41 protein-coding genes, 2 tRNA genes, 2 rRNA genes and 1 pseudogene (2 of these 46 only partly in view) are annotated in these 55,000 nt (G+C 71.7%); 16 read left to right on the forward strand and 30 right to left on the reverse strand.

Annotated features, from left to right (window positions below; translation table 11 throughout):
* The 4 genes from QE401_RS15920 to QE401_RS15935 form a co-directional block, all read right to left on the reverse strand.
* Window positions 1-630: the 5' portion of an LON peptidase substrate-binding domain-containing protein gene (locus QE401_RS15920; RefSeq protein WP_307139136.1), read on the reverse strand. It extends 30 nt beyond the left edge of the window; 630 of the gene's 660 nt are visible here — the first part of the coding sequence; its start codon is at window positions 628-630; its stop codon lies off the left edge, out of view.
* A gap of 15 nt (window positions 631-645) precedes the next feature.
* Window positions 646-1,575 (reverse strand): tetratricopeptide repeat protein, encoded by a 930-nt coding sequence (locus QE401_RS15925; protein WP_307139137.1) that lies wholly within the window; start codon window positions 1,573-1,575, stop codon window positions 646-648.
* Window positions 1,576-1,744: 169 nt separating this feature from the next.
* Window positions 1,745-2,308: a prolyl-tRNA synthetase associated domain-containing protein gene (locus tag QE401_RS15930; protein WP_307139138.1), complete on the reverse strand. Its 564-nt coding sequence runs from the start codon at window positions 2,306-2,308 to the stop codon at window positions 1,745-1,747.
* Between the two features lie 88 nt (window positions 2,309-2,396).
* Window positions 2,397-3,395 (reverse strand): Bug family tripartite tricarboxylate transporter substrate binding protein, encoded by a 999-nt coding sequence (locus tag QE401_RS15935; protein ID WP_307139139.1) that lies wholly within the window; start codon window positions 3,393-3,395, stop codon window positions 2,397-2,399.
* A gap of 170 nt (window positions 3,396-3,565) precedes the next feature.
* Here QE401_RS15935 and QE401_RS15940 point away from each other — a divergent pair.
* Window positions 3,566-3,640, forward strand: a tRNA-Gly gene (locus QE401_RS15940).
* 229 nt (window positions 3,641-3,869) lie between these two features.
* Here QE401_RS15940 and QE401_RS15945 read toward each other — a convergent pair.
* Entirely contained in the window at window positions 3,870-4,319 is a 450-nt protein-coding gene (locus tag QE401_RS15945) for a GNAT family N-acetyltransferase (RefSeq protein WP_307139140.1), read from the reverse strand.
* A 204-nt stretch (window positions 4,320-4,523) separates the two neighbouring features.
* Window positions 4,524-5,186 carry a TetR/AcrR family transcriptional regulator gene (locus tag QE401_RS15950; RefSeq protein WP_307139141.1) on the reverse strand — a complete coding sequence of 221 codons (663 nt, stop codon included), beginning with the start codon at window positions 5,184-5,186 and terminating at the stop codon, window positions 4,524-4,526.
* Between the two features lie 339 nt (window positions 5,187-5,525).
* Between QE401_RS15950 and QE401_RS15955 the strand changes: the two genes are divergently transcribed.
* Genes QE401_RS15955 through QE401_RS15965 form a run of 3 tightly spaced genes read left to right on the forward strand, consistent with a single transcriptional unit; the run spans window position 5,526 to window position 11,242 of the window.
* Window positions 5,526-6,590, forward strand: coding sequence for an efflux RND transporter periplasmic adaptor subunit (locus tag QE401_RS15955; RefSeq protein ID WP_307139142.1), 1,065 nt, complete (start codon window positions 5,526-5,528; stop codon window positions 6,588-6,590).
* Between the two features lie 7 nt (window positions 6,591-6,597).
* Window positions 6,598-9,756 carry an efflux RND transporter permease subunit gene (locus QE401_RS15960; protein ID WP_475638105.1) on the forward strand — a complete coding sequence of 1,053 codons (3,159 nt, stop codon included), beginning with the start codon at window positions 6,598-6,600 and terminating at the stop codon, window positions 9,754-9,756.
* A gap of 1 nt (window position 9,757) precedes the next feature.
* Window positions 9,758-11,242, forward strand: coding sequence for an efflux transporter outer membrane subunit (locus tag QE401_RS15965; protein WP_307139144.1), 1,485 nt, complete (start codon window positions 9,758-9,760; stop codon window positions 11,240-11,242).
* Between the two features lie 565 nt (window positions 11,243-11,807).
* On the opposite strand, the gene QE401_RS15970 is transcribed toward QE401_RS15965, so the two are convergent.
* The 5 genes from QE401_RS15970 to QE401_RS15990 all read right to left on the reverse strand — a co-directional run bounded on the left by QE401_RS15970 (window position 11,808) and on the right by QE401_RS15990 (window position 17,946).
* Window positions 11,808-12,284, reverse strand: coding sequence for a YqhA family protein (locus tag QE401_RS15970; RefSeq protein ID WP_307139145.1), 477 nt, complete (start codon window positions 12,282-12,284; stop codon window positions 11,808-11,810).
* Window positions 12,285-12,358: 74 nt separating this feature from the next.
* Window positions 12,359-13,987, reverse strand: a complete 1,629-nt coding sequence (locus tag QE401_RS15975; protein ID WP_307139146.1) for an MFS transporter — start codon at window positions 13,985-13,987, stop codon at window positions 12,359-12,361.
* 46 nt (window positions 13,988-14,033) lie between these two features.
* Window positions 14,034-15,041 (reverse strand): glutaminase A, encoded by a 1,008-nt coding sequence (gene glsA, locus QE401_RS15980; RefSeq protein ID WP_307139147.1) that lies wholly within the window; start codon window positions 15,039-15,041, stop codon window positions 14,034-14,036.
* Between the two features lie 179 nt (window positions 15,042-15,220).
* On the reverse strand, window positions 15,221-16,750 hold the full coding sequence (locus tag QE401_RS15985) for an alpha/beta hydrolase (protein WP_307139148.1): 1,530 nt from the start codon (window positions 16,748-16,750) through the stop codon (window positions 15,221-15,223).
* Window positions 16,747-17,946 (reverse strand): MFS transporter, encoded by a 1,200-nt coding sequence (locus tag QE401_RS15990; protein ID WP_307139149.1) that lies wholly within the window; start codon window positions 17,944-17,946, stop codon window positions 16,747-16,749. Before QE401_RS15990 ends, QE401_RS15985 begins: the two co-directional genes overlap by 4 nt.
* An 84-nt stretch (window positions 17,947-18,030) precedes the next feature.
* Here QE401_RS15990 and QE401_RS15995 point away from each other — a divergent pair, with 84 nt between their 5' ends.
* Window positions 18,031-19,068, forward strand: a complete 1,038-nt coding sequence (locus QE401_RS15995) for an AI-2E family transporter (protein WP_307139150.1) — start codon at window positions 18,031-18,033, stop codon at window positions 19,066-19,068.
* A 125-nt stretch (window positions 19,069-19,193) separates the two neighbouring features.
* On the opposite strand, the gene QE401_RS16000 is transcribed toward QE401_RS15995, so the two are convergent.
* The 6 genes and pseudogenes from QE401_RS16000 to QE401_RS16025 form a co-directional block, all read right to left on the reverse strand.
* A complete protein-coding gene (locus QE401_RS16000; RefSeq protein ID WP_307139151.1) occupies window positions 19,194-22,325 on the reverse strand; it encodes an efflux RND transporter permease subunit in 3,132 nt (1,043 codons plus the stop codon).
* On the reverse strand, window positions 22,325-23,503 hold the full coding sequence (locus QE401_RS16005) for an efflux RND transporter periplasmic adaptor subunit (protein WP_307139152.1): 1,179 nt from the start codon (window positions 23,501-23,503) through the stop codon (window positions 22,325-22,327). Before QE401_RS16005 ends, QE401_RS16000 begins: the two co-directional genes overlap by 1 nt.
* A 486-nt stretch (window positions 23,504-23,989) precedes the next feature.
* On the reverse strand, window positions 23,990-24,589 hold the full coding sequence (locus QE401_RS16010; protein ID WP_307140259.1) for a molybdopterin cofactor-binding domain-containing protein: 600 nt from the start codon (window positions 24,587-24,589) through the stop codon (window positions 23,990-23,992).
* Window positions 24,590-24,605: 16 nt separating this feature from the next.
* Window positions 24,606-26,147 (reverse strand): annotated as a pseudogene (locus QE401_RS16015) (xanthine dehydrogenase family protein molybdopterin-binding subunit); the annotation flags it as partial.
* Complete coding sequence (locus tag QE401_RS16020) at window positions 26,147-27,148, reverse strand: FAD binding domain-containing protein (protein WP_307139153.1); 1,002 nt, start codon at window positions 27,146-27,148, stop codon at window positions 26,147-26,149. The pseudogene QE401_RS16015 and the gene QE401_RS16020, both read right to left, overlap by 1 nt.
* Window positions 27,148-27,609, reverse strand: coding sequence for a 2Fe-2S iron-sulfur cluster-binding protein (locus QE401_RS16025; protein WP_475638106.1), 462 nt, complete (start codon window positions 27,607-27,609; stop codon window positions 27,148-27,150). Before QE401_RS16025 ends, QE401_RS16020 begins: the two co-directional genes overlap by 1 nt.
* Before the next feature lie 423 nt (window positions 27,610-28,032).
* Here QE401_RS16025 and QE401_RS16030 point away from each other — a divergent pair, with 423 nt between their 5' ends.
* Window positions 28,033-28,959 carry an AraC family transcriptional regulator gene (locus QE401_RS16030; RefSeq protein ID WP_307139154.1) on the forward strand — a complete coding sequence of 309 codons (927 nt, stop codon included), beginning with the start codon at window positions 28,033-28,035 and terminating at the stop codon, window positions 28,957-28,959.
* Between the two features lie 22 nt (window positions 28,960-28,981).
* Here QE401_RS16030 and QE401_RS16035 read toward each other — a convergent pair whose 3' ends face one another.
* From QE401_RS16035 to QE401_RS16055, 5 genes are read right to left on the reverse strand one after another with little or no spacing between them, the layout of a single operon-like run.
* The gene (locus QE401_RS16035; RefSeq protein ID WP_307139155.1) at window positions 28,982-29,947 is read right to left on the reverse strand and encodes an SDR family oxidoreductase; all 966 of its coding nucleotides are present in this window, start codon (window positions 29,945-29,947) and stop codon (window positions 28,982-28,984) included.
* A 23-nt stretch (window positions 29,948-29,970) separates the two neighbouring features.
* Entirely contained in the window at window positions 29,971-32,298 is a 2,328-nt protein-coding gene (locus QE401_RS16040; protein ID WP_307139156.1) for a xanthine dehydrogenase family protein molybdopterin-binding subunit, read from the reverse strand.
* 10 nt (window positions 32,299-32,308) lie between these two features.
* Window positions 32,309-32,773 carry a (2Fe-2S)-binding protein gene (locus QE401_RS16045; protein ID WP_307139157.1) on the reverse strand — a complete coding sequence of 155 codons (465 nt, stop codon included), beginning with the start codon at window positions 32,771-32,773 and terminating at the stop codon, window positions 32,309-32,311.
* A 17-nt stretch (window positions 32,774-32,790) separates the two neighbouring features.
* Complete coding sequence (locus QE401_RS16050; RefSeq protein ID WP_307139158.1) at window positions 32,791-33,417, reverse strand: DedA family protein; 627 nt, start codon at window positions 33,415-33,417, stop codon at window positions 32,791-32,793.
* Window positions 33,414-34,055: a class I SAM-dependent methyltransferase gene (locus tag QE401_RS16055; RefSeq protein ID WP_307139159.1), complete on the reverse strand. Its 642-nt coding sequence runs from the start codon at window positions 34,053-34,055 to the stop codon at window positions 33,414-33,416. Before QE401_RS16055 ends, QE401_RS16050 begins: the two co-directional genes overlap by 4 nt.
* A gap of 179 nt (window positions 34,056-34,234) precedes the next feature.
* Between QE401_RS16055 and QE401_RS16060 the strand changes: the two genes are divergently transcribed.
* On the forward strand, window positions 34,235-34,936 hold the full coding sequence (locus tag QE401_RS16060) for a response regulator (protein WP_307139160.1): 702 nt from the start codon (window positions 34,235-34,237) through the stop codon (window positions 34,934-34,936).
* 11 nt (window positions 34,937-34,947) lie between these two features.
* The gene (locus QE401_RS16065; protein ID WP_307139161.1) at window positions 34,948-36,264 is read left to right on the forward strand and encodes a sensor histidine kinase; all 1,317 of its coding nucleotides are present in this window, start codon (window positions 34,948-34,950) and stop codon (window positions 36,262-36,264) included.
* Window positions 36,265-36,319: 55 nt separating this feature from the next.
* Here the strand turns inward: QE401_RS16065 and QE401_RS16070 are convergent, their stop codons facing one another.
* Together QE401_RS16070 and QE401_RS16075 are read right to left on the reverse strand one after the other, a co-directional pair.
* On the reverse strand, window positions 36,320-39,475 hold the full coding sequence (locus QE401_RS16070) for an efflux RND transporter permease subunit (protein WP_307139162.1): 3,156 nt from the start codon (window positions 39,473-39,475) through the stop codon (window positions 36,320-36,322).
* Window positions 39,472-40,557, reverse strand: a complete 1,086-nt coding sequence (locus tag QE401_RS16075; protein WP_307139163.1) for an efflux RND transporter periplasmic adaptor subunit — start codon at window positions 40,555-40,557, stop codon at window positions 39,472-39,474. Before QE401_RS16075 ends, QE401_RS16070 begins: the two co-directional genes overlap by 4 nt.
* A gap of 123 nt (window positions 40,558-40,680) precedes the next feature.
* On the opposite strand from QE401_RS16075, the gene QE401_RS16080 reads away from it, so the two are divergent.
* The 3 genes from QE401_RS16080 (at window position 40,681) to htpG (ending at window position 43,479) form a co-directional block, all read left to right on the forward strand.
* Window positions 40,681-41,247: a TetR/AcrR family transcriptional regulator gene (locus QE401_RS16080; protein WP_307139164.1), complete on the forward strand. Its 567-nt coding sequence runs from the start codon at window positions 40,681-40,683 to the stop codon at window positions 41,245-41,247.
* Window positions 41,244-41,561 (forward strand): DMT family transporter, encoded by a 318-nt coding sequence (locus tag QE401_RS16085; RefSeq protein ID WP_307139165.1) that lies wholly within the window; start codon window positions 41,244-41,246, stop codon window positions 41,559-41,561. The genes QE401_RS16080 and QE401_RS16085 overlap by 4 nt, the downstream gene beginning before the upstream one ends.
* Window positions 41,562-41,649: 88 nt before the next feature.
* The gene (gene htpG, locus QE401_RS16090; RefSeq protein WP_307139166.1) at window positions 41,650-43,479 is read left to right on the forward strand and encodes a molecular chaperone HtpG; all 1,830 of its coding nucleotides are present in this window, start codon (window positions 41,650-41,652) and stop codon (window positions 43,477-43,479) included.
* 97 nt (window positions 43,480-43,576) lie between these two features.
* On the opposite strand, the gene QE401_RS16095 is transcribed toward htpG, so the two are convergent.
* A complete protein-coding gene (locus QE401_RS16095) occupies window positions 43,577-44,218 on the reverse strand; it encodes a TetR/AcrR family transcriptional regulator (RefSeq protein ID WP_307139167.1) in 642 nt (213 codons plus the stop codon).
* 130 nt (window positions 44,219-44,348) lie between these two features.
* Between QE401_RS16095 and QE401_RS16100 the strand changes: the two genes are divergently transcribed.
* Both QE401_RS16100 and QE401_RS16105 read left to right on the forward strand, forming a co-directional pair.
* Window positions 44,349-45,473: an efflux RND transporter periplasmic adaptor subunit gene (locus tag QE401_RS16100; protein WP_307139168.1), complete on the forward strand. Its 1,125-nt coding sequence runs from the start codon at window positions 44,349-44,351 to the stop codon at window positions 45,471-45,473.
* Window positions 45,474-45,634: 161 nt separating this feature from the next.
* Complete coding sequence (locus QE401_RS16105; protein ID WP_307139169.1) at window positions 45,635-48,814, forward strand: efflux RND transporter permease subunit; 3,180 nt, start codon at window positions 45,635-45,637, stop codon at window positions 48,812-48,814.
* A 188-nt stretch (window positions 48,815-49,002) separates the two neighbouring features.
* On the opposite strand, the gene QE401_RS16110 is transcribed toward QE401_RS16105, so the two are convergent.
* Both QE401_RS16110 and QE401_RS16115 read right to left on the reverse strand, forming a co-directional pair.
* A complete protein-coding gene (locus QE401_RS16110) occupies window positions 49,003-49,980 on the reverse strand; it encodes a tripartite tricarboxylate transporter substrate-binding protein (protein WP_307139170.1) in 978 nt (325 codons plus the stop codon).
* Window positions 49,981-50,080: 100 nt separating this feature from the next.
* A complete protein-coding gene (locus QE401_RS16115) occupies window positions 50,081-51,154 on the reverse strand; it encodes a tartrate dehydrogenase (protein WP_307139171.1) in 1,074 nt (357 codons plus the stop codon).
* 104 nt (window positions 51,155-51,258) lie between these two features.
* Here QE401_RS16115 and QE401_RS16120 point away from each other — a divergent pair, with 104 nt between their 5' ends.
* From QE401_RS16120 to QE401_RS16130, 3 genes are all read left to right on the forward strand, one after another.
* The gene (locus QE401_RS16120) at window positions 51,259-52,206 is read left to right on the forward strand and encodes a LysR family transcriptional regulator (RefSeq protein WP_307139172.1); all 948 of its coding nucleotides are present in this window, start codon (window positions 51,259-51,261) and stop codon (window positions 52,204-52,206) included.
* A gap of 127 nt (window positions 52,207-52,333) precedes the next feature.
* The gene (locus QE401_RS16125; protein ID WP_307139173.1) at window positions 52,334-53,254 is read left to right on the forward strand and encodes a DnaJ C-terminal domain-containing protein; all 921 of its coding nucleotides are present in this window, start codon (window positions 52,334-52,336) and stop codon (window positions 53,252-53,254) included.
* On the forward strand, window positions 53,251-53,550 hold the full coding sequence (locus QE401_RS16130) for a chaperone modulator CbpM (RefSeq protein WP_307139174.1): 300 nt from the start codon (window positions 53,251-53,253) through the stop codon (window positions 53,548-53,550). Before QE401_RS16125 ends, QE401_RS16130 begins: the two co-directional genes overlap by 4 nt.
* Window positions 53,551-53,585: 35 nt before the next feature.
* Here the strand turns inward: QE401_RS16130 and QE401_RS16135 are convergent.
* The 3 genes from QE401_RS16135 to QE401_RS16145 form a co-directional block, all read right to left on the reverse strand.
* Window positions 53,586-53,659 (reverse strand) — tRNA-Met (locus QE401_RS16135).
* 54 nt (window positions 53,660-53,713) lie between these two features.
* Window positions 53,714-53,828 (reverse strand): 5S ribosomal RNA (rrf, locus tag QE401_RS16140).
* 123 nt (window positions 53,829-53,951) lie between these two features.
* A 23S ribosomal RNA gene (locus QE401_RS16145) occupies window positions 53,952-55,000 on the reverse strand; it runs 1,687 nt beyond the window's last position.

A 55,000-nucleotide genomic window follows, 5' to 3' on the forward strand; every position in this document is an offset into this window, starting at 1 on the left:
GGCCTGGCCCATGCGCAGCAGGGCGACCAGCATCTCCGCCCGGGCGAGGCTGTCGGGCGCCTCCAGCAGCGCCTGCTTCTCCGGGTCGGAGAAGGGGCAGACCATGCAGAGGCTGGTCACCAGCGCGGCCGGCTCGCTGCGCTCGATCGCCGGCCAGTCGGCCTGGATGCCCTGCGCCGCGAAATAGGGGCGCAGCGCCGCCAGCAGCGCCGCGCGGTCCGGCGCCGGCCCGGCCGGCGGCGCCAGATCGGCGCGATAGGCGCCATGATCGGCCCGCACCCGGCGGTAGCCGCGCGGGCTGTCCGCCAGCTCCTCCGCCACCGCGAAGCGGGCGATGCCGCGCAGCGTGATCAGGTAGCGCCCATCCTCCGTCTCGGCGAAGGAGGCGATGCGGCCAAGGCAGCCCGCCCGGTAGATGGTGGAGCGCCCGGCCGGCCGCGGCTTCGACGGGTCGGGCAGCAGCATGCCGAGGAAGCGGCCGGCGGCCAGCGCATCCTCGACCATCGCCAGGTAGCGCGGCTCGAAGATGTTCAGCGGCAGCCGCCCCCCCGGCAGCAGCAGGGCGCCGGCCAGCGGGAAGATCGGGATCTCCCGCGGCAGCGCCTCCGGCCGGGGCTGGAACGGGTCCATGCCCGGCCGCGCCGGTCAGCGGAACAGCAGGGTGGACAGGCCGCGGCGCGCCTTCACCGTGGCCGGATCCATCGGGCCCCAGGCCTCGAAGAATTTCAGCAGCTGCTTGCGCGCCGCCTCCTCGTTCCAGGCGCGGTCGCGCTTGATGGCGTCCAGCAGCGCCTGCGCCGCCTCCGCCCGCTGGTCCATGGCGTTCAGCGCCACCGCCAGCTCGATCCGCGCGGCATGGTCATCCGGGTCGGCGGCCAGGCGCTGCTCGAACTCGGCCAGCCGGGCGCGGGCCTCGCGCCCCTCGGCGGCCAGCTCCAGCGCGCTGCGCACGCCGGCGATCTCGGCATGGTTGCGGAGCTTCTCCGGCGCGTTCTCCACCACGGCCAGCGCCTGCTCCTCCTCGCCCAGCGCCATCAGGGCGCGGGCCAGGCCGGCGAGCGCCTCGGCATTCTCCGGCTCCTGCTGCGCCACGGCGGCGTAGATCTCGAGCGCGGCCTGGTGGTCGCCCTGCTCCACCGCCTGGCGGGCCTCGGCCAGCAGCTCGGCCGCCGGCATCTGCCCGCCCGCCAGCTTCAGCAGGGTCTCGACGAATTTCTTCAGCTCGGATTCCGGCAGGGCGCCCTGGAACAGATCGGCGATCTGCCCCTGCCAGAAGGCGACCACGGTCGGCACCGATTGCAGCGGCAGGCCCATCTGGGAGAGCTGCTGCACCAGGCCGCGATTCTGGTCGATGTCGATCTTGACCAGGCGCACCCGGCCCTGGGCGGCCTTGACCACCTTCTCCAGCGCGGGCGTCAGCGTCTTGCAGGGGCCGCACCAGGTGGCCCAGAAATCCACCAGCACCGGCACTTCGCGGCTGGCCTGGACCACGTCCTGCATGAAGCTGCGGGCGTCGCCATCCTTGATCAGCTCGGCGGCAGGGTTGGGGCGGTTGGGGTCGGTGATCACGTCCATGGGGAACCACTCCGGTCTTCCTGCCGCGCATAGATGCGCCGCGAGGCGCCATGCGCAAGGCGAAGACGGTGATAAGTCAGAACCATGGGATGAATTCGCGGCGCGGCGCCGCGTTGCAGCCCCGCCCCCGCCGTGTCGCGCAATCTGCGGGGCGCCGGCCCCCGCCGGCTCAGCCCTCGGGCAGGTCGAGCGGCTCCGGCGCATGGCCAAGCTCGCGCAGGAAGCGCAGCAGCCCCTCCGGCGCCAGGGCGGTGGAGGCGGTGTTCACCAGCGGGTGGACATGGATGCGCGGCGCTTCCAGCAGCATCCGGTCGATGGCGATGCGCACCCGGCCCGGCGGGCTGTTCACCATGGCCAGCGGGGTGACCGAGCCGGGGGTGACGCCGAGTTCCGCCCACAGCGCCTCGGCGCTGGCGAAGCTGGCGCGGGCGACGCCGAGCCCGCGCACCAGCGCATTGACCTTCACCTGCCGGTCGGATTCCAGCACCAGCAGCAGGAAGGGCCCCTCCCCCTTCGGCTGCAGGAACAGGTTCTTCACATGCAGCCCGGGCATGGCATCGCGCAGCGCCAGCCCGTCCGCCACGGTGAAGAGCGGCTTGTGCTGCAGCGTCTCGGCCGGGATGCCGAGCGCGGCCAGCCGCGCCAGCACCCCCTCCGGCGTCTCCGGCGGCCGGCCGGAGCGCAGCGGGGCCGTGGGCGGGGTCAGGTCGGGGGAGAGCGGCGCGCTGGACATGGGCCCCGTTCTAGGCGCGGCCCGGCCAGGGGGCCAAGGGGGTGCCCGGGAGGGCAACCCGCCAGGACCGGCCCCCGGCCCGGTCCGTTCAGTCCAGCTGGATGCGCGCGGCGCGGATGACGCCGCCCCAATTCTCCGTCTCGCGGTCGAGCCAGAGGCGGAAGGCCTCGCCGCCCTCGACCCGCGGCTCGCCGCCCAGCTCGGCGATGCGCGCGGCGATGGCGGGCTGCGCCAGGGCGTTGCGGAACTCACGCTCCCAGCGCGCCAGCAGGGCGGGGGGCGTGCCGCCGGCGGCCAGCACACCCTGATAGGTGCCGGAATCCTGCGCCGGCCAGCCCAGCTCGGCGAAGGTCGGCACCTGCGGCAGCGCCGCCAGCCGGCGCGGGCCGGAGACGGCGATGCCGCGCAGCTGGCCGCTGGTGACGAAGGGCTGGGTGGCCGTCGCGCCATTGATGATCATGTTCGCCTCGCCCGAGGCCACCGCCGCCAGGGCGGCCGAGCCGCCGCGATAGGGCACCGGCATCACCTCGGTCCCCCACTGCCCGGCCAGCACCAGCGCGGCCAGGTGGTTGGCGCCGCCGATGCCGGAGGTGGCGGCGTTGATCCGCCCCGGATTGGCCTTGGCATAGGCGACCAGCCCGGCCGCGTCCTGCGCCGGCAGGGAGGGATGCACCGCCACGATATAGGGCGCGTAGATCAGCATGGAGACCGGCGCCAGGTCGCGCTTCACATCGAAGGGCAGGCGCGTGAACAGGCTGGGCGCGGTGGCCAGGATGCCGGCATCGATCAGCAGCAGGGTGTGGCCATCCGGCGCGCTTTTCGCCACCGCATCGGCGCCGATATTGCCGGCCGCGCCCGGGCGGTTCTCCACCACCACGGTCTGGCCGATGCTGCGGGAGAGCTCCGGCGCCAGGATGCGGGCCAGGATGTCGGAGGTGCCGCCAGGCGCGAAGGGCACGATGACCCGCACCGTGTGGTCGAAGCCCGGCTGCGCGGCGGCCTGGCCTTGGCCTTGGGCCAGGGCCGGGGCCAGCGGCGCGAGCGCGCAGGCCAGGGCGGCGAGACCGGCAAGAAAGCGACGTTTCATGGAACGTTTCCCTGTTTGCCGGAGTCATATGATGACACGACATCTTCGTCGACCAAAAAAATGCACGGGCCTGAAATCGGGGGGTTGCAGCCTCACCGGCGGCGTGACATATCGCCGCCACGCCGGACGGCACCGCTGAGAAGCGGCCAGAACGGCGCAGACGACGGAATGCGGGCGTAGCTCAGGGGTAGAGCACAACCTTGCCAAGGTTGGGGTCGAGGGTTCGAATCCCTTCGCCCGCTCCAGTCGGACCTCCTTACAACCTGTCTGTTCTGACCGTGGCACCGCGCTGAGGCGCAGGGTTGCCGCGGTTTTTCGCTGTGGCCCTCAGGCTGCGGCTCCGGAACGAGGGCGGGTTTTCTCTCCAAAATGCCGGCGGCTCTTCAGACCTTGAAGGTTGGCCGAATTTGCCAACACGGTTTGACGCCTTGCTGCATCTGCGGTGCAACCTCCGCGCAAGGCAGGGCCGCAGCGCTATCCCTGCTTGCGCAGGGACCGAATGAACCGGGGGCCGGTTTCGGCGAAGCCTGTGGCCCGGCAGAACGCGCCCAAGTCCGGCGCATCCGGCGTGGTCATGATCTCCAGCTCGCCGCAGCCGGCGACGCGCGCAGCCTGCGCGGCCGCCTTCACCAGGAGCCGGCCAATGCCCTGCCGGCGCTCCTCGGGGCTGACCAGCAGCGTGCTGATCTGTGCCCTGGGGCGCGCCGCCTCGAGCGTGGCATACCAATGCATCACCACCAGGCCGCTGGGCGGCCCCCATTGCAGCGCCACCAGTGCCGTCGCGGAGGCCTGGCGCAATGCCACCAGCCGCTCGGCCAGATCGCGGGCCTCAATGGTGTAGCCGGCCGTCGCGAGCAGCTCGGCGAGGCCGGGCGCCTCGGTGGCGGTGGCAGCGCGGATCTCCAGACCGTAGCGTGATGTCACTCGTGCGATCCACAGATGGGGCGGCAGGCTAGCCCGGATCCGCCACGGCATGAAGCAGGGCCCGCCTCCCCGCCGACATCGCCGCGCCGGGCCAGGCGGAGGTGAACAGTCGGCAGGGGGAGCCATGCGCCTGTCGGGCGCTCACGGGCGCCGGCCGGATCCCCGGGCGGCGCCGGCCTCCTGGCCAGGTCGCGGCGCGGAGCCTCAGGCGCGCGGCGCGTAGGCCCGCATGAACACCCACACACCATGCCGGACGCGCTGTTCCGTCTCCTCCGGCGTGAGCGGGTCCAGGACACCCATGGCCAGCCGATGGGACAGGTCACCGATCCACAGGCTCGCCAGATCATCGGCCGCCTGGCCGTCATCCTCGACTTCGAGGGTGCCGCGGGTCACGGCGTCGGCGATGACCCCGCCCAGCAGCTTGCGCATCTGCCCCGGCCCCCCGTCATAGAAAGCCCTGCCAAGCTCGGGGTTCCGTGCGGCGGCGGCGGAGAGCTCATGGGCGACCGAGATCACGTGCGGCTTCAGCAGCTGGTCCAGGAAGCGGATACCGAACCGGACCAGCGCCTCCCCGAAGTCGCGGGAGAATTCCTCGGCGCTCAGGCTGTTGAGATGGGCGGAGAGCTGCTCGCCCTTCAGCCGCACGACCGCATCGAACAGCACCCTCTGGTCCTCGAAATACGCATAGACCGTCGTCTTCGACACCTGGGCCGCCAGGGCCACGGCCTCCATGGTCAGGCGCTCATATCCACCCCCCTCCAGCAGCGCATCGGCGGCCGCCAGGATGGCTTCGCGCTTCCTGGGGTCCTTCGGGCGGCCAGGAGCGCGTGCGGGGACGGGTCCTGGCTTTCGAGGCGACGGGCTCACGGCCGGATGATCCTTCGAGACAAGAAGATACTGTACATCACCGTTCAGTATATATAATGGACGCCGCCGTGCAGTAAACCTGCAGGAGCTGCCAGGCGGCATGGGCCGGCGCCTCGCCCCGAGGATCCGGCGGCGAGGTCGCGTCTGGTCCTGTGTCGCACAACCTCCTCCTCCGCAAGGTGATGAATGCCGCCTTTGGACCTCCCCCCGACCCGCCCCGGTCATCGGCGTTCCGGTCTGGCCTTGGCTGGCTCTGCGCTGCTTCCGCTTCTGCTGGCGGCCTGCGACGAGAAGAGCAACGGCCCCCCGCGGCAGCAGGCTCCCGCCGCCGTCACGGCCGTGACGCTCCGCCCCCAGGCGGTGGCGATGACCACCGAACTGCCGGGCCGCATCAGCGCCTGGCGCACCGCCGATGTGCGGCCGCAGGTGGGGGGCGTCATCCGGGACATTCTCTTCCGGGAGGGGCAGGAGGTCACCGCCGGCCAGCCGCTCTACCAGATCGAGCCGGCGAGCTATCAGGCCGCCCTCGACAGCGCCATCGCCGCCCAGCAGAAGGCGGAGGCGAGCGTGGCGTCCAACCAGCTCACGGTCAACCGCTACCGTCCCCTGGCACAGGCCGGCGCGGTGAGCCGGCAGGAGCTCGACAGCGCCGTCTCCAGCCTCCGCCAGGCCCAGGCCGATCTCGCCTCGGCCAAGGCCAGCGTCGAGACCGCGCGCATCAACCTGAACTATACAAGGGTCAATGCCCCGCTTTCCGGGCGCACGGGCCGCTCCTCCGTGACGCCCGGCGCCCTGGTGACCTCGGACCAGACGAATTCGCTCGTCACCATCACCCAGCTCGACCCGATCCATGTCGACGTCACGCAGGCCGCATCCTCGCTGCTGCGCCTGCGCCGGGATCTCGCGGCCGGCAGGGCGACCCGCGCCGGGGACGGGCAGCCGCAGGCCAGGCTCGTGCTGGAGGATGGCAACGAATACGAGCATCCCGGGACGCTGCAATTCTCCGAAGTGACGGTCGACCAGAACACCTCGACCATCACGCTGCGCGCCGTCTTTCCCAACCCCGACGGATTGCTGATGCCGGGCATGTATGTGCGGGAGCGGATCACGACGGCGATCCAGCACAGCGCCTTTCTGGTCCCGCAGCAGGGCGTGACACGCAACCAGCAGGGCCAGGCCATCGTCCAGATCATCCAGGATGATGGCACCGCCGAGAGCCGCGTCGTCACCGCCGACCGGACAGAGGGCAACAAATGGGTCGTCCTCGACGGCCTCCGGGAGGGTGACAAACTCATTGTCGAGGGCGGCCAGCGCGTCACCGCCGGCGCCAGGCTCCAGGTGACCATGATGAGTGTCGAGGAATTCGACCAGCGCAACGCCGCCCGCCGGTCGTCGGCGCGGTAGGAGGCGGATCCCCATGGCTCGCTTCTTCATCGACCGCCCGGTTTTCGCCTGGGTGCTGGCGATCATCACCATGCTGCTGGGCGGCCTGTCGCTCACCCAGATGCCGGTCGCGCAATACCCGTCCATCGCGCCGCCTTCGATCTCCGTCACCACCACCTATCCGGGCGCCTCGGCGGAGACGGTGCAGAACACCGTCATCCAGCCGATCGAGCAGCAGCTCAGCGGCCTCGACGGCCTGATGTATTTCTCCTCCGAGGCCACGAAGGACGGCAGCGTCACCATCACCCTGTATTTCGAGCAGGGCACGGACCCCGACACGGCCCAGGTGCAGGTGCAGAACAAGGTGTCGGCCGCGGAATCCCGCCTGCCGACCCAGGTGCGCAATCAGGGCGTGCGCGTCGCCAAGGCCGCCAAGAACTTCCTGATGGTCCTCGCCTTCTATTCCGAGGATGGCTCGATGAGCAGCCAGGCCATCGCGGATTTCGTGGCCTCGAACATCCAGGATGAGCTGAGCCGCACGAATGGCGTGGGCGACTACCAGCTGCTGGGCTCGCAATATGCCATGCGGATCTGGCTCGATCCCAACAGGCTGAACCAGTACAGCTTGATGCCGGGCGATGTGACCGCGGCCATCTCGTCGCAGAACGTGCAGATCGCCGCCGGCGAGATCGGCGCGCTGCCGGCCCGGCCGGGCCAGGAGCTGAACGCGACCATTATCGGCCCGTCCTATCTGACCACGGCAGAGGCGTTCGGCCAGATCCTGGTCAAGACGCAGACCGATGGCTCGCGTGTCCTGCTGCGTGACGTCGCGACGGTGGAGCTGGGCGGCGAGAGCTATTCGACCTCGGCCCGCTACAATGGCAGGCCGGCGGCCGGCATCGGCCTGAAGCTCGCATCGGGCGCCAATGCGCTCAATGCCGCGGAGAGTGTCCAGAACACCATCGAGAGCCTTCGCGCCTCCTTCCCCGCGGGTCTTCAGGTCGCCTACCCCTACGACACGACGCCCTTCGTCCGGCTCTCCATCGAGGACGTCGTCAAGACGCTCCTCGAGGCGATCCTGCTGGTCTTCCTGGTGATGCTGCTCTTCCTGCAGAACCTGCGGGCGACGCTGATCCCCACCATCGCGGTGCCCGTGGTGCTTCTCGGCACCTTCGCGGTGCTCCATCTGTTCGGCTATTCGATCAACACGCTGACCATGTTCGGCATGGTTCTCGCCATCGGCCTGCTGGTCGATGACGCCATCGTCGTCGTCGAGAATGTCGAGCGGGTGATGGCCGAGGAAAAGCTCTCCCCCCGGGAAGCGACACGCCGGTCCATGGACCAGATCACCGGCGCGCTGATCGGCGTGGCCATGGTGCTGGCGGGCGTGTTCTTCCCGATGGCCTTCTTCGGCGGTTCCACCGGCGTCATCTACCGGCAGTTCTCGATCACCATTGCCACCTCCATGCTGCTCTCGGTCGTCGTGGCCATCATCTTCACCCCGGCTCTCTGCGCGACCCTTCTGAAGCCGCATCATGGAGAGGGGCGCGGCTTTGCCCGGTGGTTCAACCGCAACTTTGAAAGGATGAACCGCGGCTATGTCCGGGGGGCGAGGGGGATCGTGAACCGTCCCCTGCGCTTCATGCTGGTCTATCTGCTCGTCATCGGCGCGATGGGCGTCACCTTCCTGCGCCTGCCCTCCTCCTTCCTGCCGGACGAGGATCAGGGCGTGATGTTCATCCAGGTGACGGCCTCGCCGGGGGCGACCGCCGAGCACACCGAGCGTGCCCTGACCGAAGTGCAGAATTACCTGCAGAATGACGAAGCCTCCCTGGTCGATGGTGCCTTCACCGTCGCGGGGTTCAGCCTCTCCGGCCGCGGCCAGAATGCGGGCATGGCCTTTGTCCGGCTCAGGGATTGGGGCCAGCGAAGGGGGGCACAGGACCATGTCCAGGCCCTGGCCGGCCGCATCATGGGGCATTTCTCGACCTACCAGGATGCGACGATTTTCGCCTTCGCACCGCCGGCCATTCTCGAACTGGGCAACGCCGCCGGCTTCGACTTCATCCTTCTCGCCGCGCCGGGGGCCGGCCACGAGGCGCTGATGCAGGCGCGCAACCAGGTGCTGGGCACGGCCGCGCAAAACCCCTCGCTGGCCGCCGTGCGCCCCAACGGACAAAGCGACGAGCCGCAATACAGGCTCAATATCGACTGGTCCCATGCCCGCGCGCTCGGCATCTCCGTCAGCGATGTGACGGACACCATCGCCGCCGCCTGGGGGCAGACCTATGTGAACGACTTCATCGATGGCGGGCGCATCAAACGTGTCTATGTCCAGGGTGATGCCCGTTCGCGCATGGACCCGTCGGACCTGACGCGCTGGTTCGTGCGCAACAGCCAAGGCGACATGATCCCCTTGTCGGCCTTTGCCAGTGGCGCCTGGAGCTATGGCTCGCCGAAGCTCGAGCGCTACAATGGCCGCTCCTCCATCGAGATCCTGGGCCAGGGCGCGGCCGGCGTCAGCTCGGGCGCCGCGATGGCCCTGATGGAGCAGATCGCGTCCAGCCTCCCGGAGGGATACTCCTTTGCCTGGACCGGCCTGTCCTATGAGGAAAAGCTCTCCGGCAGCCAGGCGCCCTTGCTCTATGCCATCTCGCTCCTGGTCGTCTTTCTCTGCCTGGCGGCGCTTTATGAAAGCTGGCCGATTCCGGTCGCCGTGATGCTGGTCGTGCCCCTCGGTATCTTCGGCGCCGTGCTGGCGACCTGGGGGCGCGGCCTGTCCAACGACATCTATTTCCAGGTTGGCCTTCTCACGACCATCGGCCTCTCGGCGAAGAACGCCATCCTGATCGTCGAATTCGCCAAGGAGAATTTCGACAAGGGCATGTCGCTGCTCGAAGCGGCGATGCACGCGGCGGAGCAGCGCCTCCGCCCGATCCTGATGACCTCGCTCGCCTTCACACTCGGCACGACACCCCTGGTCATCGCCAGCGGCGCCGGGTCAGGCAGCCAGAATGCCATCGGCACGGCGGTCGTCGGCGGCACGATTGCCGCGACCATCCTGGCGATCTTCTTCGTGCCGCTGTTCTTTGTCCTGGTGCTGAAGCTGTTCCGGGTGAAGCCCCTCCACGCCAAGGAGGAGACGTCGCCTCCTGCCACCCTGCCGCATCCGGCGCCGGGAGAGTGACATGAACCGCGCGATCCGCTCCCTTCCCCTCGCCGCGATGCTGCTCGCCGGCTGCAGCCTGGTGCCCGATTACATCCGGCCTGGCTCGCCCGTCCCGGAGGCCTGGCCTTCGGGGCCGGCCTATCGCACGCCGCCTGCCGCAGCGGCGGCCGCGGCCGACCCTGTGCGATCCGCCGATGCGATCGGCTGGCGCGAATTCCTGCGCGACCCGGCCCTGCAACGCCTGGTCGAGATCGCGCTCACCAACAACCGCGACCTGCGCATCGCCGCGCTGAACGTCGAAATCGCCCAGGCGAATTACCGGGCGCAGAGAGGCGATCTTTTCCCGGCGATCTCGGCCAGTGGCTCCGGCAGCTGGTCGCGCACGCCCGCCGATACGACCGCGCTGGGTGAGTCTCGCGGCAAGACCGCTGGCGTCACCTCGCGCTCCTACAGCGCCGGCATCGGCTTCACCTCCTACGAGATCGATCTCTTCGGCCGCCTGCGCGCGCAGACGCAGCAGACCTTCGAGCAGTATCTCGGTTATGAGGAAACACGGCGCAGCACGCAGATCTCGCTGATCGCCCAGGTCGTGAATGCCCATCTGACACTGGTGGCCGATCAGGAATTGCTGGAGCTGACGCGCCAGACGCTTGCAAGCCAGGAGGAGTCCTTCCGCCTGACGCAGCTGAAATATGATCGCGGCAGCGAGACCGAACTCACCCTGGAGCAGGCCAGGACCGCGGTGGATACGGCGCGCGCCAATCTGGCGGAATACACGCGCTCCGTGGCGCAGGACGAGAACGCGCTTGCCCTCCTGCTCGGCCAGCCCGTGCCGAAGGATCTGCCCAGGACGTCGCTGGACGACAATGCGGCCCTTGCCGAACTGCCGGCCGGCCTTCCATCGGAAGTGCTGCTGCGGCGGCCCGATGTGATGGCAGCCGAGCACAACCTCATCGCCGCCAATGCGAATATCGGTGCTGCCCGTGCCGCTTTCTTCCCCTCTGTGACCCTGACGGCGAATGCCGGCAGTGCGAGCACGAGCATCCAGCGTCTCTTCGCCCCCGGCTCTTCCAGCTGGAGCTTTGCGCCCTCGATCAACATCCCCATCTTCAGCGGCGGGACGAACGAGGCCAATCTGGACAGGGCGAAGGCCGAGAGGAATGTCTATGTCGCGACCTACGAGCAGACCATCCAGACGGCCTTCAAGGAGGTGGCCAACGCGCTTGCGGCACGGGGGACCTACGATGACCAGATCGCTGCGACGCAATCCCTGGTGGACTCCTATCGCCGTTCCTACAGGCTGTCCGAAATGCGCTTCCGGCTTGGATCGGGCGACTATCTCTCCACGCTCGATGCGCAGCGCTCGCTCTATTCGGCCCAGCAGTCGCTCATCGCGCTGAGAGCCGCGAGAGCGCAGAATCTGGTCACGCTCTACAAGGTTCTCGGTGGCGGGGTGACGGAACGTGCCGACGCCACCACGGCGGCGCTCTCGCACAGCAGGTGATCCACGCAGCATGCCGTCGATACCGCAGGCAAGGGCATCCTACGCGAGGGTCCGTTGCCGGTGCCAGGAGCCGCCATCTGTCACCCGCCTTGCGGCGAGGGCGCGCGATGCTGCGCCATCGCGGCCTTTGGGCAATCGTCAGCGGATCTCCACGGGCTGCATTCCGGCGCTGAGGTCCCGTGACCGCGGCGCGTCGATTCGAGGCGCCTCGAACATGCTTCAAAGGGCGGCGCAGGGCGGGCGAAGCCGAGCCGCTCTGGCAGATTCCTTCAGCGCGGGGTGGGGTCCGAGGGCATCCAGCACCGCCGACGGCAAGGGCGCATGGCTGGGCGATGGCGGCGGCATCGCCCCGGCGGACCGGGCAGCGCCCGGCACGGGGATGGCGGGGCTGGCCCGCATCACATGAGTTTCCGTGTGTTCCCGCGCCGCGCATCCCGCATCAGAGAGTGTTCGCCCCCGGCTTCATTCCCGGCGGCAGCCGGACCTTCCAGGCAATCCGCCTTGTCCTGATCAGGACCTTGCGCCAGGCGCCGTCCTGTCGCCGCAGGCCGATCGCGGCCTGGCGTCACGGGTCGCGATGGCGGTTGCGCGTCAGGAAGAAGGACAGCGCGGCGATGACCAGCGCGCAGGACGCGCCGAAGGCCGCGATATCCGTGCCCCCTTCCCAGGCCACGGCCTCGCCCAGGAACATGACGGCGAGCACCGCGATCACCACCCCGACCAGATTGCTCTTGAGATCCTCGAGCCCCGCGAGGCGCAGCCAGGCCGGGATCCGGATCCGGTCATCGACGAACAGCGTGTAGAGGCCGATGCCGATGATGTAGAGGGCGATGCCGATCAGGAAGACGTCCACCGCCTCGATCACCCGCACCGCGAGGAGCTTCACCATCCTCGGGCTCAGCTCCGGATGCAGCAGCAATTCGGCCAGCAGCGAGAGCATGGCGACGCATTGGCAGAGGATGAGCACGACGGAGCAGAGCAGCGTCATGGCGAAGGGAAGCACCATGATGAAACGGCTGGCGGCCAGGATGCGCGAGATCATGGGGTCTCCTTGTTGCCGGCGCGGCCGCAGCCTGCGCGCCCCGCCTCCGGGCGGGAGCGCGCCAGGCCAGGGGGTCAGCGGCCCGGCGGCCGCTCCGGCGGGATCTCGCCGGGGCGGTAATTCGGCAGGCCGCTGGCCGGCAGGATGGCGATGACCGCCAGCCCCGCCATCAGCAGCAGGCCGAGCTTGAGCGCGCGCAGCCTCGCCTCGGTGTTGACGCGCACCGCCTCGGCCACCTGCTCCGGCGTGGCGGTGGTGTTGCTCAGCGCCGCCATCAGCCGGTCATTGCTGACGAAGTTGATGCTGTCGAGATTGACCTGCGCCTGCAGCTCCGGCGTCAGCAGCGGGCTGGCCGCCACGCGGCCCAGCACCGCGGTGCTCAGCAATCCCACCACCAGCGCGCCCGACACCGCGGTGCCGACGGCGGAAGCCAGATTCTGCGTGGTGCCGCGCAGCGAGCCGACATCGCTCGCCAGCTCCTTGGGCGAAGCGGTGACCAGGACGTTGAACAGCAGCGTCACCAGCGCGCCCTGGCCGATGCCGAACAGGATCAGCCCCGCCAGCACCGGCCATTCGTTCCAGTCATTGCGCACCACGAAGGCGAGCCAGAGCAGCGCGACGGTGCACAGCAGGAAGCCGGCCCGGCCGATGGTGCGCGGCGAGGCCTTGTCATAGACGCCGACCACCAGCATCGCGGTGAAGAACACCGTCAGGTTGAAGGGCAGCATCGCCACCGCCGTGGCGATGGGCGACCGCCCCTGCACGATCTGGATGTAGAGCGGCACGAGGAAGTTCAGCGCCGCCTCCAGCGCCACCACGACGAAGAGCGCGTAGACGGCGCTGCGCTCCTGCGGCGAATCCAGCACCTCGAGCGCCAGCAGCGGGGTGCCGCCGCGCGCCTTCACCCGGTGCGTCCAGAGCAGGAAGGCCTGGCCGAGCACGATGCCCAGGATGATCATCACCGGCGCCGGCGACAGGCCGAGCAGGCTGAAGGGCGCGGCCGGCCTGGCCCAGCCCAGCCCCCAGCCATTCAGGTTGTTGAAGCCGAAGCTGATGCAGATGATCGCGGCGGCGGCCAGCACGACGCCGGGCAGGTCGATCCGCACCGCGGCATTGGGCGGCGAGGGCCGGAGGCGCAGGCTGGCCAGGAAGGCGATGCCGGAGGCCACGATGAGGATGCCGAAGGAGGGGCGCCAGCCGATGGTGGTGCCGAGGATGCCGCCCACCAGGAAGGCCAGCACCCCGGCCGCCGCGCGGGCGGAGCCGAGCGCGCCGACCGCCGTCGCCTGCTGCCGGCCGCTGTAATTCTCGGCGATCAGCGCCACCAGGCAGGGCACGATGACCGCGGCGGACAGGCCGCACAGCGCCTGCGCGGTGATCATCAGCGTGGCGTTCGGCGTCACCGTCATCAGCACCTGCGCCACCAGGAAGGCGAGGATGGCGGAGCGGAACACCGTGGCCGGGCCGAAGCGCTGCGACAGCTTGGCGCCCAGCATCACGAAGCCCGCGACCAGCATGCCATAGGCGACGATGCCCGTGGCGATGGTGGTGGGCGGGACGTTGAAGCTGGCCACCATGCCGCCCAGCGCCACCGGCAGCGAGGCCACGTTGAACGACATGATCATCTGGCCGAGCACGATGGCCACCAGCGGAACCCAGCTTTCCCGGGTCTCGGTCTGCGGTTTCTCCACAGCCATGTCCATGATCGAATGCCCTCCGGCCTGCCGCAACGCCGATGCGGCTCGGGGTCTAAGCGGGTTTGGACACCAGCAGGTCCAGGCCGAGCTGGTGCGACAGGAAGCGCGCCACCTTCTGGCCGCGCACGCTGTTGCCGGCGCGGTCGAGGCGCGGCGCGAAGGTGCCGAGCCCGCCCTTGCCGGGCGAGACGGTGACGATGCCGCCGCCGATGCCGCTCTTGCCCGGCAGGCCGACCTCGTAGAGCCAGTCGCCGGAGGTCTCGTAGAGGCCGGCGGTGATCATCACCGCCAGCGCGTAATGGCACGCCTCCGCGCTGATGACGCGCTGCCCGGTGACGGGGTTGACCCCGCCATCGGCCAGCGTCGCGCCCATCACCGCCAGATCGCAGGCGGTGACCTCGAGGCAGCATTGCCGGGTGTAGAGATCGGTCGCCTCGACGGGGTCGGAGAAGATGCGGTTCAGCCCCTGCAGCGCATGGGCGATGCCGCGATTGCGGAAATTGGTCGCCGTGGCGTTGCGGTAGGTCTCCTCATCGAGCCGCAGGCTGCGGCCGGCGAAGCCGGACAGACCCTCCTGGATGAACCGCCATTTCTCCGCCTCGGAGCGTCCCGGCACCAGGCTGGTCGTCGCGATGGCGCCGGAATTGACCATCGGGTTGGTGCGACCGCCGGCGCTGAACTCGATCGCCGCCAGCGAGTTGAACGGAAAGCCGGTGCTGTTGACGCCGAGCTTGTCGCGCGCCGCGGCCGGCCCCTCGACATCACAGACCAGCGCGAAGAGAAAGGGCTTCGAGACGCTCATGATGGTGAAGGGCACCTCGACGTCGCCCACGGCGAAGACGCGGCCGCTGGTGCCGGCGATGGCGATGCCGAAGCGGTCGGGCTGCATCGCCGCCAGGGCGGGATAGACGGTGGAGACCTCGCCCTCCGTGTCATGCCGGTAGCGGTCATAGGCCGCCTCGACCAGGCGCCGGACCGGCTCCTCCCCGGGCAGCTGGCCGGTGGAGACATAGTTGTAGCCATCATCGGGATTGCTGGCGCGCGATGCCACGGTGTCCATGGTCGATCCTCGCAGCTGTGATTCAGCCCGTACGCTTCCTGCCCGCGCCCGACAGCAAAGTTGCGATCGAGGCGCCGTCCGGTATCGAGCGGCCCGTGCAACGAACGCTGCTCTGCGCCCCGCCGGGGGTCAAGCGGAAAGCGGGATGGCTTGATCACAAGCGGGAGTAATGCGATGCATCATGGCCGGATCGTCCGGCCGATGCGCTCCACCATCTCCTCGAAGAAGGGGTTGGAGGACATGCGGATCAGCCCGTCCAGCGGCACGCGCAGCGCCGCCCGCTCGCCGCGCGGCGCGATGGTGCCGAGCTCGACGCCGAAGCCTTCCTCCGCCGGGTCGGGCGCCATGCCGTAGAGCGGATCGCCCTGCGGGAAGGGCAGCGCCACATGCGAGAGCGAGTAGACGCCGACCGGCCAGCGCGCCCGCACCGGCAGGTCACGGAACTCCCGCGAAGCCGGCTCGGTCACCCGCGCCACCAGCGCGCCGCTGCCGGAGGCGTCGTTGCGCACCACGACGGTGCGGTAGGGCCGGCCGGCCGGCGGCAGGATGCGGTCGATCGCCGTCTGCGAGGCCGGGCTGAACAGGATCGCCAGCTTGCTGTCGCGGTTGATGTCGAACAGCACCAGCTCGCTGCCATTGGCCGGCAGCCGCGCATAGAGCGTGTCGATGATGGCGGGTGTGCTGACGGTGAAATCCAGCACCGACTGGAAGGTCAGCACCGGCGGCAGCGCGCCCAGCCCCTGCTGCCGCGCGCGGCGTTCCAGCTGGCCGCGCAGCGCCTGGGTCAGCCGCCAGGACTGGCGCGCGCCATTCACCGGGAAGGAATTGTACTTGAACGGATTGAACTCGGCGATGATGGACAGCCAGGCGGCCTTGGCGAAGCTGGGCAGCAGCGCCGGCAGGCCCGACAGCCCGGCGAAGCGGGCGAATTCGGTGATGCCGATCATCGGCGAGATCAGCACCAGCTGGTCCGGCCGCGGCAGGCGGGGATCGTCCAGCGCCTCCAGCGCGTGCTTCAGGGCCAGCGCCCCGCCATTGCTGAAGCCCACCAGATGCAGCGGCCCTTCCGGCTGGCGGCGGCGCGCCTCACGCACCGCCAGATGCGTGGCCGCCATCCAGTCCTCCCACACCGCATCGGTCAGCCCGGCCGGCACGGTGCCATGCCCCGGCATGCGGATGCCGAGCGCGAGGAAGCCGCGCGCCTGGTAGAAGCGGGCGATGTGGCGCAGGCTGTAGGGCGAATCCGTCAGCCCGTGCAGCAGCACCACGGCGCCGCGCGGCGGGCCTTCCGGCTCCAGCACATAGGAGCGGTTCCAGTCCTGGCGGAAGCGTGCGGGATGGATCGGGCTGCCCTCGAAATAGCGGTTCAGCGGCGTCCGTTCCTCCGGTTCCAGCCGCGCCGTCACCTGGCGCCGCACCGTCTCGAACAGCGCCTCCTCGGCCGCCAGATAGTCGGACCAGCGCATCGCCTCGATCCGCGCCGCCGGCAGGTCCTCCGGCACGAAGACGTGCCAGGCCTGCAGCGCCGGCCCGCGCTGCGTCTGCCAGACGCGCAGGCCGAGCAGCCCGATGGCGATGCCCAGCAGCAGGACCAGCAGGTTGCGCGCCAGGCGCAGCAGCCGCCGGCGCGCCGGTGGCGGGGCGGCGGCGGGGCCACGGCCGGGGGTTGTCCCCTGGGTGGTCCCTGGGGGTGCCGGCGGGGTCCTCATCCGGCGTCCGGCGCCATGCGGATCGATTGCGGCGCGACCACCTCGAAGGGGCGCGCCTCATGCGCCGGCTCCCGCCGCCGCCAGGCCAGCAGCAGGGCGCTGCCGGCCAGCAGCGCGGTGGCGGCCGCCATCAGGTAGAGCGCGCCATGGATGTCCAGCGCGCCCATCATCCAGGAGGCGGCGAGCGGCCCGCAGGCCGAGCCGATGCCGCTGATCAGGATGGTCTGGCCGCTGATCGCCGGCATGCTCTCCGCCGGCATCGCATCCATCGCGTGCGAGACGCTCACCGGGTAGAGGGTGGACATGAAGCCGCCGAGCAGCGCCGCCAGCGGCAGGATGCCGGCGGGGCTGCGCGGCGCGACGCCCAGCAGCAGCGCGGTCGCCGCCAGGCCGGCCGCCAGGGCGGCCAGCAGAAGGCGCCGGTCGACCCGGTCGGACAGCTGGCCGACCGGGATCTGGAAGGCCAGGCCGCCCAGCACGGCGGTGAGCATGAACAGCGAGATGAAGCCCTGCGAGATGCCGTTCACCAGCATCCAGGCCGGAACCACGGCGTAGAAGATGGCGCCGACCATGCCGGCGACGCAGCAGCCCAGCACGCCGAGCGGCGCCGCCCGCAGCAGCGCGCCCGGCGGCAGCTTCGCCACCGGGCGCAGCAGCGGCGGCTCGGCATGGGTGGTGCTGACGATCACCATGGCCAGGCCGAACAGGGCCAGGATGATGCTGAAGGGCAGCGCGCCCTCGACCGGCAGCGCCGCGACCAGCAGCTGCCCCACGGCCAGCGCCAGGAAGGTGCCGACCATGTAGGTGGCGAAGACCCGGCCGCGCAGCGCCGGCGGCGCCTTGGCGTTCAGCCAGCTTTCCGTGGTCACGAAGAGCCCGGCGCAGCCATAGCCGATCGCCGCGCGCAGCAGGCTCCAGGCGGCCAGGTCGACCAGCGCCGACAGCAGCGCCGTTGCGGCCATGACAATGCCGGCGAAGGCCGCATAGGATCGGATATGGCCAATTCTCCGCAGCAGCCCCCCGCAGTGGATCGCTCCGATGGTGAAGCCGACGAAATAGGCGCTCATCACCAGCCCCTCGAAGGCCGGGTCGAAGGCTTCCAGGCCGAGGCGCAGGGAGATGACCGTGGTGAAGAAGCCGTTCGCCAGCTGCACCAGGCTGGTGGCGAGGATCAGGGCACCGAGTTGGGCGCGCATCAGGACCTCCTGCGTCGGGGCGTCGTTCATGCCGCTGGGCCGGGCTGAGATGCGGCCGGGATATCCGCCCTGGCAATTGGCGCGATGAGGACGCACGGGCTGCTGCCGCCGCTGCTCGGCCTCGCCGCCATCGTGCTGCTGCTGGCGGGCCTCAGCGCGGCGGCGCCGCTGATGGCGCCGCTGAGCTTCGCGCTCTTCCTCATCGCCGCCGCGCAGCCGCTGCAGGCGCGGCTGGAGCGCCGGCTGCCGCGCGCCCTGGCGCTGCTGGTCACGCTGCTCGGCATCGTCGCGGTGATCGGCGGCTTCTGCCTGCTGGCGGTCTGGGCGGTCAGCCGCGCCGGCTGGTGGGTGACGGAGAATGGCGCGCGCATCCTGGCCCTGTACAGCACGGCGACGGCGCTGCTCGATTCGCAGGGCCTCGACATGGCCGCCGCCCTGGCCGGGCAGCTCGACATCGCGCTGGCGCTGCGCACCGCCCGCAGCCTGGCCGGCTATCTGCAGGGCTTCGTCAATTTTGTCGTGCTGATGCTGATCCTGGTGCTGCTGGGCCTGCCCGAGGCCGGGCCGATGGCAAGCAGGCTGGCGGCGCTGGGCGGCGCGGCGCGGCGCGCGGCGCTGCTGCGGGTGGGCCACGCCGTCGCGCGGCAGTTCCAGCGCTATCTGCTGGTGCGCACGGCGATGAGCCTGGCCACCGGCCTCGCCGTCTATGCCATCGCCTGGGCGTTCCGGCTGGATCTGGCGCTGGAATGGGGCGTGCTGGCCTTCGTGCTGAACTACCTGCCCTTCATCGGCCCGCTGGTCGCCACCGTGCTGCCCACCCTGCTGGCGGCGGTGCAGTTCCATTCCTTCGCGGCGGCGGCGCTGGTCATGCTGGCCATGATCGCGGTGCAGAACCTGATCGGCAGCTATGTCGAGCCGCGCGTCGCCGGCAGCGCCCTGGCCATCTCGCCCTTCATCGTGCTGCTCTCCGTGCTGCTCTGGACCTATCTCTGGGGCATCCCCGGCGCCTTCCTCGGCGTGCCGATCTCCATCGCCCTGGTCGAGGGCTGCGCCGCGGATCCGCGCAGCCGCTGGTTCGCCGCCATGCTCTCCCCCGGGGTCGACGAGGCGGCGGATCGCTGACCGCACGGCTCAGCCGGCCGGGCTGTCGGCGGCGACGGCGCGCGGCCGCGCGACGCGCCCGGACGCCGCGGCGACCGGGCCGCGGCGGGCGGCGCGGGGCAGGGTGCGCGGGGCCGGTCTGCGCGTCACGCGCCCTCCCCTCCTCCCGGCCCGGCGCGCCGCGGCCGCGCCTTCAGCCGCGCCCGCGCCGACTGGATCATCACATAGAGGGCGGGGATCAGCAGGATGCCGGCCAGGGTGCCGAGCAGCAGGCCGCCGAACAGCGTCATGCCGATGGCGCGGCGGCTGGCCGCGCCGGCGCCGGTGGCGATGATCAGCGGCACCACGCCGAGCACCGAGGCGAAGGCGGTCATCAGCACCGGGCGGTAGCGCTGGCCGACCGCCTCGGTCGCCGCGTCGCGGACGCCCAGGCCCTCGCGGTGCCGGGTCTGGGCGAATTCGACGATCAGGATGGCGTTCTTCGCCGCCAGGCCGATCAGCAGCACCAGACCGATCTGCGCATAGATGTTCAGCGGGATGCCGGCGAGCCGCAGCGCCAGCAGCGCGCCCAGCAGCGCGACCGAGACCGAGAGGATGACCGAGCCGGGCACGCTCCAGCTCTCATACTGCGCCACCAGGAACAGGTAGGTGAAGACCAGCCCGAGCGCGAGCACGATCAGGGTCTGGTTGCCGATGCCGCGCTCCTCCAGCGAGATGCCGGTCCATTCGAAGCCGAAGCCGGCGGGCAGGCTCTGCGCCGCCACCGCCTCCATCGCCAGCAGCGCCTCGCCGCTGCTGCTGCCCGGCGCGGCCTGGCCGTTGATCGAGGAGGCGGGGAACAGGTTGTAGCGGGCGATGGCGTTGGGGCCGAAGGCGGTGTCGAGCGAGACCAGGGTGCGCAGCGGCACCAGCTCCCCCGTCTCGCCACGCACATGCAGGCGCTGGATGTCCTCGATGCGGCCGCGGAAGCGCGGCTCGTCCTGCAGCCGCACCTGGTAGACGCGCGAGAGCATGTTGAAATCATCGACATAGGCGGAGCCGAGATGCGCCTGCAGCGTGGCGAAGATGGCGGCGGGCGAGATGCCGAGGATCTGCGCCCGCTCGCGGTCGATGCCGAGGAAGACCTGCGGCACATCGGCGCTGAAGGTGGAGAAGACACCCGCCAGCTCCGGCGCCTGGTTGGCGCGGTAGAGCAGCGCGCGCGTCGCCGCCGCCAGATCCTCCTGGCTCTGCCCGGCGCGCGCCTGCAGGCGGAAATCGAAGCCGCCGGTGGTGCCGAGGCCCGGAATGGCGGGCGGGGCGAAGGCCATGATCGTGGCCGCCGGCAGGGTGGCGAAATGCCGCCGCAGCCGCGCCAGGATGCCGTCGCTGCTGAGCGCCGCCCCCGGCCGCTCCGACCAGGGGGCGAGGGCGGCGATCACCATGCCGGTCTCCGACCCGGCGGCGCCGAGCATGCTGAAGCCGGCGATGCCGACGACGTCGCGCACCCCGGGGGTGGCGCGCAGCACCTGCGTCACCTCCTCCAGCACGGCGCCGGTGCGCTCGAGCGAGGCGGCATTGGGCAGCTGCACATTCACCATCAGGATGCCGGTGTCCTCATTCGGGACGAAGCCGGTGGGCAGGCTGCGGAACAGGCCCTGGGCGAGGACCAGGACGGCCAGCAGCAGCGCCAGCACCAGCCAGAGCCGGCGCATGAGGCGCAGCAGCAGCGCCACATACCAGGCGCGGGAGCGCTCCAGCCCGGCCTCGAAGGCGCGGAAGAAGCGGCCCCTGTCCGGCCGCGGCGGGCGCAGCATGAGGGCGCAGAGCGCCGGGCTCAGCGTCAGCGCGTTGATGGTGGAGAAGCCGATGGTGACCAGGATGGTGACGGCGAATTGCCGGTAGAGCTGGCCGCTGATGCCGCCCATCAGCGCCACCGGCACGAACAGCGCGCCGAGCACCAGGGTGGTGGCGACGATCGGGCCGGTGACCTGCAGCATGGTGCGGTGCGTCGCCTCGGCCACGGGCAGGCCTTCCGCCATCATCCGCTGCACATTCTCGACCACGATGATGGCATCGTCCACCACCAGGCTGATCGCCAGGATGATGGCAAAGAGGGTGATGGTGTTGGCCGAGTAGCCGGCCATGTAGAGCACCGCGAAGCCGCCGATCAGCGAGACCGGGATGGTCAGCGTCGGGATCAGCGTGGCGCGCCAGTCCTGGAGGAACAGCCAGGTCACCAGCACCACCAGCAGGAAGGTGATGGCGAGGGTGACGATGATCTCGCGGATCGTCTCGGTGACCTGCGCCGTCATGTCGAAGGCGATGGTGTAGGCGGTGTCGTCGGGGAATTGCGGCGCCATCCGCGCCAGCTCGGCCCGCACCGCATTCGCCACCGACAGCGCGTTGGCATCCGGCGACTGGTAGATGATCAGCGTGGCGCTGGGCTGGCCGTTGAAGCGGGAATGCGAATCATAGGATTGCGCGCCGAGCTCGACCCGCGCCACGTCGCGCAGCCGGACGATGCCGCCCAGCGCGTTGGTGCGGATGACGATCTCGCCGAACTCCGCGGGCGTCGCCAGGCGGCCGCGCGCCATCACCGTCATCTGGATCTGCTGCCCTTCCGGCGCCGGGGCGGAGCCGATCAGCCCGGCCGAGGCCTGGGCGTTCTGCGCCCGGATCGCCGCCATCAGGTCGGCCGCGGTGATGCCGAGCGCCTGCATGCGGTCCGGATCCGTCCAGATGCGCATGCTGTAGATGGGCCCGAAGATCTCCGCCGCGCCGACGCCGGCGATGCGGGAGAGGGTGTCGCGGATGTTGATCGCGGCGAAATTGCTGAGGAAGATCTCGTCCTGGCTGCCGCCCGGCGAATAGACGGTGACGCCCATCAGCATGCTGGTGGAGCGGCTGCGCACCGAGACGCCGGTCTGCGTCACCGCCGGCGGCAGGCGCGGCGTCGCCAGCGCCACGCGGTTCTGCACATTCACCTGGGCGATGGCCGGGTCGGTGCCCACCGCGAAGGTGACGGTCAGGGTGTAGCCGCCATTGTTGGTGCTGGAGGAGGACATGTAGAGCATGTCGTCCACGCCATTGACCTGGTCCTCGATCGGCGCGCCGACGCTGTCGGACATCACCTGCGCATTGGCGCCGGGATAGCTGGCGGAGACCTGGATCTCCGGCGGCGTGATGGGCGGGAACTGCGTCACCGGGATCTGCGTCAGCGCCAGCAGCCCGGCCAGCACCATCACCACCGCGATCACCATGGCGAAGCGCGGCCGGTCGATGAAGAAGCCGGACATCACGGCGCGACGGCCTGCGTCACCCGGACCTGCTGGCCCGGCCGCGCATTCTGCAGCCCCTGGACCACCAGCCGCTCGCCGCCCGCCAGCCCCTCCTCGACCAGCCAGCCCTGGCTGATCTGCGCGCCGGTGCGGATGCGCCGCAGCGCCACGCGGTCCTCGGCATCGACCAGCAGCACGAAGCGGCCCTCGCGGTCCAGCTGCACCGCGCCGACCGGCACGACGATGCCGCGCCGCGGCGCGGCGGCACGGATGACCACGGTGACGAACTGGCCCGGGATCAGCAGCGCGTCGGGATTGGCGAAGCGCGCCCGCACGGCGATGGTGCCGGTGCGCGGGTCCACCTCATTGCCGGCGAACTCGATCTCCCCCTGCAGCGGATAGTCCTGGCCGTTCGACAGGCGCAGGCGCGGGACATGCGCACCGGCCAGGGCGGCGGCGTCGTGGCCGCTGGCGGCGCGCAGATCGAGGATGGCGCGGTCGCTCACCGAGAACACCACCCGGATCGGGTCCAGCTGCACCACCCGCGCCAGCGCGCCGGAGGAAGGGCCGACAAGGCTGCCGATGGCGAAGCCGGCGACGCCGATCTGGCCGCTGATCGGCGCGCCGATGATGGTGTAGCCGAGATTGATCTCGGCCTGGCGCAGGCCGGCCTCGGCGCCGAGCACGGCGGCCTCGGCGCTGGCGCGCGCCGCCTGGTTCTCCTCCAGCACCGCCTGCGACACCGTGTTGGACTGGCGCAGCTGCAGGCTGCGCTGCAGCCGCGCCTCGGCCTCGCGCAGCACGGCGCGCGCGCCGGCGAGATTCGCCCGGGCGGCGGCCAGGGCCGCCTCATAATTGCCCGGCTCGATGCGGAACAGCGCCTGGCCTTCCTGCACCATGCCGCCCTCGGCGAAGGGCCGGGATTCGATGAAGCCCTCGATCCGGGCGCGGATGTCGACGGCGTTCACCGCCTCCACCCGGCCGACGAATTCGGCCGCCGGCGCGATCTCCCGGGGCTGCGCGGTCAGCACCCCGACGGCAGGCAGGGGCGCCTGGGCCAGCAACACCAGGCTGCCGAGCAGCAGCAGCAGCGGCCGGGCGCGGCGGAGGGCCGGGGAGGCGGGCCGCCGCGGCGGGCCCGGGCGGGGGCCATGCCGCGCGCCATGTGGGCCGGTGGCGTCCGGGAAGGGGGACATGCGCGCCCTGCCCGTCAGGGCGCCGGATCCGCCTCGCCCGGGGCCGGCGCAGGGTCGGGCGCGGAGGGCCGGCCGGCCGATCCGATCCCGCCGGTGGCGCCGCGTCCCTGCCCGCCAGACATCAGACCCCTCATGGCATCCCCCCCCATCGGTTCTGGCCGGCGCCATGCGCGCCCTTGGCTGCCTCTGGCGTGTCGGTGCCCCAGGGTGCGCTGCGGCGCAGCGAGGCGGACATGACCGGCAGCGAGGCGCTGGCGGAATGATGGCACCGGGTCTGAAGCCCGCGTTAATGAACTCGGTTCACGATGCGGCGATACGGAGCCAGGCCGCCGGGCCGCCGGTCCGGCAGGGCCGGCGCGGCCGCCCGCCGGGGGAGGCACCGCCCTGCCCCTGGCGCCGCCCGGGCGCGGTGGCGAAGCGCTGGCGCGGAGGCCGGCCCTTCCGGTGCCGCCGCCGATCGGGCCGGCGCGGCGCGCCGGCGCCGGCCTACAGCAGATCCTCGATCCGGATCGGCAGCTTGCGGATGCGCCGGCCCGTGGCGTGGAACACCGCATTCGCCACCGCCGCCGAGGCGCCGACCATGGCGACCTCGCCCAGCGACTTCAGGCCGAGGCTGTTGAACAGCGGATCCGGCTCGTCGACGAAACCCACATCGATCTCGCCGATATCGGCATTCACCGCGATGACGTATTCCGCCAGGTCGTTGTTGAGGAATCCGCCATGGCGCGGATCGGTCTCCGTCGCCTCGCGCAGCGCGTGGCTGATGCCCCAGACGACGCCGCCGCGCAGCTGGCTCGCCGCCGTGCGCGGGCTGATGACGCGGCCGCAATCGGCGATGCTGACCACCCGCGGCACCCGCACCCGCCGCGTGCCCGGCTCGACCCGCACCTCCACGAAATGCGCGACGTAGCTCATCGTCGTGTAGTCCGGATAGGCCGGGCCGGTGACGGCATAGCCGCCGGCGCGCATGCGGGCGAGCGCCGAGGCATCCTGGCCCGGGCCGAGCTTGCGACACCTCGACCTCCAGGTAAGGCCGGCGCACCGCGGCGATCTGCTGGTGCAGCGTGCCGGGGATGCGGCGGCCATCCAGCAGCTCCGCCACCGCCGCGCGCATCCGCGCCACCGCCTGGACGACCAGCGGCAGCGCGCTCGCGGACCCCCAGGAACCGGCGGTGAGATGCTGCGGCGCCGCCGTGGTGTCGCCGATCAGCACCTCCAGCCGGCGGTCGTCGACCCCCAGCTCGCGCGTCAGCACCGCCGCCAGCGCGGTGCGCAGCCCCTGGCCGAATTCATGCCCCGCCACGGCGAAGCGCGTGCTGCCATCGGCGCGGATGCGCAGCGTGGCGACGGCCGGATGGATCAGCGTCGGATACAGGCCGCAGGCGACCCCCCAGCCGATCTGCGTGCCATCCGGCGCGGTCATCGAGCCGGGCGCGGCGCTGCGGCGCGCCCAGCCGAAGCGTTCGGCGCCGAGGCGCAGGCAGTCATTGAGGAAGCGCGAGGAAAGCGGCCGGCCATTGTGCACATCGATGCGCGTGTCATGCGCCATGCGGAACTCGACTGGATCGCGGCCCAGGCGATAGGACAGCTCGTCCACCGCGCCCTCGAAGGCGAAGCAGGCGGGATGCTCGTAGGGCGCGCGCATATGGCCCGGCGCCTGGGTGTCGATGCGCAGATTGGCGGCGCTGCCATGGTAGTTGGCGATGCCGTAGAGCCGCATGGCGCCTTCATGGTACTGGCCGGCGGGAAAGCCGCCGCGACGCGAATTCTGCTGCTCCACCGCATAGTGCACGCCGACCATGCGCCCGGCGGCATCGGCGCCGAGGCGGATGCGGTGCCGGCTATGCGGCCGGAAGGTGGCCAGGTGGAAGATCTGCCCGCGCGGCATGACCAGCTTCACCGGCCTGCCGGTTAGAATGGCCGCGCGCGCCACCAGCGCGGTCTGCCGTTGCACCCAGCCCTTCTGGCCGAAGGCGCCGCCGACCGTCGGGCTCTTCACATCGATGATCGCCGGGTCGAGGCCCAGCGTGCGCGCCACCGCCACCTTGATCGCCCCGGCATTCTGCGACCCCTCATGGATCAGCAGCCGGCCCTCGGCCCAGACCGCCGTGGTCGAGAGCAGCTCGATCGGGTTGTGGTGCTGGGCCGGCGAGTCATAGCTCGCCTCGACGATGGTGGCGGCGCCCGCCAGCGCGGCGTCGGCATCCCCGGCGGTGACATCCTCGGCCGGCTCGCGCGCCGCGCCCGCGCTGTCCATCAGCGCGGCGAAGGGCGCCGGCGCGATGCGCGCGCGCACCGCCTCGGCGCCCTCGATCGCCGCCTCCAGCGTGTCGGCGACGACCAGGGCCAGCGGCTCGCCGCGAAAGGCGATCTGCGGCAGCAGGCCGGGGCGGGGCGAGCCGGGCAGATCCGGCCCCTGCGGCGCGGCCGGGAAATCGGCCGGCGTCAGGATGCGCCGCACGCCGGGCACGCGCAGCGCCGCCTCGGTCTCCAGCGCCAGCACCTGGCCGCGGGCGACCGGCGCCGGCACCGTCATGGCATGCAGCAGGCCGGGGAAGCGCAGATCCGCCGCATAGGCGGCGGCGCCGCGGACCTTGTCCAGCGCATCGGCGCGCGGCCGGTCGGGAAAGGCGGGTGTCGGCATCAGGACCTCCTGGCGGCGGCGATCAGCAGCGCATCGGCCAGGGTCCGCGCCCCCAGCTCGATCTTGAACCCGTTGTGCTGTCCGGCCCGCGCCTGCCGGAACGCCGCATCGCCGGCGGCGCGGGCGAGCTCGGGGGTCAGGCGTTCGCCGGCCAGCATCCGCTCGGCCTCCGGCGCCCGCCAGGGGCGGGTCGCGACGCCGCCGAGCGCGATGCGGCCCCGCGCGATGCGCTCGCCCTCGAACTCCAGCGCCACCGCCGCCGAGGCGAGCGCGAAGGCGTAGGATTCGCGGTCGCGGATCTTGTGATAGGTCGAGGCACGGCCGGCATTCCGCTTCGGCACCACGATCGCCGTGATCAGCTCGCCCGGGGCGAGGGCGAATTCGCGATGCGGCGTATCCCCCGGCAGGGCATACAGCGCGGCGATCGGCAGGGCGCGCGGCCCCTCCGGCCCCAGCAGCTCGACAATGGCATCGGCGGCGGTCAGCGCCACCGGCCAGTCGCCCGGCGAGACGGCATTGCAATGCGCGCTGGCGCCCAGCACCGCCTGGCCGCGATCGACCCCGCCCATGGCGCCGCAGCCGCTGCCCGGCTCGCGCTTGTTGCAGGGATAGAGGCCGCCGGCGCCATTGCGGAAATAGGCGCAGCGCGTGCGCTGCAGCAGGTTGCCGCCGACGCTCGCCATGTTGCGCAGCTGCTGCGAGGCCGCCTTGGCCAGCGCCTCGGCCAGCATCGGATGCCCCTGCGCCACGGCCGGCGCCGCCGCCACCGCGCTCATCGGCGCCAGCGCGCCGAAGCGCAGCGTGTCGCCCTCCGTGTCGATGCGGCGCAGCGCGGCGATGCCGGAGAGGTCGATCAGCTGGCGCGGCGTCTCGACGGACAGCTTCATCAGGTCGTAGAGCGTGGTGCCGCCGGCGATGAAGCGCGCCTCGGCTCCTGCCTGCGCGGCGGCGCGCACCGCCTCCTGCGCCGTGGCGGGGCGGATCAGGGTGACGGGCTGCATCAGCCGCGCCCCATCTTCGCCGCGGCGTCCTCGATGGCGGCGACGATGCCGACATAGGCGCCGCAGCGGCAGAGATTGCCGCTCATGTATTCGCGGATGCGCTCGCGCGAGGTGGCGTTGCCTTCCTGCACGCAGGCCACGGCCGCCATGATCTGCCCCGGCGTGCAATAGCCGCATTGCAGCGCGTCATGGTCGATGAAGGCCTGCTGCATCGGGTGCAGCGCGCCCTCCGCCGACAGCCCCTCGATGGTCAGCACCGCGCGCCCCTCCAGCCGGGCGGCCAGCGTCAGGCAGGCGGCGACGCGCTGCCCGTCGAGATGCACGGTGCAGGCGCCGCACTGGCCGTGGTCGCAGCCCTTCTTGGCGCCGGTCAGGTGCAGCTGCTCGCGCAGCACGTCGAGCAGCGAGCTGCGCGCATCCACCGCCAGCGTCACGGGCCGGCCATTCACCTGCAGGCGCAGCAGGCCGGCCGGCTCCGGCCGGCCAGGCGCCGGCCGGGTGGGCGCCGACTGGGCGGTCGCCGGCTGGGCGCCGGCCGGGCCCGCCGAGAGGGCGCCGGCCGCCATGGCGGCGCCGGCGCCGAGCGCGCCGCGCCGGCTCAGCGCCAGCGCCTCCGCGCCATCGGGCGGCGCGGGCTCCGGCGCGTCATCGCTGCGGGGGTCATCCTGCCGGGCCATGGCTCCGCTCCCTGTCTGCGCGGCGGCATCCGGGATCCCCCGCCGGCGCGGCGGGGCCCGTGGCGCCGTGCTTCCAGATAGCGCTGTGCGGCACGGCGATCTTGCCAATGCCTCCGCCGATCTTGCCCGATCCTGCAGGGTGCTGGCGGCGGCCGGCCCGGCACCCCATCTGCAGTGCCGCGGGCCGCGGCGCGCCGGGAGATGCGAATGGATCAGCTGATGCGGGCCATCGAGGCCTATGCCGGCCGCCACGCCGATGCGAACGGCCTGGCGGTGGCGCCCGTGCCGGGCCTGCGGATGAAGGTCGTGCCGCGCCCGACCAGCCGCATCGACGCCGTCTACCGGCCGCTGGTGTGCCTGATCCTGCAGGGCGGCAAGCAGCTGGTCGTCGGGCAGGAGCAGCGCCAGGCGCGCGCCGGGCAGGCGCTGATCGTCAGCGCCGATGTCCCGGTCGCGGCGCGCATCGTCGAGGCCAGCCCCGCGCAACCCTATATCGCCGTCGCGCTCGACCTCGACCTGGCGCTGCTGCGCGACCTCGCCCTGCGGCTGCAGGCGGCGCCGGCGCGGCCGCGGCCCGGTGCGCGCACCCTGTTCGCCGTCGACACCGAGGCGGCGGCGCTGGATTGCGCCGCCCGGCTGATGCAGCTGATCGACCGGCCCGACGCCATTCCGCTGCTGCGGCCCGGCATCCTGCGGGAGCTGCATTACTGGCTGCTCTCCGGCCCGCATGGCGCGGCGCTGCGCGGCCTGGCCCATCCGCAGGGCCATGCCGCGCGGCTGGGCCCGGCGATCGCCATGCTGCAGGCGGAGTATCGCGCGCGGCTCTCCATCGGCCGGCTCGCCGCCGCGGCGGCGATGAGCGCCTCCAACTTCCACAAGCACTTCAAGCAGCTCACCTCGCTGACGCCGGGCCAGTACCAGAAGCATCTGCGCCTGATCGAGGCGCGCCGCCTGATGGTGGAGGATGGCTTCTCGGCGATCAGCGCCGCCTTCGAGGTCGGCTATGAAAGCGCCTCGCAATTCACCCGCGACTATCGCCGCATGTTCCGCGCGCCGCCGAAGCGCGACAGCCTGCGGCAGCGCCTCGCCGCGGGCCTGGCCGGCGGCGAGGCGCGCCCGGGCGGCGGCGCCTAGCGGCGGCGCCGCGCCTCTGGCCTCAGCGCGCCCGGCGCAGCGGCACCGCGCCGGCGCGCGCGGCGCTGTCCTCGCCGAAGCTCACCCCGGTCAGCCGCAGCGATTCCTCCCAGAGCCGGGCCGCGACCCCGGCGTCCAGCGCCTGCGGCGGCGGCTTCGCGTCGGTCGGATGGCCGCGCGTCTCGGACAGCCGGTGCGGCCCGTAATAGCCGCCCGGCCGCGCCGCCGGCGCGGTGGCCGCGAACAGCGTCGGCAGCGCCCCCTGCGCCGCCGGCTGGAACAGGAACCACAGCAGCGAGCGCGTCAGCCCCGCCGCGCTGAACCGCCCCGGCGCATTGTGCAGCAGGCCGGTGCGCGACACGCCGGGATGCGCGGCGATGCTGGACAGGCCCCAGCCGCCGGCCTCGCTGCGGCGCTGCAGCTCGAAGGCGAACATCAGGCAGGCGAGCTTGGATTGCGCATAGGCCGGCATCGGCTTGTAGTCGCGCTCGGATTGCAGATCCTCGAAGCGGATGGCGCCGGCGCGCGCGGCGACGCTGGACAGCGTCACCACCCGCGGATCCTGGCCGCGCCGCAGCAGCGGCAACAGATGCGCCGTCAGCGCGACATGGCCGAGATGGTTGGTGCCGAGCTGCAGCTCGAACCCGTCCGCCGTGAGCTGGCGGCGCGGCGGCGTCATCACCCCGGCATTGTTGACCAGCACGTCGATCCGCTCCAGCGCGGCGCCGAGCCGCTCGCCGCAGGCGGCGATGGAGGCGAGCCGGCCGAGATCGAGCGGCTCGAAGGTCACCTGCGCCTCCGGCACGGCCTGACGGATGCGCGCCACCGCCTCGGCGCCGCGGTCGGGGTTGCGCCCGGCGATGATCACCCGGCCGCCGGCGCGGGCCAGCGCCAGCGCGGTCTCGAGGCCGAGCCCGCCGGTGCCGGTCACCAGGATCGTGCGGCCGCGCTGGGAGGGGATGTCCTGGCCGGTCCATTTCTGGGGCATGGGGATGAGGTCCTTCAGGGGTCTCAGGCGGCGGCGCCGGGCAGCAGGCTGCGGGTGCGGCGCTCGCCGATGGTCTCGGTCACCGCCAGCGGCAGCGCGCGCAGGCGCCGGCCGGTGGCGTGGTGGATGGCGTTGGCGATGGCGGCGGCGACGGGAATGATGCCGGGCTCGCCGGCGCCGCCCGGCGGCAGGCTGCTCGGCACGATCTCCACCTGCACCGCCGGCGCATCGGCCAGGCGCTGCATCGGGAAATCGTGGAAGTTCGATTGCTGCACGGCGCCCGCCTCCAGGGTGATGGCGCTCATCAGCGCCGTGGTGACGCCGAACAGGATGCCGCCCTCCATCTGCGCCAGCACCGCGTCGGGATTGACCACGGTGCCGACATCGACGGCGCAGAAGACGCGGTCGACGGTGAGCTGCCCATCTGCCGCCACCGTCACCTCGGCCACCTGCGCGACCACGCTCTCATAGGCGGCGTCGAGGGCGATGCCGCGGCCGCGCCCGGGCGGCAGCGGCCGGCCCCAGCCCGCCATCGCCGCCACCCGGTCGAGCACGGCGAGATGGCGCGGGCTGTCGCGCAGCAGGGCGCGGCGATAGGCCAGCGGGTCCTGGCCGGCGGCCAGCGCGCATTCATCCAGGAAGGATTCGGCGAAGAAGGTGTTGAAGGAATAGCCATTGGAGCGCCAGGGGGCGATCGGCATGTGGCTCGGCACATGCCGGCTGCGCACCCGCCGGGCGGGGAAGGCGTAATAGGCCTTGTCCAGCCCCTCCGCCGCGAAGCGGTCGCCCTCCGGGCTGCCGCCCAGGCGGATCGGCAGGTTGCGCTGCATGGCGGAATGCTGCAGCGCCTGGGCGGCCACCAGCGCGTCGAAGGCCAGCGGCAGCCCGTCGGGGCCGAGGGCGGCGCGCAGCCGCGCCGCCGCGTGGCTGCGGAACACGCCGCGGGCGATGTCCTCCTCGCGCGGCCACATCAGCTTGACCGGGCGGCCGCGATGCCGCGCCGCCAGGAAGGCGGCCTGGGCCACCACATCGACCTCGCTGCGTCGCCCGAAGGCGCCGCCGCTCATGGTGACGTGGCAGGTGACGGCGCTCGGCTCCACCCCGGCCCAGCCGGCGCCGCGGTTGACGCCCCAGCGCATGGTCAGCGGCGATTGCGTGGGGCACCAGGCCTCGGCCGTGCCATCCTCGCGCAGCAGCACGGTGGCGTTCATCGGCTCCATGCAGGCATGCGCCAGGAAGGGCGCGGTGTAGACCGCCTCCACCGCCCGCGCCGCGCCGGGGCGCAAGGCCGCCTCCATGTCGCCCTCGGCCAGGTGCTCATAGGCGCCCTCGGGCTGTTCCAGCGCGGCGTGCAGCGCCCCGGCCAGGGCGGCGCTGCCGGTCGCCTCCGCCGCGCTGCCCGTCCATTCGATGTCGAGGCGCTGCGCCGCGCTCTCCGCCTGCCACCAGGAGGTGGCGACCACCGCCACCTCGCGCCCGTCGATCACCGCCAGGTCGCGCACGCCGGGGCGGGCGCGCACCTCCGCCGCGTTGCGGATGCGCGCGACGCCGGCGCCGAACACCGGCGGCCGGCGGATCGTCGCATGCAGCATGCCCGGCAGCAGCAGGTCGGCGCCGAAGACCGGCTCGCCGCGGATCTTGGCCGGCAGGTCGAGCCGCGGCTGCGGCCGGCCGATCAGCCGCCAGGCGGCGGGCGGCTTCAGCGCCGGCGCGCGCGGCGGCGGCATCAGGGCGGCCTGCCGCGCCAGATCGGCATAGGGAAGGCGGCGGCCGGTGGCGGCGTGGTGCACGGACCCCGCGGCGGTGGTGAGCTCGGCCAGCGGCACGCCGAGCCGCGCGGCGGCGGCGGCCAGCAGCCTCTGCCGCGCCGCGGCGCCGGCGCGGCGCAACGGCACCCACATCCCCATGATCGAGGTGGAGCCGGCGGTGTTGATCAGCGGCAGCGCGCCCAGCGCCCGGCTGGCCGCCCACATCAGCGGGCCGCGCATTTCCTCGGGCCGGGTGCGCAGCGGGCCGCCGACATTGGCATAGGCCGCCAGCGGTTCCACCGGATGCTCGATGCGGATGCGGCCGTCGAAGGGGATGTCCAGCTCCTCCGCCACCAGCATGGCGAGGCCGGTATGGATGCCCTGCCCCATCTCGGTGCGCGGCAGCTGCAGCACGACGCGGCCATCCGCCTCGATGGCGATGAAGGCGTTCAGCACCGCGCGGTCGCCGGCGAGATGGCCCTCCGCCCCTTCCATGTCGATGCTGGCCAGGTAGCCGACGCCGCCGGCGGTGGCGGCCAGGACGCTGCCGCCCAGGGCGGCGCCGCCGAACAGGACGATGCGGCGGGAGAGCGAGCGTGGCATGGTGGCCTCCTCAGCCCTGCGCCTGCGCCGCGGCGGCGCGGTGGATGGCGCGGCGGATGCGCGGATAGGTGCCGCAGCGGCAGATATTGGTGATGAAGGCGTCGATCTGCGCGTCGGTCGGCGCCGGCGTCTGCGCCAGCAGCGCCGTGGCGGCGATCAGGAAGCCCGGCTGGCAGAAGCCGCATTGCGGCACCTGCTCCTCCAGCCAGGCCCGCTGCACCGCGGAGAGCGCGCCATCCGCGGCGGCCAGGCCCTCCACCGTCACCACCGAGGCGCCGGCGAGCTCGGCCAGGGTGATCGAGCAGGAGGGGGTCGAGACGCCGTCGAGCAGCACGCGGCAGGCGCCGCACTGGGCGATGCCGCAGCCATATTTGGCGCCGCGCAGGCCGAGCTCCTCGCGCAGCACCCAGAGCAGCGGGGTGTCGCCGGGGGCCTCGACCTCGACGCGGCGGCCATTGACGGTGAGGGGGGTCATGGCGGTCTCCTGCGGGTTCAATCGGCGCCGGCCACGAGGACGGCCGGCGCGGCGCGGCGGCGGCGGCGCAGCCCCCAGGCCAGCAGCGCCACGCCGCCCTCGACCGCGACCATGGCGCCGAGCACGGCGAGCCCCGCCTCCCCCGCCGCCCAGCCCTGGCTGCGCAGCGCGTGGCCGGCGCCGGCCAGCAGCGCGATCCAGCACAGCGAGCCGAGGGCGGTGGCCGCCAGGAAGCCGGCCAGCGGCAGCCGCAGCACGCCGGCGGGCAGCGCCTGGAAGATGCGCACCGTGGGGATCAGCTGGCCGAGGAAGGTCAGCCAGAGCGAGCGCCGGCGGTAATTCGCCATCAGCCGGTCATAGAGCTCGGCGGAGAGCAGCACCCAGCGCCCGTGCCGCGCCACCAGGGCGCGGGTGCGGCGCTGCCCGGCCAGGGCGCCCAGCCCGTACCAGGCCAGGGCGCCGCCCATCGAGCCGGCGGTCGCCACCAGGCAGCGCCCGGCCAGCGCCCAGACATCCGCGGCGCCGATGCCGATCGCCGGGTACAGCACATAGGAGGGCAGGATGGGGATGAATTTCTCGACCAGGGCGGCGAGGAACACCGCCTCCAGGCTGGCCGCGCGCGTGAGCGCGTCCAGCGCGCTCACGCGGCACCCGCCCGGCGCTGCGGCAGGCGATAGGTCCAGACCCGCGCCGGCCAGAGATTGCGCCAGATCATGCCCGAGCCATGCGCGCGCAGCCCGGGGCGCGGCGCCGGCACCGGCGAGCGGATGAAATAGGTGAATTGCAGGAAGGGCGCGCCGGGGGCGGCGTGGCGCAGGCAATCGGTCACCAGCCGCAGCCGCTGCGCCGGCGGGCGCACCAGCAGCGGCAGCCCGGCCACCACGGCGGCCGCCGGCTGCGCGAAGCGGCGCATCAGCGCCGGCGCGGCATAGGCATCGCCCTGCAGCACCTGCGCCGTCGGCCAGCGCTGCCGCAGCAGGGCGCAGAAGGCCGGGTCGGCCTCCACCAGCACCAGCCGGGCGGGGTCGATGCCGCGCGCCACCAGGGCGCGGGTGACGGCACCGGTGCCGGGGCCGAGCTCGACCACCGGGCCGGGGATGTCGGGATCGACCCGCTCGGCCATGGCGCGGGCCAGGTCGGTGCCGCTCGGGATGAAGGCGCCGGCGCGCAGCGGGTCCTGCCTCCAGGAGCGGAAGAACAGCCTGGCGTCGCGCAGGGCGCCGCCCGGCGCGGTGTCGCCGGGCACGGTGTTGCGCGGATCCTCGAGAATGGCTTCGGACATCGGCATCCCTGTCTTCGTGTCGTGACAGGGGCAGGCTTGCCCCGGCGCATGTCTGCCGTGTTTCCGCCTTCGGTTTTTTCCTGCTGCCGGCAGTGAAATGTGCCAGAAACAATCGGCAACGATACTGCCCCCACGACATGCCCAGGGCCCCGCGCGGGCGAAGAGGAGCGAGGGACGCGGTGACGCACAGCATCCTGGTGGTGGATGACGATTCCGGCATCCGCGAGGTCGTCGCCGACAGCCTGCGCGGCCATGGCTACCGCCTGTTCGACGCGCCCGATGTGCGGGCCATGGAACGCGTGCTGGCGGCGGAGCAGGTCGATCTCATCCTGCTCGACGTCATGATGCCGGGGGAGAACGGGCTCTCCGCCTGCCAGCGCCTGGCCGGCGGGCCGCATCCGCCGGTGGTGATGCTCTCGGCGCTGGACGCGCCGCCCGACCGCATCGCCGGGCTGAATGCCGGCGCCGACTACTATGTCGGCAAGCCGAGCAGCCCGGGCGAGCTGCTGGCCGTGGTCCGCGCCACGCTGCGGCGGAGCGCGCAGCCCGCGGCGCGGGATTTCCGCCCGCACCGCGTGGGCTTCCTCGGCTGGACCGCGGATTTCAGCGCGCATGAGCTGCGCGACCCGAAGGGCGTGCTGATCCACCTGACCGATGGCGAGATGATCATGCTGAAGGCCTTCGTCGAGCGGCCGCGCCGGGTGCTGAGCCGCGACCAGCTGCTGAACGCGGCGCGCGGCCCGGACAGCGAGGCCTTCGACCGCGCCGTCGATGTGCAGGTCAGCCGGCTGCGGCGCAAGCTGCGCTCCGCCGGGGACGAGCTGATCCGCACCATCCGCAACGAGGGCTACATGTTCGTCCCCGCCACCCAGCGCCTGTAGAGGAGGCGGCCGTGAAGCGCCCTGCCCTGCCGCTCGTCTTCCGCACCGCCTTCATCCTGATCGGCTGCGTCCTGCTGGTGCAGGGGCTGAACATGGCGCTGTTCCTGGTCTGCCCGCCGGTGCCGCTCGGGCCGGTCGGCTTCGGCACGGTGCAGCAGGCGCTGATCGAGGGCCGCTATGGCCGCGGCCTGGAGATCCGCGAGGTGCCGGCGGCGGAGATCGCGCCGCAGGAGCCGCGCCTGGCGCCGCTGCGCGACCTGGTGGCGGCGCGGCTGAAGCTGCCGCCGGAGGCGGTGCGGCTGGGGCTGGCGGAGCTGCCGGAGTTCAAGCTGGTGCCGAACTATACCGGGGTCGACAGCCTGGCGCCGGCGGGGTCGCTGGACGCGGCGCGGCTCGACTTCACCGGCGGCTTCCGGCTGGCGCGGCAGCTGGAGAATGGCCATTGGCGCAGCGTCACCCCCTCCTCGGCGCTGATCCGCGGCTGGATCACCCTGGCCTTCGGCTGGGTGCTGGGCACCATCATCTTCGCCATACCCTGCGCCTATCTGGTCGCCCATTGGCTGGGGCGGCCGATCCGGCAATTCGCCGAGGCGGCCGAGCGGCTGGGCCGCAACCCGCGCGAGCCCGACCTGAAGCCCGACGGCCCGCGCGAGCTGCACGGCGCCGTGCTGGCCTTCAACGAGATGAAGCAGCGGCTCGGCCGTTATGTCGATGACCGGCTGGGGATGATGAGCGCCATCGCGCATGATCTGCGCATCCCGCTGACCCGCCTGGCCTTCCGGCTGGAGCGCGCGCCGGAGGCGATCCGCGCCAAGGCCGAGGCCGACATCGCCGAGATGCAGCGCATGCTGGGCGCGGTGCTGGCCTTCGTGCAGACCACCCACGCGCAACGGCCGCGGCAGCAGCAGGAGCTGCGCTCCCTGCTCTGCACCATCGCCGACAACATGGTGGAGACCGGCCGCGACGTGCGGCTGGAGGACGGCCCCGACATCATCCTGGAGGCCGATGATATCGGGCTGCGCAGCCTGTTCACCAACCTGATCCACAATGCCGTCACCTATGGCGGCACGGCGCGGGTGCGGCTGGCGCAGGAGGGCGGCGCGGCGGTGATCGAGATCGAGGATGACGGCCCAGGCCTGCCGCCGGAGGAGCTGGAACGGGTCTTCGAGCCCTTCTACCGCGGCGAGAAATCGCGCAACCGCGCCACCGGCGGCATCGGGCTGGGCCTCGCCCTGGTGCGCTCGGTCGCCATCGCCCATGGCGGCTCGGCGACGCTGGAGAACCTCGCCTCGCGCGGCTTGCGGGCGCGGATCGTGCTGCCCGCCTGAGGCCTCGGCCGCGCCGCGGGGGGAGGCGCGCCGCCCGGCCGGGCGGCGCGCCGTCTCACGGGATCGTCCGGGGCTCCGCCGCCTTTGGCGCCGCCTTTGGCGCCGCCTCTGGCGCCGTCGCCGCCCGCCCGGCGAACCAGGTGTAGAAAAGCGGGATCAGGAACACCGCCAGGAAGGTCGCCGCCAGCATGCCGCCCACCACGGCGGTGCCGATCGAGACACGGCTGCCCGAACCCGCCCCGGTGCTGATGGCCAGCGGCAGGCAGCCCAGGATGAAGGCCAGCGAGGTCATGACGATCGGGCGGAAGCGCAGCCTTGCCGCCGCCAGCGCCGCCTCCAGCGGGGATTTGCCGGCGCGCCGCTCCAGCACGGCGAATTCCACGATCAGGATGGCGTTCTTCGCCGCCAGCCCCACCAGGGTGATCAGCCCGACCTGGAAATAGATGTCGTTGTTCAGCCCGCGCAGCCACACCGCCAGCAGCGCGCCGAACAGGCCGAAGGGCACCGCCAGCAGCACGGCGATGGGCAGCGTCCAGCGGCCATATTGCGCGGCCAGGATCAGGAACACCATGACGATGCCGAAGCCCAGCGCCAGCGCGCCGGCCTGGCCGCCCGCCAGCTCCTGATAGGCGGCGCCGCTCCAGGCGATGCCGAAGCCCTGCGGCAGGCTGGCCGCCGCCACCGCCTGCATCGCCCGCAGCGCCTGGCCGGAGGAATAGCCGGGTGCGGCGCTGCCATTGATGGTGGCGGCGGGGTAGCCGTTGAAGCGCTCCGCCAGGTCGCTGCCCACCACGCGGGTCAGCCGCAGCATGGTGCCGGCCGGCACCAGCTCGCCCCCCGCGGCGCGGACGAAGACGCGGTTCAGATCCTCGGGCTCGCGGCGATAGGCGCCCTCCGACTGCAGGTTGACGCGGTAGTTGCGGCCCAGCAGCGTGAAGTCGTTGACATAGAGGCTGCTGAAGCTGCTCTGCACCGTCTCGAACAGGGCGGAGAGCGCGACGCCGCGCGCCTTCGCCGCGTCGCGGTCGATGTCGAGCCGGTAGCGCGGGACGTTGGTCTGCAGCGTGGTGCTGAGCCCGGCCAGCTCCGGCCGCTTGGCGGCTTCGGCCAGCAGGGCCTGCACGGCGGCGGCCATGGCGCCGCTGCCGCCGGCGCTGCGGCCGCCGGTGTCGATCACCTTCATCTCGAAGCCGCCCACCGTGCCGAGCCCGTCGATGGCCGGCGGGTTGAAGGCCATGGCGATGGCGTTGCGCACCTCGCCCAGCACGGCGAAGAGCGATCCGGCCAGCACCCGCGCATCCTGCTCCGGCGCGCGCCGCTCCGACCAGTCGCGCAGCTCGATGAAGGCGGCGCCGGCGCTGGTGCTGGCGGCGTTGGAGAGCAGGTTGAAGCCGGAGAAGGCCATCACCGAACGCACATTGGGGTCGGCGCGCAGCAGCTCGACGACCTCCTGCTCGGCCGCCGCCGTGCCTTCCAGCGCGGTCGCTGGCGGCATGCTCCAGACGACGAACAGGCTGCCCTGGTCCTCCTCCGGCACCAGCCCGCCCGGCACGGCGCGGAACAGCGACAGGGTCAGGCCGCAGACGAGGGCGAAGCAGAGCAGGCCGAGCAGGCCGCGGCGCAGGAAGAAGCGCACGCCGGCCGTATAGCCCCCCGTCAGCCGCTCGAAGCCGCGGTTGAACAGGCGGAAGGGCAGCAGCTTCCGGCCATGGCCGGGCTTCAGCATCACCGCGCAGAGCGCCGGCGTCAGCGTCAGCGCGACGACGCCGGAGAGGATGACGGAGACCGAGATGGTGATGGCGAACTGCTTGTACAGCTCGCCCGACAGCCCGCCCAGGAAGCCCACGGGGATGAAGACGGCGCAGAGCACCAGCACGATGGCGATGACCGGCCCGGTCACCTCCTGCATGGCGCGGATCGCCGCCTGGCGCGGCGGCAGGCCCTCCTCCTCCATCAGCCGCTCGACATTCTCGACCACCACGATGGCGTCGTCGACGACGATGCCGATGGCCAGGATCAGGCCGAACAGCGTCAGCATGTTGATGCTGAAGCCCAGCGCATACATGCCGGCGAAGGTGCCGATGATCGAGACCGGGATGGCCAGCAGCGGGATCAGGGTGGCCCGCCAGCTCTGCAGGAACAGGAACACCACCAGCACCACCAGCAGGATCGCCTCGACGAAGGTGGCGACCACCTGGCGGATCGAGACCTCGACGAAGGTGGTGGTGTCATAGGGCACGGAATATTCCATGCCCTGCGGCATGGCGGCGGCCAGCTGGTCCATGCGCGCCGTCACCGCCGCCATGGTCTGCAGCGCATTGGCGCCGGGCTGCAGGTAGATGCCGAAGGGCGCGCTGGGCCGGCCGTTCAGCCGCCCCTGGAAGTCGTATTGCTGGGCGCCGAGCTCGATGCGCGCGACATCGCGCAGCCGCAGCGCCGCGCCATCGGCGCGGGCCTGCAGGATGATGTCGCCGAAGGCCTCGGCATCCGGCAGCCGGCCCTGCGCGGTCAGCGCATAGGTGTAGGCGCCGCCGCCATCGGGCGATTCGTTCAGCCGCCCGGCGGCGAATTGCTGGTTCTGCTCGCGGATGGCGGCGGCGATGTCGGAGGCGGTGAGCGCGTATTGCGCCAGCGTCTCCGGCCGCAGCCAGATCCGCATGGCGTATTCCTTCTGCCCGAACAGCGAGGCATTGCCGACGCCGGGGATGCGCTTGACCTCGTCGATCACGTTGCGCAGCGCGTAGTTGCTGAGGAAGATCTCGTCGAAGCGCTGATCCGTCGCGGTCAGCGAGACCACCGCCAGGAAGGCGCTGGACTGCTTGTTGACGGTGACGCCGACGCGCTGCACCTCGGCCGGCAGGGTGGCCAGCACGCCCTGCACGCGGTTGCTGACATTGATCGTCGCCTGGTCCGCATCGGTGCCGATCTGGAAGCTGACGGTCAGCGTCATGCTGCCATCGGTGTTGACGGACTGCATGTAGAGCAGCCCCTCGACGCCGTTGATGGCGCGCTCCAGCGGCGCCGCCACGGTCTGCGACACGGTCTCGGCATCGGCGCCGGAATAGCTGGTGGAGACCACCACCTGCGGCGGCACGATCTGCGGATATTGCGCCACCGGCAGCGCGCGCATCGCCAGCAGCCCGGCCAGCACGATCAGGATCGACAGCACCCCGGCCAGCACCGGGCGGTCGATGAAGAAACGGGCGCTCACCGCGCGGCCTCCGCCACCTGGACCGGCGCGCCCTCGGTCACCCGCACCACGCCCTCGGCGATGACGCGGTCGCCGGGGCGCAGCCCGTCCTCGATCACCCATTCGGCCCCGGCGCGGCGGCCGAGCCGCAGGCCGCGCCGCTCCGCCCGCCCATCCGGGCCCACGACATAGGCGAAGGGCCCCTGCACATCCTGCTGCACCGCCGCCTGCGGGATGCGGATGGCATCCCGCATGGCGCCGGAGACGCGGATGCGCACGAACTGCCCCGGCACCAGCCGGCCGGCGCCATTGGCGAAGCTGGCGCGGCCGCGCACCGTGCCGGTGGCCGGGTCCATCACCGCCTCGGTGAAGGTGACGCGGCCCTCGGCGCCCTCGCCCTCCCCCGGCAGCAGCCGCGCCGCCAGCGGGCCCGGCCCGGCCGCGGTCAGCGCGGCGAGGTCCGGCGCGTTGAAGGCGAAGGCGACATAAACGGGGTCGAGCTGGGTGATGCGGGTCAGCAGCGAGCTCTCGCCGCCGGCGCTGACCAGGCTGCCCTCCGGCACCGCCTCCAGGCTGGTGACGCCGGCGATCGGCGCGGTGACGGTGGTGTAGCCCAGCTCCAGCCGGGCGGTGGCCAGCCGGGCGCGCGCCGCGGCCAGCCCGGCCTCGGCGGCGGCCAGGGCGGCGGCGGCGTCGTCGCGCGCCTTGCGGCTGCCGACATCGGCGCGCAGCAGCTCGGCGGCGCGCTGCTGGTCGCGGCGGGTGCGCTGCAGCTCCGCCTCGGCCTGCTGCACCTCGGCCGCCGCCAGATCCACCGCCGCCTGGTAGCGGGCCGGGTCGATGCGGAACAGCACGGCGCCGGCCTCCACCGCCGCGCCCTCGGTATAGCTGCGCTCCAGCAGGATGCCTGCGACGCGCGCGCGCACCTCGGTCTGCCGCACCGCGGTGACGCGCCCGCCATAGTCGAAGGCGATCGGGGTCGGTTGCGGGCGCACCTCGACGACACCGACCCGGGCGGGCGGCGGCGCGGCCTCGGGGGGCGCCGCCGTCTCGCCGCAGGCGACGAGCAGGAGCGGCAGGAACAGCGCGAGACGGCGTTGCATGAACTCACCAGAATGGTTGGGGGCGGTCCGGGGGCGGCGTCGCGGCATGGCGATGCTTGCCCGCCCGGGCGGCCAGCGATACAAATCCATACGGACGTATTTAAACAACGTCAAGGAGACGGCATGGGGCGCCCGCCGAGCATCGACCGTGACAAGGTCCTCGACCTGGCCGAGGCCATCCTGCTGAAGGACGGCACCGCGGCGCTGACGCTGGATGCGGTGGCGCGCGCCGCCGGCGTCTCCAAGGGCGGCATCCAGTCGCGCTTCGGCACCAAGGACGAGCTGCTGGCGGCGCTGGTCGAGCGCTGGTCGGGCGAGTATGACAGCGAGATGCAGGCCCGGCTGGCCCCCGACGCGGCGCCGGCGGCGCGGGTGCGCGCCCATCTCGACATCACCATGGGGCTGCAGCCGGCGGAATATGGCCGCGCCGCCGGCTTCATGGCGACGCTGATCGAATCGGTGCAGCGGCGGGAGGAATGGCGGCGCTGGTATGCCGAGCATTTCGGCGCGCTCGACCCCGCCAGGCCGGAGGGCCAGCGCGCCCGGCTGGCGCTGCTGGCGGTGGAAGGCGCCTTCATCCTGCGCGCCTTCGGCCTGATGGGCTTCGGCGATGCGGAGTGGGAGACGCTGCGGCAGGATCTGCACGCGCTGCTGGAGGGCCGGCTCGGCACGGGGGAGGAGCCCGGGTGAGCTGGGTCTGGCTGCTGCTGGCCGGGCTGCTGGAGATCGGCTGGCCGGTCGGGCTGAAACTGTCGCAGGCGCCGGGCACGCGCTGGCTCGGCATCGGCCTGGCTGTGGGCTTCATGCTGGCCAGCGGCAGCTTCCTGTGGCTGGCGCAGCGCAGCATCCCGCTCGGCACCGCCTATGCGGTCTGGACCGGCATCGGCGCCGCCGGCACCTTCCTGGTGGGGGTGCTGGCCTATGGCGACCCGGCCTCGCTCGCCCGCTTCGCCGGGGTGGCGATGATCATGGGCGGGGTCATCACGCTGAAACTGGCGGGATGACGGGCCGGCCCGCCACCCCCGCTTGAACCGGGGCCGGGGCCGGCACATATCGCGCCGCGCTGAAGCCTGAACCTGCGGGAGATGTCCTATGAGCGAGGCCCTGGAACGCCATGAATTCGGCGCCGAGGTCGGGCGCCTGCTCGACCTCGTGGTGCATGCCCTCTATTCCGAGCGCGAGATCTTCCTGCGCGAGCTGGTCGCCAATGCCGCCGACGCGGTGGACCGCCGCCGCTTCGAGGCGCTGTCCGACCCGGCCCTGATGCCGCCGGGCGAGGCGAAGCTGCGCATCATCCCCGATGCCGCCGCCCGCATCCTGACGCTGTCCGACCCCGGCATCGGCATGAGCAAGGCGGAGCTCACCCAGCATCTCGGCACCATCGCGCGCTCCGGCACCCTGGCCTTCGCCCGCTCGCTCGCCGAGGCGCCGGCGACCGACAAGCCCAGCCTGATCGGCCAGTTCGGCGTCGGCTTCTACTCCGCCTTCATGGTGGCCGAGCGGGTCGAGGTCACCTCGCGCCGCGCCGGCAGCGAGGAGGCCTGGGTCTGGGCCAGCGAGGGGCGCGGCGACTACACCCTGGCCCCCGGCAGCCGCGCGGAAGCCGGCACCGACATCGTGCTGCACCTGAAGGAGGATGCCGGCGAGTTCCTCGACCCCTGGCGGCTGCAGGCGATCATCCGCAAATGGGCGGACCACATCACCATCCCCATCCTGCTGCTGCGCGACGGGCAGGAGGAGCCGGCGAACGAAGGCACCGCGCTCTGGCGCAAGCCGAAATCGGAGATCGCCGAGGAGGCCTATGCCGAGTTCTACCGGCATGTGGCGCATGCCTTCGACAAGCCCTGGGCGACGCTGCACTGGCGCGCCGAGGGCAGCGTCGACTTCACCGCGCTGCTGTTCATTCCCGGCATGAAGCCCTTCGAGGTGGTGGAAGGCGAGCGGGAGAGCCGGCTGCGCCTGCATGTCCGCCGCATGTTCATCACCGACGAGGCGGGGCTGCTGCCCTCCTGGCTGCGCTTCGTGCGCGGCGTGGTGGACACCGAGGACCTGCCGCTGAATGTCAGCCGCGAGATGCTGCAAGCGACGCCGGCGCTGGCGCGCATCCGCAAGGCGGTGACCAGCCGCGTGCTGTCCGAGCTGAAGAGCCGCGCCAGGGACGCCGACTCCTATGCCGGCTTCCACGAGAATTTCGGCGCCATCCTGAAGGAGGGCATCTGGGAGGATGCCGAGCACCGGCAGGAGATCGCCGCCCTGCTGCGCTTCCGCTCCTCCGCCGTGGAGGGCTGGACCTCCTTCGCCGACTACATCGCGCGGATGAAGCCGGGGCAGGAGGCGATCTATGTGCTGGCCGGCGACCAGGCCGAGGCGCTGGCGGCCTCGCCCCAGCTCGAGGGCTTCCGCGCCCGCGGCGTCGAGGTGCTGCTGCTGCCCGACCAGATCGACGCCTTCTGGCCCGAGCGGCTGGCGAGCGTCGAGGGCAAGGTGCTGCGCAGCATCACCCAGGGCGAGATCGATCTTTCGGCCCTGCCGCTGCTGCAGGAGCAGAGCGAGGCCCCGGCCGATCTCTCTGGCCTGCTGCCGAAGCTGAAGGCGGCGCTGGGGGAGGAGGTGGCGGAGGTGCAGGCGACCGACCGGCTGGTGGACAGCGCCGTGGTGCTGGCCGCAGGCAAGGGCGGGCCGGATCTCGCCATGCAGCGCCTGCTGCGCCGCGCCGGCCGCGCCACCGGGCCGGACCGCGCCGTGCTGCTGCTGAACCCGCGCCATGCGCTGATCCGCCGCCTGGCGGAACAGGCGGCCGGCGAGGCCGATCTGGCGGAGACGGCCGGGCTGCTGCTGGACCTGGCCCGGGTGCAGGATGGCGACAGCCCGCGCGACCCGGTGGGCTTCGCCCGCCGCGTGGCGGCGGCGCTGGCGCAGTGAGGGCGATGGGCCGCCGCGGGGCCTGACCCCCCGGCGCGCCCCCTTTGGCGCTCCCTTTGGCGCCCCCGGGGCGGCCCGCCGGGCTCAGCCGGCGCTGTTAATCGGCGCTGGCGGCGGCGGGTTCCGCCGCCGGCGCGCCCTCCGGCAGGATGGCGCCGAGCAGGATCTCGCCCGCCTGCTCCAGCGCGCGGGCCGCCGCCTCGCCGCCCAGATAGGGCACGGCGCAGAAGGCGCCTTCCAGCAGCAGCAGCATGCTGTCGCCGGCGATATCCGGCTCCGCCGCCCCGGCCTCGGCGCAGAGGGCGCGCAGCAGCTCGCGCATGGCGTGCTTGCGGGCATCCGCCACCTGGCGGGCCGGGTGGTCGGGGTCGGGGAATTCGACGATGGCCAGGCCCATCGGGCAGCCGCGGAAGCCCGGGCTGCGCATCGCCTTGGCCGCCTGGCGCAGGAAGGCCATCGGCCGGTCGCGCGCCGGCATGCTGCCGCACAGCACCGGGCCGTACCAATCCTCCTCCTCGGCGCAATCCTCGCGCAGGATCGCCTCGACCAGCGCGTCCTTCGAGGGGAAGGCGCGGTAGAGGCTCATCTTGGTGGTGCCAGCGACGCGGCACACCTCCTCCACCCCGGTGGCGCGGATGCCCTGGCGGTAGAACAGCTCCTTCGCCGCATCCAGCACACGCTGCGCCGCCGGCCGCGCGTCACGCGGGCTGTGGGCCTTGGGCGTTGCCGTTTCGGTCACGGGAGCCTCCTTCCTCTGTCCTCGCGTTCTCGTGGGCAAAGCATCATCCCTGCCCCCTTGCAATGATACCGATCGGTACGTATCCCTATGTGACGAACCGGTCGGTATCATCCGGCCCTGGAGATAGGCAATGTCCTCCCACTTCCGCAAGGCCCTTCCTACGGCGTTGCTGGCCTTCGGGCTCCCGGTCCTGGCCAGCCAGGCCGCGCTGGCCCAGCCTGCCCCGCCCGCCGTCACCGTCGCCGAGCCCGTCCGCCGCCAGGTCACCGAATGGGACGAGCATGTCGCGCGACTCGAACCCTCCGCCCGGGTGGAGCTGCGGCCGCGCATCTCCGGCCAGGTGCAGCGCGTGCATTTCCGCGATGGCCAGATCGTCCGCCAGGGCGACCTGCTCTTCACCATCGACCAGCGCCCCTTCGCCATCGCCGTCGAGGCGGCGCGGGCCGAGATCGCGCGCGCCGAGGCGCGGCTGGATCTCGCCCGCCAGGACATCAACCGCACCGCCCCCCTGGTGCGCGACCGCATCGCGCCGCAGGCGCAGCTCGACAGCCGCCGCGCCGCCCAGCGCGAGGCCGAGGCGCAGCTCGCCTCGGCCCAGGCGCAGCTGCGCCAGGCCGAGCTGGAGCTGAGCTGGACCGAGGTGCGCGCGCCGCAATCCGGCCGCGCCTCCGACCGCCGGGTCGATGCCGGCAATCTGGTGCAGGCCAGCGACACGCTGCTGACCACCATCCTGGCGCTGGACCCGATCTATGCGGTGTTCGACATGAGCGAGGCGGATTATCTCCGCCTGGCGCGCGCCGGCATCACCCGCCCGGGCGCCGAGCCCGCGGTGCAGCTGCGCCTGGCGGATGAGACCGAATGGCCGCGCCAGGGGCGGCTCGACTTCCTGGACAGCGCGCTGCAGGGCCGCTCCGGCACGCTGCGCGCCCGCGCGCAGATCGCCAACCCGGACATGCTGCTGGCGCCCGGCCTGTTCGCCCGGCTGCGGCTGCGCGCCGGCGAGGGCGAGGCGCTGCTGATCCCGGACGCCGCCATCGCCGCCGACCAGGCCGCCCGCATGGTGATGACCGTCACCGCCGACGGCACGGTGCAGGCCAAGCCGGTGACGCTGGGCCCGGTGGTGGACGGGCTGCGCGTGGTGCGCCAGGGCCTGTCGCCGCAGGACCGCGTCATCGTGGCCGGGCTGCATTTGGCCCGGCCGGGCGGGCGCGTCACGGCGGAGCTGGCGCCGCCGGCCCGGCTGGCGCAGCGCTGAGCCAGAAGCCTGGGGGAGAATGAATTCTCCCCTTTTCTTTCAGGCTGCCGCGCGAGCGTGGCCAGGCGGGCCGCCGACCGACAACGGAGGTCGGCCCTGAAAGAAAGGGGGAATTCATTCCCCCGGAACTTTCCTGTTTCTTCCTTTCTGGGACAAAGCCCATGCGCTTCGCCCGCTTCTTCATCGCGCGGCCGGTCTTCGCCGCGGTGATCTCGATCGCGATCACGCTGATCGGGGCCATCGCCGCCTTCCGCCTGCCGATCAGCGAATATCCCGAGATCGCGCCGCCCACGGTGACGGTCAACGCCACCTATCCCGGCGCCTCCGCCGAGACGATCGCCGCCACGGTGGCGACGCCGCTCGAGCAGGAGATCAACGGCGTCGACAACATGCTCTACCTCACCTCGCAATCGACCGGTGACGGGCGTCTGACCGTCACCGTGGTGTTCCGCCAGGGCACCGATGTCGATGCGGCGCAGGTGCTGGTGCAGAACCGCGTGGCCGTGGCCGAGCCGCGCCTGCCCGAGGAGGTGCGCCGCCTCGGCCTGCAGGTGCGCAAAGCCTCGCCCGACCTGCTGATGGTCGTGCACATGCTCTCGCCCGATGGCTCGCGCGACCAGCAATACGTGTCGAACTACGCGACGCTGAATGTGCGCGACCGGCTGGCGCGGCTCGATGGCATCGGCGATGTGCAGATCTTCGGCGCGCGCGACTACGCCATGCGCATCTGGCTCGACCCCTCGCGCGTGGCGGCCCGCGGCCTGACCCCGGGCGAGGTGGTGGAGGCGCTGCGCCGCGCCAATGCGCAGGTGGCCGCCGGCGGGCTGAACCAGCCGCCAACCGGCATCGGCCAGGGCCAGGCCTTCCAGGTGAACGTCCAGGCGCTGGGCCGCCTGATCACGCCGGAGGAATTCGCCGAGACGGTGGTGGCCACCGGCGAGGGCGGCGCGCCGGTGCGGCTGCGCGACATCGCCCGCGTCGAGCTGGGCAGCCAGGACTACACGGTCAACGCCTACCTCAACAACCAGACCGCGACCGCCATCCCGCTGTTCCAGCGCCCCGGCTCCAACGCGCTGGCCACCGCCGAGGCGGTGCGCCACACCATGGAGGAGCTGTCGAAGAGCTTCCCGCCCGGGCTGCAATATTCCATCGTCTATGACACGACGCGCTTCATCGCCCAGTCGATGGAGGCGGTGCTGCACACCTTCATCGAGGCGATCCTGCTGGTCGTCGTCGTGGTCATCCTCTTCCTGCAATCCTGGCGCGCGGCGGTGATCCCGCTGCTGGCCATCCCGGTCTCCATCGTCGGCACCTTCGTGGCGATGTCGGCGCTGGGGCTGTCGCTGAACACGCTGTCGATGTTCGGCCTGATCCTGGCCATCGGCATCGTCGTCGACGACGCCATCGTCGTGGTGGAGAATGTCGAGCGCCACCTGGCCGACGGCATGCAGCCGCGCGCGGCGGCCGAGCGCACCATGGACGAGGTGGGCTTCGCGCTCCTCGCCATCGCCCTCGTGCTCTGCGCGGTCTTCGTGCCCACCGCCTTCATCTCCGGCATCGCCGGCGCCTTCTACCAGCAATTCGCCGTCACCATCGCGGTGGCGACGCTGATCTCGGCGCTGGTCTCGCTCACCCTCTCCCCGGCCCTCGCGGCCCTGCTGCTACGGCCGCACAGCCACCATGCCCCCACCGGCTGGCGCCGCTGGGCGACCGCCCCGGTCGGGCTGTTCTTCCGCGGCTTCAACCGCGCCTTCGACGCCATGTCGCTCGGCTATGGGCGGATGACGCGACGGCTGCTGCGCTTCTCGGCGCTGCTGCTGATCCTCTATGCCGGGCTGCTGGCGGCCACCGGGCAGATGGTGCGCACCACGCCGACCGGGCTGATCCCGCCGCTCGACCGCGGCTATCTGATCGCCGCCTTCCAGCTGCCGCCGGGTGCGGCGCTGTCGCGCACCGATGGCGTGGTGCGCCGCGCCTCGGAAGCCGTGCTGCAGATCCCGGGCGTCGAGGGGGCGGTGGCCTTCGTCGGCTTCGACGGCGCCACCTTCACCAACGCGCCGAATTCGGGCGTGATCTTCGTCACCCTCAAGCCCTTCGAGGAACGCGCGGCGCAGGGCCTGGCCTATGGCGCCATCCTGGGCCAGGTGCAGGCGCGCCTCGCCCAGGACCGCGAGGCGATGGCGCTGGTCATCCCGCCCCCCTCGGTGCCCGGCATCGGCACCGGCGGCGGCTTCAAGCTCTATGTGCAGGACCGCACCGGCCAGGGGCCGCGCGCGCTGGAGCAGGCGACGCAGCGCATCGTCGGCGCCGCCTTCCAGCGGCCCGAGATCGCCATGGCCTTCACCCTGTTCAACACCTCCACCCCGACGCTGCGCACCGAGGTGGACCGCAGCAAGGCGGAGATGCTGGGCGTGCCGGTCTCCCGCGTGGCGGAGACGCTGTCGGTCTATCTCGGCTCGGCCTTCGTCAACGACTTCAACATCCTTGGCCGCACCTACCGGGTCACCGCCCAGGCGGAGGAGGCGCAGCGCCTGACGCCGCGCGACGTCGCCCTGCTGCGCACCCGCAATGATGACGGCCAGATGGTGCCGGTGGGCGCGCTGGCCCGCTTCGCCGACGACACCGCGCCCTATCGCGTGCCGCGCTACAACCTCTATCCCGCGGCCGAGATCCAGGGCGCGGCGAAGCCCGGCATCTCCACCGGCCAGGCGATCGCCGCCATGGAGGCGGTGCTGGCCAGCGAGCTGCCGGACGGCTTCGGCTTCGAATGGACCGAGATCGCCCTGCAGGAGACGACGCAGGGCAACACCGCGCCGATCGCCTTCGGCCTGGCCGTGGTCTTCGTCTTCCTGCTGCTGGCGGCGATGTATGAAAGCTGGCTGCTGCCGCTGGCGGTGGTGCTGATCGCGCCGATGTCCGTGCTGGCCGCGCTGATGGGCGTGGTGTGGCGCGGCCTCGACAACAATGTGCTGGTGCAGGTGGGTCTGGTGGTGCTGGTGGGCCTGGCCGCCAAGAACGCCATCCTGATCGTCGAATTCGCCCGCGCCGCCGAGGCCGAGGGGATGAGCCGCTGGCAGGCGGCGGAAGCCGCCGCGCGCACCCGGCTGCGGCCGATCCTGATGACCTCGCTGGCCTTCATCCTGGGCGTGCTGCCGCTGGCCATCGCGACCGGCGCCGGCGCCGAGATGCGCCAGAGCCTGGGCACCGCGGTCTTCGCCGGCATGCTGGGGGTGACGATCTTCGGCCTGGTCTTCACGCCGATCTTCTACGTCGTCGCCCGCGCCATGGCCCGCCGCCAGAAGAGCGCGCCGCTGCAGCCGGCCCAGGCCACGCCCCACTAAGGGCGGGCCGGACCACAGCAGACACGATGAAGCCGGGGGGCTCCCACCCTCCGGCTTTTTTCTTTCGTGCTGCCGCCGTCGGGTGGGGAGGCGGGACGCGACGCTGGGCCGGAGCGCATCTGGCGAGTGTTGCGCCACCCGTCCCGGCCATGACCGGCAGCCGGAAGAAAACCGGCAGCTGAAAGAAATCAGTCCGCGTAGGTGCCGGCGGCTTCGATGATGGGGCGCCAGCGGGCGACTTCCTCGGCCAGGAAGCGGCGGTGGAATTCGGGGGTGGCGCGCTCGGCGGTGGCGGGTTCGGTGACCAGGTCGGCGAAGCGCTGGCGCAGGCGCTCCTCCTTCAGGGCGGCGCGCAGCGCGGTGGCCAGGCGTTGCTGCACCGGCTCCGGCGTGTGGGCCGGGGCGTAGAGGCCGTGCCAGGTGCTCATGACGATGCTGGGCTCGCCGGCCTCGGCGGTGGTGGGCAGTTCCAGCCCCGGCACGCGCTGCGGCAGGGTGACGGCATAGGCCTTGAGGCGCCCCTCGCGGATGAAGGGCATGGTGTTGGTGGCCTGGTCGCAGAAGATGTCGATGCGGCCTGCCATCAGGTCGGTGATGGCCGGCGCGCTGCCGCGGAACACCACCGGCGTCACCGCCCTTCCGGCGGCGTGCTGCAGCAGCATGCCGCAGAGCTGGTTGGCGCCGCCCAGGCCGGAATGCGCCAGGTTCAGCCTGTCGCCCTGCTGGCGGATCTGCGCCATGAAGCCGGCCAGGTCCTGGGCCGGGAAGTCGGGGCGCGCGATCAGCGTCATCGCCGCGTCGGAGGCGAGGCCGAGCGGCGCGAAGCTCTCCAGCACCGAGAAGGGCAGGCGCCGGTACAGCGTCGCCGTGCTGGCCATGCCGACATGGTGCATCAGCAGGGTGTGGCCATCGGGCCGCGCCTGGGCGACGCGGGCGGCGGCGATGGTGCCGCCGGCGCCCACCACATTCTCCACCACCACCGGCTGGCCGAGTTCGCGCGACATGCCCTCCGCCACCAGGCGGCTGATCACGTCCGTGGGCCCGCCGGCGGCGAAGGGCACGGTCAGGGTGATGGCGCGGCTGGGGAAGGCCTCCTGCGCGCGCAGCGCGGGGGCGGCCAGCAGCAGTGGCAGGGCGGCCATCAGGCCGCGTCGGGTGATGCGCATGGATCGATTCCCTCGAAGGCCAGGTGCTTGTTGCTTTGTCTGGCTCGTTCCGGTGCAGCGGGACGGGCGGCGGGGGCGCCGCCCGTCCGGTTCGTGCCGTTCAGGCGTTGTCGGCGCGGATCGCCTCGCAGACGGCCTCCGTCACCTCACGCGTCGTGGCCTTGCCGCCGAGATCGGGGGTCAGGATGCCGGCCCCCGTCACCTGCTCCACCGCGCGCATCAGCCTGGCGGCGGCGTCGCGCTCGCCGAGGTGCTCCAGCATCTGCGCGCCGGTCCAGAAGGTGGCGACCGGGTTGGCGATGCCCTTGCCCGTGATGTCGAAGGCCGAGCCATGGATCGGCTCGAACATCGAGGGGAAGCGCCGCTCCGGGTCGATATTGCCGGTGGGCGCCACGCCCAGGCTGCCGGCCAGCGCCGCGGCGAGGTCGGAGAGGATGTCGGCATGCAGGTTGGTGGCGACGATGGTGTCGAGGCTGCCCGGCTTCAGCACCATGCGCATGGTCATGGCGTCCACCAGCATCTTGTCCCAGGTGACGTCGGGAAATTCGTGGGAGACCTGCTCGGCGATCTCGTCCCACATCACCATGCCGTGGCGCTGGGCGTTGGACTTGGTGACGACCGTCAGGAATTTGCGCGGCCGCGCCTGGGCCAGGCGGAAGGCGTAGCGCATGATGCGGGTGACGCCGACACGGGTGAAGATGGCGGTCTCGGTCGCCACCTCCTCCGGCAGGCCGCGATGCGCGCGGCCGCCATGGCCGGCATATTCGCCTTCCGAATTCTCCCGCACGATCACCCAGTCCAGGTCACCCGGGCCGCAATCGCGCAGCGGCGGGGTGATGCCGGGCAGGATCTTGGTGGGGCGGACATTGGCGTACTGGTCGAAGCCCTGGCAGATCGGCAGGCGCAGGCCCCACAGGGTGATGTGGTCCGGCACGTCCGGCGCGCCGACGGCACCGAAATAGATCGCGTCGAAGCGCTTTAGCTGCTCCAGCCCGTCGCCCGGCATCATCACGCCATGCTGGCGATAATAGGCCGAGCCCCAGGGGAACTCCTCCACCGCCAGGCGGAAATCGCCGCAGCGGCGCTCCAGCGCCTCCAGCGCCTGCAGCCCGGCGGCGATCACCTCGGGGCCGATGCCATCGGCCGGAATGGCGGCGATCCTGTGCTCGCGCATCGCGTATCCTCATCCTCTTGGGCCGGCGAGCCTAGGATGGTGACGCGGCGGGATCGCGCGCATAGGATTATACAAGAAAACGCATCAATCCCGGGGAGGGCGCGGTGGAGCTGCGGCAGCTGGGCTGCTTCGTGGCGGTGGCGGAGGAGCTGCATTTCGGCCGCGCCGCCGCGCGGCTGCACATGCTGCCCTCGGCGCTCGGCCGCCATGTGCGGCAGCTGGAGGAGGAGCTGGGCACGGCGCTGCTGGTCCGCACCACCCGCCATGTCGCCCTGACCGCCGCCGGCAGCGCCCTGCTGGAGGAGGCGCGCGCCTTGCTGGCCGGTGCCGCCGCCGCCGCGCAGCGGGTGCGGGCCCTGGCGCAGGAGGCGCAGCTGCTGCGGCTGGGGGCGATCGACAGCGCCGCCTCCACCCTGCTGCCGCCCCTGCTGTCCGCCTTCCGCGCCCGGCACCCGGCGGTGGAGACGCGGCTGACCGAGGAGAAATCGGCCCGCCTGCTGCCAATGCTGGCCTCCGGCCGGCTGGATCTGGCCTTCATCCGCACGCCGCCCGCCGAGTCGGGCCTGGCCTTCCTGCCCTTGCGGCAGGAACGTCTGGTGGCCGCCCTGCCGCGCGGCCATGCCCTGGCGCGACGGCGGCAGCTTTCTGCGCGCGACCTGGTGGGGGAGCGGCTGATCCTGCCGCCGCGCCACAGCCGGCCGCACAGCCTGGCCCTGGCGGCGCGGCTGTTCGAGGAGGCCGGCCTGTCCCTGCCCCGCCCGGCGCAGGAGGCGGCGGAAAAGCAGACCATCGTCGGCCTGGTGGCGGCGGGGCTGGGCGTGGCGCTGGTGCCGGAATGGGCGGCGCAGCTGGGGGCGCGCGGGCTGGTCTACCGGCCGCTGGCGGCACCACGCGAGCCGGCGCCGGAGGCGATGCTGGGGGCGGCCTGGGTGGCAGGGCAGGTCTCGCCGGCGCGGGATCTGTTCCTGGAAGTTCTCAGGAAGGATTCTTCTTTTTCTGAAGAAAAAGAAGCAAAAAGACTTTCTTTCAGGCTGCCGCCGTCTCCCGGCTAGGCGGGACGCCAAACTGACAGAAGTTTTTTGGTTCTTTTTTAAAAAAAGAACTTTCCTGTGCATCCCCCTTCCCTTGCACCGCGCCCGGCGCGAAGCTGCCGCATCGAGGCGGGAGAGGGATGATGCCATGAGCGGATCGGAGGATCCCTATGCCCTGCTCGGCGTGGCGCGCGACGCCTCGGCGGAGGAGATCCGCCGCGCCTATCGCAAGCTGGCCCGCAAGCTGCACCCCGACCTGAACCCGGGCGACCGCCAGGCGGAGGAGCGCTTCAAGCAGGTCTCCGCCGCGCACGACCTGCTGTCGGATGCCGAGAAACGCGCCCGCTACGACCGCGGCGAGATCGACGCCAGCGGGCAGGAGAAGCCGCAGCCGCGCTACTGGCGGCAGCATGCCGGCGGCGAGGGCGACCGCCACAGCAGCGGCGCCGGCTTCGCCGACATGGCGGAGGAGGATGACATCCTCTCCGAGATCCTGGGCCGCCGACGGGCCGGGCGCGCCGGGTCGGGCATCCGCATGAAGGGCGCCGATCTGCGCGGCCGCGTCACGCTGGAATTCCTCGAGGCGGTGAATGGCGAGACCAAGCGTCTGGTGCTGCCCGATGGCTCGGCGGTGGATGTGAAGGTGCCGCCGGGGGCCGAGGATGGCCAGGTGCTGCGCCTGCGCGGCAAGGGGCAGGAAGGCTGGGGCGGCGGCCCGCCCGGCGATCTGCTGGTGGAGCTGGTGGTGCTGCCGCACCCGCTCTTCACCCGCGATGGCCACGACATCCGCCTGACCCTGCCGGTCAGCCTGACCGAGGCGGTGCTGGGCGGCAAGGTGGAGGCTCCGACGCCGGCGGGCACGGTGATGCTGGCCATCCCGCCCGGCAGCAACAGCGGCACGGTGCTGCGCCTGCGCGGTCGCGGCGTGCCGCGCCCGGATGGCAGCCGCGGCGATGCCTATGCCGAGCTGCGCGTGATGCTGCCGGAGAAGCCGGACCCGGCCCTGGAAGAATTCCTGCGCGGCTGGTCCGCGGGCCGCGCCCATGATCCACGAAAGGGGATGGGATGATCCGGCGCGAGGAATTCCTGCTCCAGTCTGGCCTCATCGAGCCGACGCTGGAGCTTTGGGTGTCGGAGGGCTGGCTGTCGTCGGAGGCGGAGCGGCCTGTGGCGGAGCTGGCGCGTGTGGCGCTGATCCGGGATCTGACGGAGGAGCTTGGGGTGAACGCGGCGGGTGTGGATGTGGCGCTGCGGCTGCTGGACCAGTTGCATGGTCTGCGCGCGGCCTTGCGGGCGGTGTTGGAGGGTCTGCCGCCGGAGGCGCGGGCCGCGGCGCTGGCGTCGCTGCGGGGGGATCTGGAATGACGAAACCCCCAGGGCGAATGCCATGGGGGTGTGGGATGCGGGGACAGGATTTGAACCTGTGACCTTCAGGTTATGAGCCTGACGAGCTACCGGGCTGCTCCACCCCGCGGTGGTGGGTTTGTTCCGTTCATGGTGGAAACCAAAAAGAAGGTCCGGCTTGGTGGCCTGGCGGCGACCTACTCTCCCGCGCCTTGAGGCGAAGTACCATGGGCGCTGGGGTGTTTCACGGCCGAGTTCGGGATGGGATCGGGTGTATCAACCCCGCGATGGCCACCAGGCCACCAAGCCGGATCTTCTTTTTGGGTGTGAACGGATGGTGTGTCTGATTTGGTGATGTGAGTGAGTGTGAGTGCGGATTGGTGCTGCGTGCGGTGTCGGTTTTGAGGCCGACAGCGATGGGAGAGATGAGATCGTTTGGGCTATTAGGACCGCTTAGCTGAGCCTGTTACCAGGCGTATACATGCGGCCTATCGACGTGGTGGTCTTCCACGGCCCTTGGGGAGACCTCGTTTAGAGGCTGGTTTCCCGCTTAGATGCCTTCAGCGGTTATCCGTTCCGTACTTAGCTACCCAGCGATGCTCCTGGCGGAACAACTGGTGCACCAGAGGTACGTCCATCCCGGTCCTCTCGTACTAGGGACAGATCCTCGCAAGTCTCCAACACCCATGGCAGATAGGGACCGAACTGTCTCACGACGTTCTAAACCCAGCTCACGTACCGCTTTAATCGGCGAACAGCCGAACCCTTGGGACCTGCTCCAGCCCCGGGATGCGATGAGCCGACATCGAGGTGCCAAACCTCCCCGTCGATGTGGACTCTTGGGGGAGATCAGCCTGTTATCCCTAGAGTACCTTTTATCCGTTGAGCGATGGCCCTTCCACGCGGGACCACCGGATCACTAAGGCCGACTTTCGTCTCTGTTCGCGCTGTCGCGCTCACAGTCAGGCGGGCTTATGCCTTTGCACTCAACAGCCGATGTCCGACCGGCTTGAGCCCACCATCGCGCGCCTCCGTTACCATTTGGGAGGCGACCGCCCCAGTCAAACTGCCCGCCACGCAGGGTCCTGGCCCCGGCTATACGGGGCTCAGTTAGATGCCAGAAAGGCGCAGGGTGGTATTTCAAGGATGGCTCCGCCGAAGCTGGCGCCCCGGTTTCATAGCCTCCCACCTATCCTACACAGCCCCTTCCTGGCACCACTGCGAAGTTGCAGTAAAGGTTCATAGGGTCTTTCCGTCTGACCACGGGTACCCCGCATCTTCACGGGGAATTCAATTTCGCTGAGCCCATGCTGGAGACAGTGGGGAGGTCGTTACGCCATTCGTGCAGGTCGGAACTTACCCGACAAGGAATTTCGCTACCTTAGGACCGTTATAGTTACGGCCGCCGTTTACCGGGGCTTCGGTTCGGAGCTTGCACTCCTCCCCTTAACCTTCCGGCACCGGGCAGGCG

It is taken from the genome of Pseudoroseomonas cervicalis, from assembly GCF_030818485.1.
Taxonomy (GTDB): Bacteria; Pseudomonadota; Alphaproteobacteria; order Acetobacterales; family Acetobacteraceae; genus Pseudoroseomonas; species Pseudoroseomonas cervicalis_A.

Excerpts from the sequence above, each read along its gene's own strand:
- QE401_RS15970 (WP_307139145.1), bottom strand. The coding sequence starts at position 12,284 with ATGATCTCGCGCATCCTGGCCGCCAGCCGTTTCATCATGGTGCTTCCC.
- QE401_RS16130 (WP_307139174.1), top strand. The coding sequence starts at position 53,251 with ATGATCCGGCGCGAGGAATTCCTGCTCCAGTCTGGCCTCATCGAGCCG.
- QE401_RS16055 (WP_307139159.1), bottom strand. The coding sequence starts at position 34,055 with ATGTCCGAAGCCATTCTCGAGGATCCGCGCAACACCGTGCCCGGCGAC.
- QE401_RS16000 (WP_307139151.1), bottom strand. The coding sequence starts at position 22,325 with ATGTCCGGCTTCTTCATCGACCGGCCGCGCTTCGCCATGGTGATCGCG.
- QE401_RS15965 (WP_307139144.1), top strand. The coding sequence starts at position 9,758 with ATGAACCGCGCGATCCGCTCCCTTCCCCTCGCCGCGATGCTGCTCGCC.
- QE401_RS15990 (WP_307139149.1), bottom strand. The coding sequence starts at position 17,946 with ATGCGCGCCCAACTCGGTGCCCTGATCCTCGCCACCAGCCTGGTGCAG.
- QE401_RS16125 (WP_307139173.1), top strand. The coding sequence starts at position 52,334 with ATGAGCGGATCGGAGGATCCCTATGCCCTGCTCGGCGTGGCGCGCGAC.
- QE401_RS16035 (WP_307139155.1), bottom strand. The coding sequence starts at position 29,947 with ATGCCCCAGAAATGGACCGGCCAGGACATCCCCTCCCAGCGCGGCCGC.
- QE401_RS15925 (WP_307139137.1), bottom strand. The coding sequence starts at position 1,575 with ATGGACGTGATCACCGACCCCAACCGCCCCAACCCTGCCGCCGAGCTG.
- QE401_RS16115 (WP_307139171.1), bottom strand. The coding sequence starts at position 51,154 with ATGCGCGAGCACAGGATCGCCGCCATTCCGGCCGATGGCATCGGCCCC.
- QE401_RS16110 (WP_307139170.1), bottom strand. The coding sequence starts at position 49,980 with ATGCGCATCACCCGACGCGGCCTGATGGCCGCCCTGCCACTGCTGCTG.
- QE401_RS16100 (WP_307139168.1), top strand. The coding sequence starts at position 44,349 with ATGTCCTCCCACTTCCGCAAGGCCCTTCCTACGGCGTTGCTGGCCTTC.
- QE401_RS15930 (WP_307139138.1), bottom strand. The coding sequence starts at position 2,308 with ATGTCCAGCGCGCCGCTCTCCCCCGACCTGACCCCGCCCACGGCCCCG.
- QE401_RS16010 (WP_307140259.1), bottom strand. The coding sequence starts at position 24,589 with ATGGCCGCCGCATCCCCGGCACGCTGCACCAGCAGATCGCCGCGGTGC.
- QE401_RS15985 (WP_307139148.1), bottom strand. The coding sequence starts at position 16,750 with ATGAGGACCCCGCCGGCACCCCCAGGGACCACCCAGGGGACAACCCCC.
- QE401_RS16080 (WP_307139164.1), top strand. The coding sequence starts at position 40,681 with ATGGGGCGCCCGCCGAGCATCGACCGTGACAAGGTCCTCGACCTGGCC.
- QE401_RS16075 (WP_307139163.1), bottom strand. The coding sequence starts at position 40,557 with ATGCAACGCCGTCTCGCGCTGTTCCTGCCGCTCCTGCTCGTCGCCTGC.
- QE401_RS16030 (WP_307139154.1), top strand. The coding sequence starts at position 28,033 with ATGGATCAGCTGATGCGGGCCATCGAGGCCTATGCCGGCCGCCACGCC.
- QE401_RS15995 (WP_307139150.1), top strand. The coding sequence starts at position 18,031 with ATGAGGACGCACGGGCTGCTGCCGCCGCTGCTCGGCCTCGCCGCCATC.
- QE401_RS16105 (WP_307139169.1), top strand. The coding sequence starts at position 45,635 with ATGCGCTTCGCCCGCTTCTTCATCGCGCGGCCGGTCTTCGCCGCGGTG.
- QE401_RS16020 (WP_307139153.1), bottom strand. The coding sequence starts at position 27,148 with ATGCAGCCCGTCACCCTGATCCGCCCCGCCACGGCGCAGGAGGCGGTG.
- QE401_RS16045 (WP_307139157.1), bottom strand. The coding sequence starts at position 32,773 with ATGACCCCCCTCACCGTCAATGGCCGCCGCGTCGAGGTCGAGGCCCCC.
- QE401_RS15935 (WP_307139139.1), bottom strand. The coding sequence starts at position 3,395 with ATGAAACGTCGCTTTCTTGCCGGTCTCGCCGCCCTGGCCTGCGCGCTC.
- glsA (WP_307139147.1), bottom strand. The coding sequence starts at position 15,041 with ATGGACACCGTGGCATCGCGCGCCAGCAATCCCGATGATGGCTACAAC.
- QE401_RS15975 (WP_307139146.1), bottom strand. The coding sequence starts at position 13,987 with ATGGACATGGCTGTGGAGAAACCGCAGACCGAGACCCGGGAAAGCTGG.
- QE401_RS16040 (WP_307139156.1), bottom strand. The coding sequence starts at position 32,298 with ATGCCACGCTCGCTCTCCCGCCGCATCGTCCTGTTCGGCGGCGCCGCC.
- htpG (WP_307139166.1), top strand. The coding sequence starts at position 41,650 with ATGAGCGAGGCCCTGGAACGCCATGAATTCGGCGCCGAGGTCGGGCGC.
- QE401_RS16005 (WP_307139152.1), bottom strand. The coding sequence starts at position 23,503 with ATGTCCCCCTTCCCGGACGCCACCGGCCCACATGGCGCGCGGCATGGC.